Origin of the sequence: Dysgonomonas mossii DSM 22836 (assembly GCF_000213575.1) — a bacterium.
Taxonomy (GTDB): Bacteria; Bacteroidota; Bacteroidia; order Bacteroidales; family Dysgonomonadaceae; genus Dysgonomonas; species Dysgonomonas mossii.
This window is the reverse complement of the sequence record NZ_GL892008.1, coordinates 120,926-178,596: the sequence shown is the minus strand read 5'-3', so window position 1 is coordinate 178,596 and position 57,671 is coordinate 120,926. Positions and strand designations below refer to the sequence as shown.

Genomic DNA, 57,671 nt, shown 5'->3' with positions numbered 1-57,671 from the left:
GACAACAGCCTGATAAACTGTATAACAGTGTAATGGTATATAATGTAAATGAATACTATTATGCGGGTATGGATAAAACAAGGCCTTATTATTTTGCGATAGAGGCAATTAATGAGAATGGCACATCTGAGTGGACTAGGGCTCAGGCTTTATAAAGGATTTTTTGGTAGTTTTAGTTGTAACTAAAAAACACTCGTAGTGATTTATGCACTACGAGTGTTTTGTTTTTAGATGAAATGAGAATATTGTATTGCTATTCTGAATATTTTATTCGAAGCTATCAGCTTTCCCAATATTTTTCTATTTCTTCTAATGTTTTTCCTGTTGTTTCAGGCACTAGTTTCCATACAATCAGAATATAAGGAACACACATCACCGCAAAAAGTATAAATGTGCCTTCGGGACGCAGATTGTGTAAGAACCAAGGCGTTAATTGTCCAATCAGATATGTGCCTATCCATAAAGAGAATCCGGCGATTGACATAGCCAGACCACGCACTTTGATAGGATACATTTCGGATAATAACACCCAAATAACAGCACAAATAGATACTGCGCAGAAAAAGATGTATGCAAGGAAGAATATTAATAGGAATATATTTGATATACCCAAATCATTCCCTTTGATGAAATAAAACGCAATAAGAACAAGGGAAACGATCATGCCCGATACTCCATAGTAAACCAGTTTTTTTCGTCCTACTTTGTCGATAATAAATATGGCCAGAATTGTTGTTAACATGTTTACTAATCCTACAATCACCTGATAAAATAATGAGTCATCTCCTGACAAACCGCTACTCTCAAAAATAGAAGGACCATAATAAAGAACGGCATTCACTCCCATAAACTGTCCTAACATGGCTATCGCTACACCTATAAGCACAGCCTTCATTATACCGGGTTTAAGAAGTAATCGCCAATTTGATTTGGTTTCACTGCCTACTACTCTTTTTGTTTCGTTCATTTCATGTATTGCCGACTCTGTAGAACCATAGATGTGTGCCAAAATAGACTTAGCCTTTGTTTCTTGATTTTTTAATATTAGCCATCTCGGACTTTCCGGAATGAAGAAAATTACAATAAAGAATAATATTGCAGGTATAGCTGCCATACCAAGCATACCTCGCCACACTTCGCTATGAAATATATGATACAATGTTGGGTTGGTGAGTTGCTCTGCTCCGTTTACCGAATAATTAAGCAGCCCGTAGTTTACCAGATATGCACCTAAAAATCCTACAGTTACTGCTAACTGATACAGTGAGACTAATCGCCCTCTGTATTCGGCAACTGAGATTTCTGAGATATAAAGCGGAGAAATAATCGATACCACACCGATACCTATGCCTCCAATAATGCGAGCTATTACCAAATGATCGAAATCGGATGAGATGGCACATCCAAAAGCTGATATAGTGAAGAGGATAGCTGCTACTAATAGTGTTCTTTTACGACCAAAATTATCACTGAGAACCCCTGCGCTCATTACTCCGAGTATAGAGCCCACAAGTGCACAGCCAACATACCAGCCTTGAGAAAGAGAATCTAACGAAAATTGTGCCGACACCTGCGCTATTGTTCCTGATATTACAGCAGTGTCGTACCCAAAAAGGAAACCTCCTAATGCTGCAACAACAGATAAGAAGCTGATGTACCTTATATTTATACTAGAATTCATAAAACTAATTTTTGTTATTATTTTATATCAAAATATTCTTTATACCTGTTATATAAATGTCCAGCCTGAGGATATGCTGACTGTGGACTCATAAAATGAGAAAACTCGAAAGTGATGGCTTTGTCATAATTGGCACGCTTGGCAGCTTCGAGTTTCATCCTAAGTTTATCAAACTTGATCGGTAAAAATTTGATCGGCATATCTCTGTCAAAGGTTTCTGCATTTGTCCAGCATTTCAATCCGTATTTGTCTGCCAGTTTCTTATTCACCTCAAAGAATGCATCAAGTTCATCATAATCGATATGTCCGTCCTGAAAGGCACATGCATCAACAGAGCCTTTTATACCGTCGAATATTTCGCCCCATTCCTTTTCATGTTCTTGTACCGAAACCGATTCGGCTTTGGTTAACTGTCCTGATGCGGACATAACAGCTTTCTTGCCATCTATCCATGGGGAAATAAACGTTGGTAAACCATTCGATACATCTTTGCATTGTTTTCCCATTGCGGAGAAAGCGTCAATAGCCCCTTTTGTTTTCCTGCTTATCTCTCCACTAATATACCAACCTCCGAAACTTTTATATTTTTCTCCATAGCTTTCCCAAACTTCATCTATTACATATTTATTATGTTCTATTTCGGATGAGAGGTCGCCTGTGTCCCAATACTCTCCCGAGTCGTAAAGCCCAAAATAAAATTTCATTCCGTATTTGTCAGCTAATCGCAAATACATGTCTATCAAATCTACTGATGGCATGTAGCATCCTTTTTTCAATAGATATTTCGAAGGATATGTGATAAACTTGCGGTATCCCGAACGAATCAGTATGACGGTGTCGATCCCAATGTTTTTCATGTGTCGAAAATCCATATCCCATTCTTTCTCTCCCCAATTTTGATGAGGTATATCGTGGGATATTTCATCCAAAAAAGTTCCAGTTATTCGAATACCATTTTCTTTGGGTACGATCAGGTTACTATGGATAAAAGTGTCAGCTTCTAATATTTTACTATCTGTTGAGGTTGAGCCTCTACACGAAGTGATTGCCGGAATTGCCATTGCCGAGGCCCCGCCCAGTGCAACCTTTTTCAAAAAATCTCTGCGATTATCTGCTTCCATTATATTACATTTGGTTAAATATATTGTATTTTATTATTCGGGAAGACTTGATGTTTATAAAATAAATATAAGTACTTCGAGATGATTTCAAGGATCATCACGTCTAATAATCCTTTTCTGGTTTTTTTTAATAGAGAAGAAATGTGTTCTTAGCTTTTCAAAAACAAATGTAGTAAATATATTTTTTATATCAATCGTATTTAATAAAAATATTAATTATATGTGTCGTGTATTATTTTTATATTTATTATGTTTGTTTGATGGGTATCTCTCATTTATGAGTCTGGAAAAGGCATTTGCTTTATTGAAGAACGCCGATTAGTAATAGTTAGGTAAAAGTCATTTAATACATAAGGGGGAGAGTTGGAAATAAATGGTTAATAATTTTTTTTAGTATATTTGTTTTCTGCTTAGATATTTCTTTGCAAGAAAAATACAATAATTATCAAAAAGATATGAATATACAGCTGCTTCAGGAGATTGAGAGAGGTACAAAAAGTGCTCTGATTAAGAAGAATATAATAAACTACTATATTCAGAATGGTAGCTCTACGATAACTGAGCTGTCAAAAGAACTGGATTTAAGTATTCCTACTGTAACCAAGCTTATAGGTGAGATGTACGATGATGGGTATATAAATGACTATGGGAAGTTGGAAACAACGGGAGGCAGATATCCTAATCTTTATGGGCTTAATCCTGAATCGGGATATTTTATCGGAGTTGATATAAAGCAATCTGCTGTAAATATAGGTCTTATAAACTTCAAGGGGGATATGATAGATCTGACGATGGGGGTGTCGTATCAGATGCAAAATACTCCGGAAGCTTTAAATAGGCTTTGTAATATAATTCTTGATTTTATAGATAAGCAGACTGTTGATAAGAATAAGATATTGAATATCAATGTGAATATATCTGGTCGTGTTAACCCTGAATCCGGTTATAGTTACAGTATATTTTATTTTGAGGAAAGGCCATTGGCGGATATTATATCCGAAAAATTGAACGGATATAAAGTGACCATAGATAATGATACGCGAGCCATGACCTATGGAGAATATCTTGCAGGCTGTGTAAATAGTGAGAAAAACATCATTTTTGTAAATGTTAGTTGGGGGCTCGCCATCGGTATTATCATTGATGGTAAGGTGTATACAGGGAAATCTGGGTTTGCCGGAGAGTTTGGTCATATGAAAATATATGACAATGAAATTATCTGTCATTGCGGTAAAAAAGGATGCCTTGAGACAGAAGCTTCGGGGCATGCTATGCATCGCCGTTTATTCGAACTCGCTCAAGAAGGAGGTTCTTCTTTGCTGTCGGAGAAGATATTAAAAGGAGATAATGTTACGCTGGATGAAATTATAGCTGCAGTAAACAAAGAGGATGTTCTCTGTATAGATCTTGTAGAGGAGATAGGGAGAAAATTGGGAGAGCAAATAGCCGGATTGATTAATGTCTTTAATCCTGAGATGGTTATAATAGGGGGGACTGTATCTATGACCGAGGATTATATTATGCAACCTATCAAAACTGCGATACGAAAATATTCTCTAAACCTTGTAAATAAAGATTCAACGATTAGTATCTCGAAGCTGAAAGATAAAGCCGGCGTTGTAGGGGCATGTCTGTTGGCACGTACAAGGTTGTTTGAGATATATTGATTGATATTGTAGTCAAAATATTCTATATCTTGCTGAAGTAGAGATACTCTATCAAGTAAAAAGAAACCGAAAAGCTTTTAAATACACTTCTGTGATTTAAAAGCTTTTCGGTTTTTGTATTTATTCTCTTTAAACAAAAGAGGTCGCTTGGGCTTACATTTTTATCTTATCTTTTTTTGACTCCAATTATATATAGAGCTTGATATTGGAGCGATGAAAATATTTCTGAAAGGGTAATTTGCTTCCTAAATTCTAAATCTTAAAACAAACTTAATAATAAAATATTTAATTATATATTGTGTATTTAATAAATATATGTATATTTGTCTCGTTGTATTAATAAAATATGGTTAACTGAAGAGTCTATATTGTAAACAAATCCCTTCTTTTATTATAATATAGATATAATAGTAAAAACATACACTCAGATATAGTAAACAGAGAAGCTTCTATAGATATTGAAATTAATATTTTATAAATAGGTATTGAAGAAAGTATTTAAAAAGGAACATGATGAAATTTCTACTCAAACAATCATTTATTGGTATTTTATATTTGCTCGGGTTTAATCTGACCTTGCAATCGCAAGATATAATAAAGGGGCAAATAAAATGTCAGGGAGAAAAACTCGCAAATGTAGTTGTATCTAATGGCTACGACTTTACCCTTACTGATATAGACGGTAATTATTCCTTACCGCAAAATGCCAATGTTAAGTTTGTATATATATCAACTCCATCCGGCTATTTGCCACAAACGAAAGGAAGCATTCCTTGCTTTTTTCAGAATATAGAAAGTTCTGATAAAGCCTATGATTTTGATCTGATAAAGAATTCCCGGAACGACAATAAACATACTTTCATCGTTCAGGCAGATGTTCAGGTGTCTAAAGAAAAGGACATAGAAGGATATGTACAATACTTAAAAGATCTTCGTCAATATATTGATCAGAAAAAGAAAAACAGTGACGTTTTTGTTTTAGACTGTGGAGATATAGTAGGTAATACTCCATCATTATACCCTTCATATATTCAGGCTTCGGATGCTTTAGGGCTTCCATTTTATAGGAGTGTTGGTAACCATGATATGGAATATGGTGTACGCTCTCATGAGCATTCATACAAAACTTTTGAAAATTTCTTTGGCCCGATATATTATTCTTTCAATAGAGGAAAGGCACATTACATCGTTCTCAACAACTGTTTTTACATTAATAGGCATTACCGTTATATAGGATATATAGACGAACGCACCTTGCAATGGATAGAGAAAGACTTATCCTATGTTCCCAAAGATCATCTCGTATTTGTGGCTATGCATATTCCTTCCAGCTCAACAAAAGATATAAAATTCAATGCCTTATTGCCCGATGAAACCAGTAATGCTTCCAGCCTTTATGATCTCTTAGAAGGTTATGATGCTCATATATTTTCAGGACATACTCACTACAATGGTAATGTTGTGTTCAATAACAGACTAATGGAACATAACACTGCTGCTGTATGCGGGACTTTCTGGAAAGCAGATATATGTACAGACGGAACCCCTAGCGGTTGTGGCGTCTATGAAGTAGAAGGGAATAAAGTTATATGGAAATATAAGAGTATGGGATACCTTGATACATATCAGTTTAAAGGATATCCAATTGCTTCTTCTGAAGATTATCCTGAAGATATTATTGCAAATGTTTGGAATTGGGATGAGCTGTGGAAAGTAGAGTGGTACGAAAATGGTAAATATATGGGAACAATGAACCACTTCGAAGGATATGATCCTGAAGCTAAAATTATTTGCTCGGATAGAGAACGGGTAGAATATGATTGGATAACACCGATCAAAACGGATCATTTGTTTAGGGCAACTCCTATAGATAAGAATGCAATGATTGAAATAAAGGTAACAGACCGTTTTGGAAATATATATAAACAAAAAGTTTCTACTGACAAACACTAACAGATAATCTAATTATAACAGCTAAAATATGAAAAGCTCAAATAAACTAGTTGCCTATAACATTGATGTTGAAGATATAAATATGTATAAAATTATGAATTTTAAGGAATTAGCAGATCTTTATAAAGAAGAATTGTTAGAAAATGTTCTTCCCTTTTGGATAAAACACTCTCAAGACAAAGAGTTTGGTGGATATTTTACATGTCTTGACCGCGAAGGTAATGTCTTTGATACTGACAAATTTATTTGGTTGCAAGGCCGTGAAGTTTGGATGTTCTCAATGCTTTACAACAAAGTGGAAAAACGCGAAGAGTGGTTGGAATGCGCTATCCAAGGGGGCGAATTTCTTAAAAAATATGGTCATGACGGAAATTTCAATTGGTATTTCTCTCTCGATCGTGAAGGCAACCCTTTGGTTGAACCTTATAATATATTCTCGTATACCTTTGCCACAATGGCTTTTGGTCAGCTCAACCTTGCTACAGGCAATGAAGAATATGCAGATATAGCCCGCAAAACATTTGAGGTAATTCTTTCCAAAGTGGACAATCCGAAAGGTAAATGGAACAAGCTTTATCCCGGTACTCGTAACCTCAAAAACTTTGCGCTACCAATGATTCTGTGTAATCTGGCTTTGGAGATCGAGCATCTACTCACCGAAGAATATCTCAATAAAGTAATAGATAGTTGTATCCACGAAGTGATGGATGTGTTCTATCGTCCTGAACTCGGTGGAATCATTGTAGAGAACGTGCTGGATAACGGAGATTTATCCGATTCCTTCGAAGGTAGATTGATGAACCCCGGGCATGCTATAGAGGCAATGTGGTTTATAATGGACTTGGGTAAGCGATTGAATAGACCCGAACTAATAGAGAAAGCGAAGAATACAACTCTGACAATGCTCGAATATGGTTGGGATAAAAAATATGGAGGTGTTTTTTATTATATGGATCGTTTGGGTTATCCGCCTCAACAGTTAGAATGGGATCAGAAACTCTGGTGGGTACATATCGAATCTCTTATTTCCTTACTTAAAGGATATCAACTGACCGGAGATATTAAATGTCTCGAATGGTTTGAAAAAGTGCATGCTTATACATGGGAACACTTTAAAGATCACGAACATCCCGAGTGGTTTGGATACCTCAACAGGCAAGGAGAAGTATTGCTTCCGCTGAAGGGAGGTAAATGGAAAGGATGTTTTCATGTTCCACGCGGCTTGTACCAATGTTGGACCGTTTTAGAAAGTATTCTGAATCAAAAATAAACATTAGTAGCATAATGAAAAAGATAATAGTCGTTGGCAGTTCTAACACAGATATGGTGGTAAAATCCTCCCATCTTCCCGGCCCAGGGGAAACCGTACTCGGCGGAAATTTCCTAATGACTCAAGGAGGCAAGGGGGCTAATCAAGCTGTTGCAGTAAAAAGGATGGGAGGTAATCTTATATTCGTAGCCCGATTGGGTAATGACCTTTTTGGAGATCAAACGATAGAGGTCTTGGCAAAAGAGGGAATTTGTACAGAATATATTACTCGAGATAAGATGCATCCTTCGGGTGTTGCCTTAATAAATGTGGACGAAAAAGCCGAAAACACGATTGTTGTTGCTTCCGGAGCCAACTTACTATTAGACAAATCAGATATCGACAAGATCGAAGGTGAAATGAGTGAAGGAGATATTCTTCTTATGCAATTAGAAAGTCCTATCGCCACAGTAGAGTATGCAGCAAAAAAAGCTTTTGAAAAAGGGATGAAAGTCATACTTAATCCTGCTCCCGCTCAGCACTTACCCGAGTCTTTATTTAATTACTTGTATATGATTACACCCAATCGGATCGAAGCAGAAATGCTCACAGGTATAAAAATTAATAATGATTCGGATATTGCTCTGGCTGCAGAAAAACTAAGCAAGAAGGGGGTGAAAAATGTAATTATAACCTTAGGTTCAAAAGGATGTTTCGTAAGAGAAGGTAATAACTCTTACAGTGTAGACTCTTTCGAAGTGAAAGCTGTAGATACCACGGCTGCCGGAGATACCTTCAATGGAGCATTGTGTGTAGGCATAGCAGAAAATATGCCACTTAAACAAGCTGTAAAGATGGCTTCGCAAGCCTCTTCAATAGCTGTAACGAGAATGGGCGCACAGTCGTCTATTCCTCACCGAAGCGAATTAGTATAACTATAGATATCAACATGATGGATCGACGCAATTTCTTAACAACTTTAGGTGCAGGAGCCGCCGGAATGTTGCTTCCTAATATAAGCTTAGGAAGAACTTCTATAGAATCTGCCGGTATATCACAGATCAAACCGATAGCCGGTTCTTGGTTCGAATTTCAGCATCCCGGAGGAAAGGAAGGTGTATACTGGGATAACGATTTAAGGAACTTTACGGCTCTTCAGTGGCGTGAGAAAATCCGTGAGATTAGTGAAACCGGCATGGAATATCTCGTTATGATGAATGTTGCTGCTCATGGGCTGGCTTTTTATGATAGCGAGTTAGCACCGAAGTTTAAAATGGGCTGTGATGATCCTATCGAAACGGTTTTGGCTGCCGCCGATGAGTTTGGCGTTAAGTTTTTTGTCAGCAACGATTTCTGGTCTATCGATCTTGATGCTCTCAAGATGATGACAGATAAAGAACTGGGCAAAAAGCGAGCTAAATGTATGGAAGAAATATTTGCTAAATATGGTCACCATAAGAGTTTCTATGGCTGGTATTTCCCTAACGAATCGTGGCTGGAACCATATTTCGGAGAATATGTTATTCCTTATGTGAACGAATGTGCCCTGATTGCAAAGTCGATGAATGCCAATTGTGTTAATCTAATTGCTCCTTATAACATTAAAGCTCAGAAATGTGACGACACCTTTGTTAAGCAACTTGAAGACCTTGATATAGAAATAGTAGCCTATCAGGATGGTGTAGGGGTAGGTGCTACAAAGTTAAGTGACTCTGCACGTTTCTTCGAAAATTTAAGTAAAGCTCATCAAAAAGCAGGACGCTCAAAAATATGGGCAGACATGGAACTCTTTTACTTTGAGCAAACAACCCATGGAAGTTTAATTGCTGCCGATTTCGAAACCCGGATTATTCACCAAATGGAGGCTATTTCTCCTTTTGTAGAGAAAATTCTGGTTTATCAGTATCTGGGTATAATGAACAAGCCGGGCTCTCTGGCTCATGCCGGTTTGCGCGACGAAACAGTAAGATTGTATAACCAGTATATGAGCTGGTATAAAAAGCAAAACTTCAAACGGTGAAATATATGAAACGAATATTTGCAATTATAATCTCAATTCAGTTTTTCACTTCTCTTTGGGGACAAACCCCCGAATTTATATTGCCATCTATTATTAGTGATCATGCTGTAATGCAACGCAACTCGGAGGTAAAACTCTGGGGATGGTGTCCCGGTGCATGGGATTTGAAAATTGTATGTAGCTGGGCACCACAAGACACTATACATGCAAAGTCGAACGAATATTGTGCATGGGAAGCTTATATACAAACTCCGGATCTCACAGGTCCGCATAGTATTCGTTTCTATGGTTGGGAAAACAAATTGGAGAGGGAGATTAATGATATCTTAATGGGTGAAACTTGGCTATGCTCCGGGCAGTCTAATATGGAGTACTTGATGAGTTATCCTGTATTAGATGCGGGAGATATTACAAAAGCGATAGAAAATAAAAATCTGCGTTTCTTTAAAGTATCTAAAGCTACATCCAAATATCCGGTTGAACGGATTGAAGGAAAATGGGTCGTTTGCTCCCCCGATACCTATAAAGACTTTAGTGCGGTTGCTTTCTTTTTTGGGCAACACCTTAACGAAAATCTAAATATCCCGATAGGACTCATCGGTTCATACTGGGGAGGTACTTCAATAGAGCCGTGGATCGATCAATTCAGTTTCAACCATGAGAAAGAGTTATACGCCCTATCACCAAAGCAACATCCTGAGAGTTGGACACCTACGGCAAATTCTTCTATTTATAATGCAATGATTCATCCTGTTAAAAATTATACCATTGCCGGGGTCATCTGGTATCAAGGGGAGGGGAATAACGAACGTGCTGCAAGTTACGGTACATTGCTTGATGGTATGATAAGAGGCTGGCGAAACGAATTTCATCGTTACCTTCCATTCTATTTTGTGCAAATAGCTCCATGGAATGGTTATGCAGACAAAAATGCGGCTTATCTGCGAGAGCAACAATCCGATGTTGCAGCTACACTAAAAAATACAGGAATGGTTGTTGTTGGTGATCTGGTAAACGATATATCAGATATACATCCGAGTTTGAAAAAACAGGTCGGAGTGCGCTTGGCAAATATGGCGCTATATAAAACTTATGGTAAAAAAGACATAAAACCTTATTCACCTCAACTAGACTCGATACGTATAGAAAAGAATAAAATTGTTGTGGCTACAACTGCCATCGGAAAACTTACTTGTAAAGATAAAGTTATACGAAATTTCGAAGTTGTAGATAAAGAAGGAAATATATATCCTGCTGATGCAAAAATAGAGAAGAGTGGTGAGATAAGTGTATCCTCTTCCAAAATAAAAGAACCCATAGCTGTGCGCTACTGCTTTGCGAATGATGCTATCCCCAATTTATTTGATATTAACGGGTTGCCTTTGGCGCCATTTAGAACAGACAGAAAAAAATGAAAAAATATATACTTTTTATATTTAGCTGGCTAATATGCTTTTCAGGTTTCGGACAGGTTACAAATTTAAAATTTAACAACGGTAAATTTAAAATTGTACAACTAACAGATCTACACTGGGTAGAAAGTGAATCTTATAAGCACAAAAATGACAGTACTTGTAACTTGATTCGAGAAGTTATTCGCTTAGAGCATCCGGATCTTGTTATTCTCACCGGGGACATTGTTGTGTCATCGAGCGCATTACAGGCTTGGACGAAGCTAGCAGATCTCTTTGCCAAAGAGAAAACCTTTTTTGCCGTAACCTTCGGAAATCATGATGATGAAACAGATATGACTAAATCTGAAATTCTAAATTACCTGCGCACTGTTCCTTACAACCTGACTTATGATGCAGAAGGGGGAAAGCTTTCAGGATCGGGTAACTGCGCGCTTCCTATTCTGTCTTCTGACGGACGGTCTGAAAAATGGGTACTCTATCTGTTAGACTCTCATAACTTATCAAGTGATAGGTCCTTCGGATACTATGACTGGATTAAACACGACCAGATAGATTGGTATCGAAAAACAAGTGATGAGTTTACCAAACGTAATAATCACAAGCTTCCTTCGCTGGCTTTTTTTCATATACCATTGACAGAGCATGAAACTGCAAGATGGTCATATCGCGAATTTGGTGAAAAGCAAGAAGGTGTAGCCGCATCAAATGTAAACTCCGGGTTGTTTTCCTCTTTTATCGAAAAGAAAGATGTGATTGGAGTCTTTGTAGGACACGACCATAACAATGATTATATGGTTGACTTAAACGGTAATATAGCACTCGCTTTTGGACGCAAAACAGGTTACCCTGCGGCTTACACCGAAACTCTTAGTAGAGGAGTGCGTGTTATTAATCTGTTCGAAAACGAAGCCAGATACGACTCTTACATAAGAGACCTTAAAGGAACTTACACCCACTATACATTCGAGCAAAAGAATGAAGGTTCTGGTATTCCTCATTTTAATGGTTCTTTTATACAAGAATCGCTTGTTCTCAATTGGGATGATAGCCGTTGGGACAAGGAGATGCAGATGCTTAAAGAAGGCGGAATGAAATACCTTATTTATGCGCCGGCATTGCTAACAAATGAACAAGGTAAGGTTTCTTCCACTTATCCTTCTACTCTAACAGCTAAAAAGAACCAAAATAATACATTAGAGAATTGCCTTCGTAGTGCTCAAAAAAATGGGATACGAGTATTTGTCGGGTTGAATTTTAACGACAGATGGTGGAAAGTCGATTATGATGCGAGTTGGCTGATTGGGCAGATGGAGATAGGAAATAAAGTGGCTGAAGAACTGGTTGCCTTATATAAAGAAAAATATAACGATGCCATGTATGGTTGGTATTGGGTTTGGGAGGTTGATAATTTAAATTGTATGACAGCAGAGCGTCAGTCCATTTTGGCACAGGCATTAAATACAAACTTAGATTACCTTACTAAGATTACACCCGATATGCCTTTTATGCTATCCCCTTTCATGAATCATAAGGTAGGCGGAGATGCTAAGGAATATTCGAAAATGTGGAAAAATGTATTCGAACAAACACATTTTCGAATCGGAGATATTTTCTCCCCTCAAGATTGTGTTGGAGCTGGTGGTCTCAATCTTGATAATTTATCAGAATGGTTCCAAAACCTGAGGGAAGCAGTCAATAGTAAACCGGGTCTGAAGTTTTGGGGAAATATAGAAACGTTCGATCAGCGTTATTGGACAAGTGCACCACTTACACGTGTAAAGAAGCAACTAGATATTGTAAATGGATATGTAAGTAATATTATCTGCTTTGCATACAGTCACTATAATAGTCCTTATGTCGTAAACCCGGAATACCATCAGGCTTATTTACAGTATTGTAAAGACGGCAAACTACCTATAATAAATAAACCTCAAAGTGTATCTAATGTGAGCTTTCAGAAAGTGTCGAACGGAATCGAAATCAAATGGATTCCAACAGAATTTAAGTCTGTAGATGGGTTTAATATTTATAGAGATGGCGTGTTGATAAAGAAACTTCAGATATATCAAACCCGAACTCCGCTGTCTTTCATCGATAAGGATGGGAATGTAAACAATGTATACGAAGTTTCGACTTACAATATTATGGAAGACGAATCTGAAAAAAATAAAGCAAAATAATTAAATATTAATTTCTTAAATGAATAAGATTGAAATTATGAAAAACACACTTCTTCTCATCTGCATTTGTTTTGTTGTTGGATTGGCAACAGCTTGTAGCTCTGCTGTTACTCAGTCCTCAGTTCCATCGGAGGTCTCTATGACCAAAGAGGTATTGGCAGACAAAATAAAAGGAGGTTGGGCAGCTAAAACGATTGGCTGCACGTACGGAGGGCCTGTGGAATTTATACACAACGGCACTATAATTCAGGATTATACTCCGATTAAATGGTCGAAGGACAGGGTGAAGCATTATTTTGATACTTTCCCGGGACTCTATGATGATCTATATGTAGATATTATTTTCGTTAATGTATTTGAACGTTTAGGTTTACAAGCACCTGCCGATTCATTTGCTGTCAGTTTTGCCAATACAGAGTTCCCTCTTTGGCATGCCAATCAGGTGGCCAGATATAATATCAAACAAGGTATTATGCCACCACTGTCGGGACATTGGTTGAACAATCCGCATGCAGATGATATTGATTATCAAATTGAAGCGGACTTTGCCGGTTTAATGACTCCCGGAATGCCCAATGCGGCATCAGAGATATCTGATAAGGTAGGACATATTTTTACCTACGGAGATGGATGGTATGGAGGAGTATATACCGGGGCTTTGTATTCTATGTCTTTTGTTTCAGACGATGTGGAGTTTATTGTGACTGAGGCTTTAAAAACGATTCCCGAAAAGAGCGACTTCTATCTCTGCATGAAAGACATTATAAACTGGCACAAACAATATCCGAACGATTGGAAACAAACATGGTTTGAATGCCAAAAAAAATGGTCTTCGGAAGTGGGGTGTCCCGATGGAGTATTCTTGCCTTTTAATATTGATGCAAAAATCAACAGCGCTTATGTCTTGATCGGTTTATTGTACGGCAAGAAAGATTTCTTTTCTACAATGGATATCGCAGCTCGCTGCGGGCAAGACTCTGATTGTAATGCAGCAACGGCAGCAGGAATTTTAGGTACAATTTTGGGGTATTCCAATATTCCTGAATCTTGGAAAGAAAGCCTTTCTGAGATACAAGACAGACCATTTGCATATACCGATGTATCATTGAACAAATTGTATGACCTAGGTCTAAAACACGCTTTGCAGGTAATCGAAAAAGAAGGTGGTAAAGTAGAAAATAATCAAATCACGATTAAAACTCAGAAACCTGTCGCTGTAAAATATGAAAAATCTTTCGAAGGTCATTTCCCTGTTGAAAAAATGGAAATTAATGCAACATTAAAAGATAAGCTTGATTTTACTTTTAATGGGATCGGTTTTGTCCAAAAAGGTTATGTGAAATGCACAGATGAATCGTATGTAGCGAAAGTAGAAATGTATATAGATGGAAATCTGATTGAAACAGCAAATCTCCCGGTGGCAAAAGCGACTTCTATAGATAACCGCAGAGTAGATCTATTTCACAGATACCAATTACCAAAGAGTACACACAATGTAAGTTACAAGTGGCTTAATCCACGCAATGATGCACAGGTCTATTTCGGAGAGGCTCTTATCTATTCAGATCAATCGAATCAATTAACCTATAAATAAGCAGTTATGTATATTGTTGAAAATTATGGATTAGCTGTAGCCTTATGTTGGGTGACAATGTTTTGTTGGGGTTCTTGGGGTAATACACAAAAACTTGCGGCTAAAACATGGCGGTACGAGCTGTTTTATTGGGATTATGTTATCGGTATACTTCTCTTTTCTTTGGTATGGGGACTAACATTAGGTAGTTTCGGTGAAAATGGAAGAGGATTTGTAGAAGATTTGCTGCAGGCTAGCCCCGACTATCTCTGGAGTGCGTTGCTTGGGGGTGTTATATTCAATGCTTCTAATATACTGTTGTCATCGTCTGTATCGCTCGCCGGTATGTCTGTTGCATTTCCGGTAGGTGTAGGCTTGGCTTTGGTATTAGGGGTATTTGTCAATTATTTCAGTACACCTAAGGGAGATCCTGTCGTTTTATTTTTAGGAGTATTTCTGATCGTTTTGGCTATCATCTTTAATGGATTTGCATCAAGCAAGGTTGCCAAGGCTTCATCAGATCAGGGCGTTCGAAAAAAAGGAATCGTGATTGCTATCTGCGCCGGTATACTGATGTCGTTCTTCTACCGTTTTGTTGCAGCGTCTATGGATCTTGAAAATTTGGAGGTTCCAACCAGTGGTATGCTGACTCCTTATTCAGCTCTGTTTGTGTTTGCAATAGGAATCTTTGTCAGCAACTTCCTATTCAATACCCTTGTCATGAAGAAGCCATTTGTTGGCGAGCCTATATCATTTAGCCAATACTTCAAAGGCAATATGAAAACCCATCTGATAGGTCTTCTTGGCGGAGGTATTTGGGCTTTGGGTACTGCGTGCAGTTATATTGCCGCAGGAAAAGCAGGACCAGCCATATCTTACGCACTGGGGCAAGGAGCAACAATGGTTGCAGCCTTGTGGGGACTATTTGTATGGAAGGAATTTAAAGGAGCACCAAAGTCTATCAACCTATTACTCACAGTGATGTTGATTCTCTTTATTTCAGGTTTGGTGCTGATAATTTTATCTGGTGGTAATTAAACTTTTTATTAATATAATATAAACTATTATGAGGCAAAATTTTTGTAAAGTTGTAATTGCATTACTGGCAATACTTGCGATACTGCCGGGTAACACATTACATGCAGATAATGGTGTGCCCAATAAACAAAAAAGTGAGAAAAATGATAAAGCAGCTGTAGGTGTACAACCTATTATCGGTACGTGGATAAATTTAGCATATAAAGATGTTAGGAACAAATATACAAATCCTCAAAATTTTGATAATACCAGCCCTAAGCTATGGGAAGCTAAAGTACGAGAATTGTCGGCTATGGGTATTGAGTATTTAGTCTTTATGGAGGTAGCCAATGAAGGTAAAGCCTATTATCCATCAAAACTGATGCCTTGGTTGTACGATAAGAGCGTAAAGAGTCCCGTAGAAGCCATCCTTGATGAAGCTGCAAAGCATAACATGAAAGTATTTATGAGCACAGGATGGGCAAAAGATCAGGATGATAATTTGCTTGACCCAGAGATTAAAAAACGTCAGCTTCAGATAATGGAAGAACTGGCAACTCTATACAAAAATCATAAAGCTTTTTACGGTTGGTATTTGCCTGTAGAAGATTGCTTATGTCCGATATTTGCCGAACATGCTGTACTGTCTGTGAATACATTGACAGAAAAAGCAAACGCATTGACACCCGGAAAGAAAACATTGATTTCTCCCTATGGAATAGGACTATCCGAATTCGATAATCCCGATTATGAGAAGCAATTGGCAAAACTCAAAGTGGATATCATTGCCTATCAGGACGAAGTGGGATGCGTACGAGACAAGTTTACACTTCCACGATTGAAAAAGAACTGGCAAAGGATGCGTGATATTCACAATAGATTGAATATAGAACTTTGGGCTAATTGTGAAACTTTTACATGGGAGGAAAAAACCAATGACCGTAATTCAGCCTTGACTCCCGCAGCTTATTCCCGTTTACTGTCGCAGCAAGTTGCAGCATCTTCCGCCCATGTCGATAAGATTATTTCATTCATGTTTGGAGGTATTATCGAAGATCCAAAATCACCCTTTCAGTTAGGTCAGCCTGTTTGGTCTAACGAACTATATAATAATTATATGGCATGGAAAAACGGTAGCACATACTGGAAGCTATTTGAAGCGGCTTTGCAAGAAAAGTTGGAAAACTCAGCTACTCCTCAAATGATAGATGATACAAGATTGAAAAATCTCCTTGACGGACAAGTTGCAGAAGAGAATAGCTTGGATAGCCGTTGGGTAAAATTTGAAAAAGGACATCACGAAATAGTTGTGGATTTGCAGAACAAAACCAAGATTGAAAAAATCTTGATGCGGAGCCTCAACTACAATCAGGAGGAAATAGGAACACCATATAAAGTTTACGTCTTCACCTCCAATGATGGAGTAAAATATCAACTCGCATCTATCAAAGACGCACCATACTTCCCAAACAACAAGCATGATGCTTGGATTGATGGAGTACTATTCGACGAATTGAATGAAAATGCACGATACATCAAAGTCGCTTTCGACGCCCCTCAGAAAGTATATGTTGATGAATTATTTATTAATCCGAAAATCAGATAAAGTATGAATGTCTCAGAAAAAACCACGGTATGGGGAAGAAGTCACCCATACAAATACGAAACGAAAAAATCATTGAACTATTAAACTATTAAATAGAATCAGGCTAATAGTGTAAAATTTACTAATAATCTATAAGGTAAATTCGAGACTTTATGAGAATTCTTTTAATACAGTGAAAAACCTCATTTTATAAAATTAAATCTATGAAAAGACTATTCGGTTCTATATCTGGAATCATATGGGTGCTTATTATAGCACTGATATTTGTTCCGGACAGTTTGGAGGCTACTACATCAGAAGCTCTTCAATCAGTAAAAATTACAGGTGTGGTTACTGATGAATCAGGGAGTCCTGTTATTGGTGCTACGGTCCGTGTAAAAAATGCAAATGTGGGGACAATCACAGAGATTGACGGACGTTACTCGATTGATGCTCCCAAGAACGGAACGCTTATCTTCTCCTTTATAGGCTATCAAACGCAAGAAGTAGCTATAAAAGGTAAAAATACCATTAATGTTGTATTGACAGAAGATAGCCAAATGCTCGAAGAAACTGTGGTTATCGGTTATGGTGCAGTAAAGAAAAGAGACCTTACCGGATCCGTTTCTTCATTGAAAAGCGATGAATTACTTAGAACAAATCCGGTGAGTATCAATCAGGGTTTGCAAGGTAAGATGGCCGGAGTTTCTGTATCGCAAGCAGATGGTGCTCCCGGTTCAGGGATTAGTATCCAGATTCGTGGAGCTAACTCATTTACTACAAGTACCGAACCTCTCTATATTGTAGACGGTATCCCTTTCACTACAGGTGAGGCACCTGAAACCGACTATGGAACAAAACAAAAAAACAACCCGTTAAGTATGATCAGTCCCCATGATATTGAATCTATTGAGGTGTTGAAAGATGCATCAGCGACCGCTATTTACGGATCTCGTGCTGCAAATGGTGTTGTTATCATTACTACTAAGTCCGGTTCGGGAGGAAAAACAAAAGTAGTATTCAGCTCTAATTTTAATGTAGCGTCTGCCGTTAAAAAAATTCCGGTACTAAGTGCTGCCGAATATGCCGAATACAGAAATGAGTTGGTTATCAATGGCTATCTGTATGATGGCAAAAGCTATGTTGATGCTGCCAATCTTCCTTATCCAATTCCGGGACGTTGGTCAGAAACCAAAGGCAAAGACCCTATTACAGGTCAAGAAATTGTAATAAAGAGAGAGTATCTGCCAAGTCCTGATGACTTTAGGAATGGGTATGACCGAAATCAGGATGGTAAATTATTTTATGGTACAAACTGGCAAGATCAAATATTTCATACTGCCACTAGTCAGGAGTATAACTTGAGTGTTTCAGGTGGTGATAAAAATGGTTCTTTTATGTATTCAGGGGGAATGCTGGATCAACAAGGAATTATTGTTAACTCTTATTACAAACGTTACAATGTACGTGCCAATAATACACGCAAAATAAATAACTGGATCGAGATAGGAAATAATATAACTTTCTCTAAATCAGATAACCGTTTGGCTCGTACCAACAGTGAAAATTATGGAGTAATTGAATCAGCTATTGGATTTAATCCTACTCGTCCCGTTTTTGATCCTGAAGCTGACTCTGGTTTCTCTGAAGACTTTTCAAGCGGTTTGGCTAATCCTTATCTAACAGCTCATACTGAAAAAAATATTCTGACATCTTTAGCTGTATACACATCCGGGTTTGCAGAAGTTACTTTTGCAGATTGGTTAAAATTCCGTCAGAATGTGGGATATGGTTACAATTCTTATGAGCGCAATCAGTATTACAACAGATGGACAGGAGCAGGGCAATCTCCTACAAATGGTTATGGAAGAAAAGACGATAGTGCTTACGAAGGTCTTACCACCGAGTCTTTGCTTACATTCAATAAGACATTTGGCATACATGCTGTTAATGCTGTGGTGGGTATGACTTATGAAAAATCGATGGGTAAAAGTAAATCGATGAGTAGTAAAAATTATCCAACGGATGACACCGAAGATAATGATATCAACGCAGGTATTAAAGACCGAGAAATAAGTAGTGGCAAATGGAAATCCCAGTTAATGTCTTATTTGGTGCGTGGTAATTATAACCTGAGAGATAAATATTTGTTTACAGCATCATATCGTCGTGATGGATCGAGCCGCTTTGCTCTACAAAACCGTTGGTCTAACTTTTATTCCGGAGCTATTGCTTGGCGTTTGGGAGAAGAAGCATTCATCAAGAATCTAAATTTCTTTGACAATCTGAAGCTTCGTTTGAGTGCGGGGCAAACAGGTAATCAAGGGATCAATGCATATGCAACGCGTTCTCGCTTTACCTTCCAGAACTATCCCTTTGATGGTACCCAAACATCGGGTATGGCAGAAGACCGTTGGGGAGGACCTGCTGCTGTAGATCTCAAATGGGAAACTACAAATCAATATGACTTGGGATTAGATGTATCTTTCTTCAACAGCCGGGTTAATCTAACAGCAGATTATTATTATAAGAAAACTACCGATCTGCTTCAATACAGATATATAGATGCCAGTTCCGGATTCAGCGAATTAGCATGTAACTATGGAAATGTAGTAAACAAGGGGCTCGAGCTTAGTGGAAACTTTATGCCTGTAAAAACATCCGATTGGATGTGGACTTTGGATGCTAATATCTCATTTAATAAGAATGTAATCGGAGGATTAAATGCCGATCAGTTCTCAGATGTAGTATGGGGTATGGAAAGTATGTTCCTGAGACGAAACGGACAGCCTATTGGAATTATCTACGGTTATGTTGAAGACGGCTTTTATAACAACGAAGCAGAGGTTCGTGCCGATCCTTATTATAAAACACAGTCATACTCAGACTCTAAGATAAAGAGTATAGTAGGGCAGATTAAGTATAAGAATATGGATGATGATCCGGTGATTGACGAACGCGATAAAACGATTATAGGAAATACGAATCCTGATTTCCAATATGGTTTGACAAGTACATTAACTTATAAGAACTGGACGTTCAGTTTCTTGCTGCAAGGAACACAAGGAAATGATATTTTGAATACCAACCTAAGAAGCTTTGATGTGGCAGGTTCAGGTAACATGCCGAAATTTGTTTGGGATAATCGTTGGACAGCAGACAATAGAGATAATGCACTATGGCCTCGTGCCGATGGAACATATACCCGTTCTATGAAAGCGTCAGACCGTTATGTTGTAGATGGTTCATACCTCCGCTGTAAGAATATCAGTTTGGGTTACAGATGGCCATCTCCTGTAAAATACATAGAATATCTCAATGTGGTAGCTAGTGTATCCAATCTGTTTACTATTTCGGGATATGATTGGTATGATCCGGATGTAAATGCATTTGGTAGTGATCCTACACGCAGGGGTGTAGATATGTCTTCATATCCAAGTGCCCGTACATTTAATTTGGGTGTTCAATTAGCTTTTTAAATAAAAAAAATTATGAATATGAAACTTACTAAAATATTGGGCATCTGTGTGACAAGTTTGTTTCTGATGACCTCTTGCGATTTGGATGAAGAAGTGTATGCATTCTCTTCTAACGATAAATTGGTTGCTGCGGGAAAATATGAAGAATTAGTTGCTGGAGCATATAATACTCTGCATTTTCCTTTCGAGTGGGGAAACTATCATAACATTGTGAATTTTGATACTGATTACCAATCAGGACCTACATGGGCTTTTGGTTCTATCGGAGCCGGAAACTTCTATGATGAGGGATCAAATAATAATTTCTATAAATATTACTCTCAGACTATCCATAGAGCTAACTATCATTACTCTTTGGTTGGTAAAATGACTTCCGTACCCGACAAAACACGCAAAAATGCTATGGGCGAACTCCGTTTCCTGAAGGCATGGGCACAATTCAATCTGGTGCAGTTTTATGGACCAATTCCGTTGTATAAAATATCGATATCGGAAGGTAATGCGATAGAGCTGCCTCGCTCATCGGTAAAAGAAGTATATGAGCATATTATAGAAACACTATTGGAAGCCGAACAGCTTTTGATGCCACGTACAGATTCTGAATACAAACAGGGACATGTTTGCCGAGGTACTGCTAAGGCTTTGTTGGCTAAGGTATATGCTACTATTGCTTCTGCATCTATGAAGAGTGGTCAGATAACAGTGAAAGGTGGCCCCGGAAAGAAGACAAATCCTGATGGAACAACATCTCGCTTGATGCCTGTTCCTATTACACACCAAAAGAATTTGGTAGCAGGTTACGAAGATTTTGATTCTCAAGAGTATTACCGCTTGGCTAAGGAAAAAGCGGGAGAGGTTATTGCTGAAAAAGAATTTAGTCTGGCTCCAAATCAAGAAACACTATGGAGTGCAGGATATAAGAATGGACCAGAATTCCAGTTTTGTTTACAGACTGTTTCTTCAGACGGAACATTGTTCTATAACTATGTAACATCTGACTATTTGGGTTATCCTAAACCTGAAAATAATGGTGAATGGTCGAGTGGTTACTATATTCAGCGAGATCACTGGTTGCAATTGTTTGATGATTGGAACGATGAACGTATCACTTGGGGTGTAATGCACCGTATTCCTACTACTTATAACAAACAGACCGGAAAAATGACCTATCAGTTTTATCCTGAGCGTGATAGTGTATATGTACGCAAAGGCGAAAAAGGCTATGATCCAAGTGATGTAGTAGCTAATTCTGCTGTAACTTATGGATCTAAACTCTTGAAGTTTGCCGCAATTACTACTCCTTTGGATGGTACACGTTCCGATTGGAATTGGCCTTACATGCGTTATCCTGAAACATTGTTGATCTATGCCGAGGCTGATAATGAACTGAATGGCCCGACTGCCGATGCTTTTGAAAAGATAGGTTGGCTCAATGCAAGAAACAATAGTACAACCGCTTCAGCTCGTAATGCTAAAGTTCCATTTACAAAAGAATCTTTCCGTTCCTACATCTTGGAAGAACGATCCAAAGAGTTTGCTGCTGAAGGTATTCGCCGATTCGACTTATTGAGATGGGGTATCTATTTGCAAGTGATGAATGCTATTGGTGTAACAGACGAGAATGATGTTATTAAACGTCGTGAAGAGAAACATCTTTTATTACCACTTCCTTTGGATGTTGTAAATACCAATCCTTATATCGATAGGAATAACCCTGGATGGTAATTCTGATTTATTAATTATTAATAAGTTGATCAATGAAAAAAATATTTAATATCAAAAGCTTATGCTTGAGTGCAGCTTTGCTTCTCGGATTGTTTTTTACAGCATGTTCGGAAGATGAAAATAATGCTACTGCAATTCAAATATCAGGCATAACAACAATAAATGATCTGAACACCCCGATTACCGAAGCCAAACTAGGAGATTTTATCGCTATTCATGGAACGGGATTGGATATTCATAATATAGATTCTATTTATGTGAATGAATCTAAAGTTGATATGGTAGAAGTATATACAGAGAAGGATGTCTTGTATATGCAGGTGCCGGTTAAACTATCTCTTGAGCCTACTGATAAGGTTTATATTTATAATAAACTGGGTCGTCAAGACTATCCTCTAAAGACTATTGCTCCCGACCTTAAGCTTGTTCGTATGTTTAATGAATATACACAGCCGGGTGATACAATCATGATTTATGGAGACTTCTTTAATCTTTATGAAATTGATTCAGTAAGTGCTGTAGTTGATTTCAATGGCAAATCATCGAATGTGATCAAATCGGCGAATAACTATCTGACAGCAAGAGTTCCTCTTGATGTAGATAAAAATATCAAAGTAAAGGTGAAGTCTTTAAAATATGAGATAGAGTCTACTTGTCCGGGACGATACTATGACAACGAATGTATGATTGTAGACTTTGATAATCGTGTACCAAGCAGTATGACCAATGTAGTTACCGATCCGAAAGATAAAAACCGATTGAGTGGTAATTACTTGCATATAAATGAAAAGTCTGCTTGGAGTAGCTGGTGGTATATAATAGAAATAGGGAATACGCCCCTAACAGACGACATGTTAGATCATTCGGATCAGTATGTTATAAAATGTGAGTTTTATACCGCCAACCAGTTTGTTGATGGTAAGATTAAGTTCTTCAATTACCTCTTCTGGGATGCTGCACCAATGGAATGGAAACCTTCTGATTTTGTATTCCAGAATTTCAACCGCTGGGAAACTATTACGTTACCTTTCAAGCGAAATTATTCTGATACCTATAAGGAGAATATGTACTATCATTCCTTCAATATGAGGATTGAAATAGATCAAAGTATAGCGCGTAATTTTGCTTTTGATAACATACGGGTATGCAAAAAAGGTGATTGACTACAAATTATTGAAGATTTTTAGTTGTGGTTAAAGTTTATTGCAGGTAGATAAATTTGGTTTGCTCAGAGGCGATGATGCGATCGTCATCGCCTCTGATGTTTTCAGGCAAAACAGATACTGCCTACATCTATGAATAACTTATAATATTAGAAAAACATAAAAATGAGAAAAAAAAGGAACTTCACACTTTTGGCTGCGATAATGGCAGTTTTTCTGAGTATACAATCTTGTAATAATGGTCCCATAAAAGAAGTATGGATAGATGAACTAGGCTCTAGCTCGTGTTATGTGCAAGACTGGGGAACCCCTCAAATTAATAAATCTGTAGTATGGACTCCTCTAACCGTAAACGGAGTGGTTTACGAACGAGGTATCGGGGCGCATTCAATCGGACGTATGCTTTTCGATTTGGATGGTAAAGCATTATCCATATCCGGACTGGCTGGAGCTGATGATAATAATCTTTATGCGGGAAAATTTCAGTTCAAGATTATAGGAGATCGTAAAGAGCTTTGGAAAAGCGGTGTTGTGAAGAAAGGTGATCCTATTCAAGAATTTAATATTGACTTGACAGGAATAGATAAGGTATTGCTACTTGTAGAAGAATGTGGAGATGGCATCATGTACGATCATGCAGATTGGATCAATGTGAAAGTGACTACACGAGGCGAAGTAAAACCCATTCCTGCATGGCCTAAAGCTATTTCTAAAGAGAAATATATTTTAACACCTCAATCGCCCGAACATCCAATCATAAACAATCCGCTGGTTTATGGAGCTCGTCCCGGTAATCCATTTTTATGGACAATAATGGCTACAGGTCAGCGTCCGATGACGTTTGAGGCATCAGGGCTACCTGATGGTTTAAAGCTAGACCAGACAACAGGATTTATTACAGGTAAAGCAAAAACAAAAGGAGAATATAAAGTATTGCTAAAAGCTAGCAATGATAAAGGGCGCGATGAAAAAGAGGTTCTTTTTAAAATTGGAGATGAAATCGCTTTAACTCCACCCATGGGTTGGAATAGCTGGAACTGTTGGGGACTATCGGTAGATGACGAAAAAGTACGTGACGCCGCCCGAATGATGAATGATAAATTACATGCATACGGATGGACTTACGTTAATATTGACGATGGTTGGGAAGCCAAAGAGCGGACAAAACAAGGTGAAATCCTATCAAATGAGAAATTCCCTAATTTCAAGGCCTTAACCGATTATATCCATTCCTTAGGATTAAAGTTCGGTATTTATTCTTCGCCCGGACATATAACCTGTGGTGGTCATGTAGGAAGCTATCAGCATGAGGAGATCGATGCAAAAATATGGGAGAAATGGGGCGTTGATTATTTAAAATATGACCATTGCGGTTACTTGGAAATACAGAAAGATTCTGAAGAAAAATCAATTCAGGAGCCATATATCGTGATGAGAAAAGCTTTGGACAAAGTAAATAGAGATATCGTCTACTGTGTTGGCTATGGAGCACCCAATGTATGGAACTGGGGAGAACAAGCCGGAGGTAATCAGTGGCGTACTACCCGTGACATTACCGATGAGTGGAATGTTGTTACAGCGATCGGATTCTTTCAGGATGTTTGTGCTCCGGCAACAGCGCCCGGCAAGTACAATGACCCCGACATGCTGGTAATAGGTAAGCTTGGAAAAGGTTGGGGAGAAAAGGTTCACGACTCATATCTGACAGCCGATGAACAATATTCACATCTCTCTCTTTGGAGTATACTTTCTGCTCCATTGCTCATCGGTTGCGATATGGCGAATATAGATGACTTTACTTTAAATCTGCTGACAAACAGAGAAGTTATTGCTGTCGATCAAGATCCTCTTGTCGCTCCTGCCGTTAAAATTATGACAGAAAATGGACAAGTCTGGTATAAGAAGTTATATGATGGTTCTTATGCTGTAGGTCTTTTTCATGTAGATCCGTATTTCATCCTGTGGGATCAGGATAGTGCAGAAGCAATACAAAATGAGACTTATAAAATGCAATTAGATTTCTCTAAGCTTGGTATTCAGGGTGAAGTAACTGTTCGAGACCTTTGGCGGCAAAAGGACTTAGGTAATTTTAAAAATAAATTTCAAGCTGATATTCCATATCATGGAGTGAAGTTTGTAAAAGTTACGCCTAAAAAATAGATGCTGATTAATACAAAATAATTGAGTGTAGATATTTTTCTTCTGCTTACTCTCACATTCAGGTTTCTGCAGTTATGCAGGAACCTGTAATGTTTTAAACAGTATATAACATGTGTCGAGATTTACTTTGTTTTTAGTGTAAAGAGGATTTTGATATATCTAAAGCCCGAAGAGAACTCGGTTTTAATCCGAAGTCATCCCAGCAGGCTTTGAAATCGGCTTTGTTATATATGTGGGAAGAAAGAGAACGGTTATTAAAATAATTATATTTTAAAACTTGTTATAATTTAATCTAAAAGCGGTTGAGTTTGTTGTATATGGTAAAAGAACGAATTATGAATATATACGATTTTACCGTAAAGGATAGTAAAGATAATGATGTTCCTTTATCCAACTATAAAGGGAAAGTTCTGCTGATAGTTAATACTGCTACAGCCTGTGGTTTTACTCCGCAGTATAAAGATTTGCAGAATTTATATCTTAAGTATAAAGATAAGGGTTTCGAAATATTGGACTTTCCATGCAATCAGTTTGGAAAACAGGCCCCGGGAACAAATGAAGAGATTACCTCCTTTTGCGAGATGAAGTATAAAACGACATTTACCACCTTTGCGAAAATTGACGTAAACGGAGACAGTGCCGATCCTCTGTATAAATATCTGAAAGAAAATAGTAAAGGTTTTTTAGGTGATTCTATAAAATGGAACTTTACTAAATTTTTGATTGATAGGGAAGGGAATATCGTTGATCGTTATGCTCCGATAACCAATCCGTCAAAAATCTCAGGCACTATCGAAAAACTATTAGAAAAATAATATATGCGACTATGGTCTTTACATCCGATGTATCTTGACTCGGCAGGGCTTAATGCTTCTTGGCGTGAAGGGTTATTAGCCAAGAATGTGCTTTTAGGGAATACGAAAGGGTATACGAATCATCCTCAGCTAATCCGCTTTAAGAATAGCCCCGATCCCACTCTTTATATCGACGCCTTTCTTACCGAAATATATAAAGAGGCCGTAAGGCGAAACTATAATTACAGGAAAGAAAAGATACGTCTCGTTGAAAATATACGACCAATTTCTGTCACAAAAGGGCAGTTGGAATATGAGTTTGAACATCTGAGGCGAAAACTTCAAAAACGAAGCCCCGATCTGTTAGATAAATTACCAATATTGGCTAACTTAAATCCACACCCTTTGTTTAAAATAATAGAAGGAGACGTTGAGGAATGGGAAGTTGTGGTATGATGTTAAATAGTTAATTTAACAGATCTACTGGAAGTTTTATACCCTTTGCAATAATATCTCATTTAAAAAGCAAACATCATATTTGTTAAATAATATAAAATTGTCATATTGTCTTATAAAAAGTACTATTTTTACACCCAAAGGACAAAACTATCAATAAAGACAAAACTATCAAAAATAACTTATGCTTATAACATTACTTTTTCTACTTATTTAGCAAACTATAAATCTATTTTTAGAGAGTTCGTAATATCTAACGCAATCTCTTTTCGACGATTCTGCATTTATATCTAAATGTTTATGATTTTATAATTGTAAACAAATAGTTTTATTTTTTGCATTTGGTTGTTTCTGCAGCCATTTATTACCCGAATCGTGTTCCTAAAGTAAGCTTATTAAGAGGAAAACCTTAATGCTTTATTGATGAGATATATGAATTGTCTTACTCTTTATTTTCTTCGTGGTTTGAAATGTAACCCAGAACATTCAGATTTTATAAGGAAGATTCGAAGTATTAAATAAATAAAAAACAGTTAAACTACATGAAACAAACAAACTTTAATCAAAAACAACGTGGATGGACAGTGTCCGGAGTGTTGTTACTATTTGGGATTCTACTTTTTATGCCGCAACACATACAAGGGCAAGTAACAATCGGTACTAGTGTTTCTCCGCATCAAGATGCGTTGCTCGATCTGAAAGAAAATAGTAATGGGACAGCAACAAAAGGTCTATTACTCCCTCGTGTTGAGCTGATCGCATTGAATAATAAGAGCCCACTTAATGAGCATGTTAAAGGAATGCTCGTATATAACACAAAAGATATAGATGACGACGTTTTCGAAGGGTGTTACTATAATGATGGAACTCAGTGGATACGAGTAGGATCAGGAGCTGGTGATATTGAAATACCTGATGTGGTACTCGCTAATCTTTGGCAGGCTACTAGCGGCTGGTCGATAATAAGCCAAGAATTTAGAAGTTATGGTAAAGCTGTTAACTTTATTGTCAAACTAAAACGAATAGGAGCAAATATTAGTGTTTGGAATACTGCTCATAATTCGCAGAAGATAGCTGAAATATCAAGCGGAACAGATAAAGATACATATAAACCCTTTGCTTCTACAACAGTGACGAGTCAGAGTGATATGAATATAAATTGTTTAGTGAACTTCCCTGCAAGAAATATATCAACTACAGCAGAGTCCACAATTGATTTCGATGGAAATATTTATATTCAAAATGTAAGCGAGAGTGTAGGAACCTTTATGAATATGGGAACAATTGTAACCAATGACATAATTGTTGTCTCGGGATCATATTTTATTAGATAGTGAATGAAAACTCAACATAGATTCGAAATGAAAAAAATAATTTTTTGTGGACTACTCTTCGTTTTTAGTGCTTATTCACTTTATTCTCAAGTTGGTATCAATGCTGTGTCACCCGAAGGCGCACTGCATATAAAAAGCCTAACATTGCCTGCCGACAACAAAGGAGTTTTGGTAGGTAGTGATGGTAGTGACGGACTTTCGGTTTCAATAAATGATGTCGAACACCCTTCGGCTTCGGTTAGTTTAGGAGCCAATAATAAAGCTTTTATTCCTAACTCTGTAGCCCTTGTTGATGCTCGGGGAAATGCAGCAGGTAATCCTATTAAAAATCCTGTGGACGGAATGGTTGTTTATAATACGGCTAGAGGAGGAGAGGTGCCCAATAACGTTATCCCCGGCTTATATGTTTTCAATAGTGCTCTAAATAAATGGATGTATTGTCTTACAGAATCAAGCAACAGGCAGACGAAGATATATACACTTTATTCTGAGCTGACTCTGCCAACTACAAAGTTATATAATTCCGCAAACGGGACAGCCGGTTTTGCCCCTTTAAATCTCGTAGCTGTAGGTGCATCTACCCCTACCAATTATATAGAAGTAATGTCGGATGCAGCTTATGCTATGATGCTTACCTTATCAGGGGCTATACCCTCTGTTTCATCCTTTCAGAAAATGACGATATATGTTGCTGCCGTCTCACTAAAAAGTGATGGGACTGTAGATAAAGTCTTAGATATAGCCGAAATAGACCCCACCGCCTTTTCGCAAGGAAGCAGAACCGGGGGTGTCACATATCCGCTTACTTTAGGATTTGATGCTCATCGGGGAGAAAGGATTTCGGTACGGATTGCTTCATATGAAGGTACTCCTTCGTGGACTTTAAAGCCGGGAGAAACTTCAATTGTCTTTTTCAAAATCTAAAAAAGAAGCAAATGAATAAGTATATACAATTTTTATTCCTTGCTATTTTATTAGCAGGCACATGTACGGCTCAGGTAGGAATTGGCACTGCAAATCCGATTGGAATTCTTAATGTAGATGTACTAAAGAATAATTCGACCACCCCTACCGGTAGTCAATTAAAAGATGACTTAATATTCAAGCTGAATGCAAATAACGAAGCAAATCTTGTAATAGGCGGCGAACCTTTGAATAAGGAAGCATCCCTCGAATTGAATGCCCCGGATAAAGCTTTGCTTCTCAATAGAGTTGCTTTGGAGTCGGCATCGGATAATAATACTGTACCCTCTCCGCATGATGGAATGATCGTTTTCAATACAAATACCGCAGGGTCGGAGGAAGATGATGTCAGCCCGGGTACTTATCTGAATATGAATAATGAATGGCTAAGGCTTATCGACTATGAAGACAGTGGAACAAGTACTGTTTCAAAAATCGGAGCGTTGGCTTCTAATGTATCAGCCACCCCCCTTACAAACATAACTACAGGAGCAGGTGCAAATCTGTTTCCTCTCGATCAAAGCATTATTATAAATGATGCAGGAATATATATATTTTCTTTTAGGCTATACGGAAGTATGAAAACTGCCAGTAATACCAATAATACGGGGCAGGTAGCTGATGATTACTATTTGTACTTGTTTAAGAAAGTAGCTGATAACGAAGTCTTATTGAGTAGGGTCGATATGGTTGTAGGCAAAGCTGCCAGCAGCAGCTCCAATAACACCTACTTTCCAATAATGTACACGCCCTATCTTAGAGTAAATGATGAAATTATTATAAAGATAGGACGTAGGAATGGCGCACTGAATTGGGATCTTCGTGGTAGTACTAACAAAAATGAGGCAAACCGAACCACTTTTGTATATTGGAAGATACAGTAAATTTTAATAATCAGAAAAAATGAAAATAATAATATTATTGATTGTCAGCTTAAGTGTTTTATATGTTCATGGGCAGGTCGGAATAAAAACACAAAACCCTAAAGGAGCATTGCATATCGATGGAGCAGCGAACAATCCTCAAAGCGGTACAATACAGGAAGCACAAAAAAAGGATGACTTGTCAGTCAATTCGTCTTTGGGTAGTATGACTGTCGGTGTAGGTGCTATTCCTGAAGATAATTCGAATCTACAGTTGCAACTAGGTGGAGTTAAGAGTGCTTTTCTACCAAACAGAATAGCTTTGAAAAGTGTTACTGACAATATTACTGTAGCCAACCCTGTAGCTGGAATGATAGTTTATAATACTACCAACAATCCGGGAATAGGACTTGAACCGGGTTTATATACCTTCTTCAATAATAAATGGAATGAAATACAGACAAAAGAAGTTGCGTCTGTTATCGAGCGAAGAGATTTATGGGTTGCGTCGGGTAATCGTGTACAGCCCGAAACAAATTCAAAAGCCCATGAGAGACCTGCTCGTTCGAGAATTTTACTTTGGGCTGATCCCGCTACCGGCAAAACGAACGAACCATTTATTACTTTACCCGAAACCGGATCTTATGTATTCTCCTTCAGATTATACATGGATCAATCGGCCAATGCTGCTTCTAACAGGTACAGGGGATTGTTGTATTTGTGGGCACTCAAAGGCGACAATAATTTCACGCCTGCCGATAACTTACCTTCGAACGTTACTCTTGAAGACGGAGCAGAGATAAATATGACAGCCTATCCCACAGCCAGTCAGTTGACTACTACGCTAACTCTTACGGCTAGTGGAAATAAAGGAGACAAGATTTCGTTTCGTATTGGTGCCACTACAACATCCGGTATATATACGGGGTATCCCAGAGCCGCACCTTTACAGATAACACCAATGAGAACCAGTTTAATTTTTTGGAAACTATAAAGAGTATTTCCCTATTGAGATTAATCTCTTAACTTTTATATTTATAAAATAATGCAGGTATTTTACAATGCCTGCATTATTTAAATTGAATGTTAGAGATTTTCTTTATGCTTCTTGACTTCGTCTACTAGTTTCGAAAAAGATTTATCTCTTTTACGTCTTTCATGTTCCGAAGTAGAAAAGTGCCAAGCTTCTCTCCTTAGTTTCAGATAGCTTTCATAAACTTTACGATCTAATGTCCCATTATTTATTGCTTCTAAGACAGCACAGCCTGGTTCGTTTGTATGCTCACAGTCTTTAAAACGACATAACCCTTCATAGTCAGAAATTTCAAGCATTCCCGAAAGGGAGTCCGGATTTTCAATAGCCAATCCAAATTCTCGAACGCCCGGAGTATCAATTAGTACTCCCGATCCTTTCATTAATACCATTTCCCGACGTGTTGATGTGTGCCTTCCTTTTCCTGTAGATGAGCTTATATCAGAGGTTAGCAATATTGATTCTTCGCAAAGTGCATTCACCAGAGAACTTTTCCCAACACCCGAAGAGCCGACAAACACAACCGTTTCTCCTTCTGCGATAAACTCTCGTAGCTGAATAATTGTTTGAGGCTGGTGGATACTCGTAAACAATACAGGCATCCGATCCCCAATGTGCTTGATAGCGTTGCTTATACTCTCCTTCTCAAACTCCAAATCAGCTTTGTTGAGTACCAGTATGGGGCTGATGTTTCCTTCCTCTATCTGAGCCATAAAACGTTCAGCCCGACGGACATTGAAATTATCATCCAAACTTTGTACAATAAAAGCTTTGTCAACGTACGAAGCAATGGCTTGTTTGTCAGATACTGTTCCACTTTTCTTTCGAAACAAAGTCCGTTCACGTGGTAGCATATCAACTATAATTCCTTTCTGGTCATCGAATGGCTGAAAAATTACCCAATCGCCCACACAAGGCAAATCGAAGCTTGATCTACCGAACATCATATTTCCGGTCAGTTCACATTGGAATATTCCATTCTCAGAGATAACCTCATAGCATGTCCGATGGACTATAGATACCCGTCCGTGAGGCAACGCTTTATGGACTGATTCTTGTTTTAGCTGGCTTAATTTATCGCTCCAGCCATAAGTGTTTAGATCGATCATAGCTTTATCTTTTTTGCGATGAAAAATGTATAGCCATAGAATTCTTTATACTTGCTGTATAATTCCGCTTCGTAGCGTTGAGACGCAACCAGGTCTTCAGCAGCTTTATTTCCTGCATATTTATTCATGAAAACTTCTTCAGCAGTAGCTTTGGGTGCAAAGTAATACTTCGTCCAACACGTTTCGGGTAAAATAAATGTAGCCACAGGCAGATATCCCGCCCTCTGTATTTTGGCTACCTGATTGGGGATCGTATCTATCTCAGGATATGAATTCATCCAGAAATCATTTATTTCTGCCGGACGTTCGTCTGTAAACCATGAACTCTCGGAGATAGCCAAGTACCCTCCTGTTTTCAAATATTTACGCCATTCGTTCAACCCTCGTTCAAATCCAATATTGTAAATAGCACCTTCTGACCAAATCAGGTCTAACTCCTCATGCTGAAAAGGAAGATTATCCATTGAGCCTACAATTCCTTTCACTCTATCTTGTACGCCTAGCTGCTTTGCATTACGATTTAGAATATCGATAAAGTCGGGGAATAAATCCAGTGCAGTAATCTTTCCTTCAACATGCTTGGCAAGTGTCATTGTTTGTCCTCCTGTACCACTGCCAATGTCGGCAATAAGGGACTTGTCGGTTAGGTTGTCAATAAAGCGAAGTGCGGTGAGCGTTGCATCGGTACTGCCGGGGCCCTGACGTTCCATGCTAGAGAAAAACTCGCAGATTAAATTAAAATCGAAATCGTGAATTGTTTTATTTTCGTTATTCATTTCGTTATTTGTATTAGCGCACATATACAAACATGACAATGCTGTAGCACTAATGTACGCAGGTTAAAATTAAATTATAATAATATGAATATTCCTCTCAAAAAGGTTTATTTGAGAGTAAACGAAAGGACAATCTGTTTTGAAAGGACAGATTGTTTACAATACCAAATCCGATTTCTGTAAAATCTTAGTCATCCGGCAAAGATATATAAATATTTAATTATAAATAAAAAAACTGTTCCGGAAGTGATGATTTAATATAAGATCACTCCGGAACAAAGTTTTTCGCCTAATGTTTACTAAAAAATTCACTTACCACCAATTATTAGCATTATCTACGGATTGAGCTATTGTTGATTCAGGCTTTTGTGTATTTATTTTTTTCTGTTCTTTACCCACTGGCATTGTTTCAGGTATAGGAGGGCTTTTTGGGGGTATGTACGCTTCTTCTGTAAGAAGCTCTGGAGTTTTAGAAATCTTTTTGTTTGCTATAATTTTTTCAGCCTCTATAAGCTTTATAGCTAACATTGAAACTTCTACTTTTGGAGCGAATGATACCGACCCGTTAATTCTGCATCCCGTTTCCAAAATAGCCTTTTTCGCCATAATTGAGCCCTCTATAACTGCCGAACTGCTAAGCTGTAAGGTGTTTGAGCAAAATACATTCCCTTTAACCAAACCACCGATTGTGCAATCGGTAGCCGTTATGCTTCCATCAACAGTAGCAGCAGGATCTACTATAGCCCTATCTTTTACAAAAAAGTTTCCTTTTTGCATTCCTGTAAAGCAAAATGCACCTAAAACAACTTTATCTTGATTTGATACAGCTATTTCTTCTGCTGTTTCTTTTTCTATAGGTTTGACTTTTTTTCGTTTGATGAAAAACATTCTTTTATTCTCTATTTATACTATTCACCTATGAAATTTGTCACCACGGTAGTTGCATTGCCTATATCAATCCCAAGGGCCGAGCTTTTTCTGCCACTGAGGCGTAAAGAGTTGAGAGCATATCCTTTGCTAGCGAGTGTTTCCGGATTATCCAATACCGTTATTTCTGTGAAGTGTCCAAATTCTGCAATAAAACAGTCTACCAACTCCTGATAATACATCGCACCTCCGCATAAGTATATCCGATTCGTTTTCACTAGGTTGGAGTCATTGATAATGTTCCGTAGATTGGGCGATATGACTTCTTGATAGTATGTCTGGATAACATTTTTGCGAATTTCTCTTAAATCAACATTCTGACGATTTAAGAAGATATATCCTCGCTGAAAAGCATCGTCCAGCTGATTTATATTTCTCAACTCGAGATAATATTTACTCCTCAGTTCGTTGATCATCAGATTTACAGCATAGCGGATTCCGTGTGTACTTACCATTGCCTGTTCTACGATTCCCGAATCGGTGCTTAAGATAGACTCGAAAGTGCCGAAGCCGCAACTAAATACAAAAAAACTTCCCGAAACATTGGGCTGTCCTTTTCGTATTGCAATTGTGCATCCTACAATTTCGGGAATGACTTCAACTCTTTGCACATCCAGCACAACTTTCTTTTTATTCCCTGCATTGTGGGTTGATGCATCATAATCGAGTAGGTGTGTTTTTTTGAAGAATTCAACAGCTTTATCTCTATAAATATAATAGGTTGAATAGGGGAAGCCTGTTGTAATTGTTAGCGGTTGTTCTATCTTGTCCTGTGCTAGCAGGATTGATGCTTTGGCAAGAAGCTGATAATCGATATCATCAGGAGAGGAGTTTATCAGCTTATGAGGTAACTGTCCTTCGTTCAAGGCTAGATCACCACAGATATACCATTTGTCATTGTGCTGAATCTTCAGACCATGAAGTAAATCTTTAGAGGTTTGGGATAGAACTGTGTTGTTGATCTCAATTAAACTCGGAAAGGATTGGATTTCATACATAGGTTTTTTCAAAAAAGTGTTTAACAATTAAAATAATAGCGTTATATGTTTTATATATTTCTTATAGTGAGGATGGCTTCATTATTATTTCGCCTTCATACATAGCACCCTCTTCCATACTCAGATTTTCTGTGTTGATTCTCCCTGTTATTTGTCCCGAACACTTTATTCGTACAGATTCGGTAGCCAATATGTCTCCTTCGATATGCCCAAAGACAATAAGTTTTTTTGTATTCACATTTCCTCTTATTGTCCCTGTCATTCCTATTACCACCGTTTCAGCTTGTTCAATGTTTCCTATTATAGTACCTTCGATACGAATCGCTCGAGTTTGCTTTATATTGCCTCGAAGAGTAAATTTTTCACAAATTACTGTCGGTACTAAAGAGGCTAGATCATCGGGTTGATCGTTTCTTTCTGTTTGTTTTTTTATCATGATATACTATTCACTTATCTTCGTATATATAAAGAATAGGGATGTTTCTGGGATAAATAATTGCTAGCACTAAATTAGAGTATAATCATCTAGTAGGTCTAAAAAAGGGAGTGGGACAAAAAGGGGACAATCAAAAATATTATTGTCCTATCGTTGTATACGTCTGATTAGTATTTGTGTATAAAAACATCTAAAGAGAGGCGAATGGATGAGAATACTCTATCAAATAATAGGTTTTAATAAAGGAACGGAGTTACCCAATGTTTGGATAACCCCGTTCTTTCGTTTTTTAATCCTATGCTTTGTCTAATTAATCTATATGCCTTGAATAAATGATACGAGATTGGTGTCTCGCTCAATCTCGAGTTTCTTTCGTAAACGCTGCCGTGCTTTTTTGAGTGCTTCCTCCGATTGGAATGTTATTTGGGCTATTTGTTTGTTCGTCATATTCAGTTTGAGAAATACGCATAGCTTACGTTCATTCTGAGTCAGCATTGGAAAATGGTCATTAAGATTTTTATAAAACGATGGATGCACTTTTTGAAATAAAATCTCAAACTCTTCCCAGTTGGAGTTATATGTCTGTGATCTATAATCGAAAATCAAAGACTTTATATCGTCTCTTACTTCCGGAGTTGTGTTCTTCTCGATATTCTCTAGCATCTTTATGCTGCGAACATCACGTTCGGCAGTTTGTACGAGTTTAAGGGTTGCTGAGGTCATTTCCTTTTGATTTTTCTCCAATTCGGCATTGATATCTTCCAGCTCCAAGCTAAGAAGTTGCTTCTTAAGTCTATATGAACGGGTAGTCATTATAACGAGTAACAATAAAAGAACGAAGGCTACAATCAGGAAGAGGATAACAGCCCGTTGGCTTTTTATTTTTAATCCTTTATTCTGAGCTTCTATTTCGTAGACTTGTTTTGCCTTATCGTATTTATAAGCACTCTCTAAGTCTGCAAGTTTCTTTATGTTATTTTCGTTGAATATACTGTCGTTATATAATTTGTATAGGATATGATTCTGATATGCTGCCTGATAATTATTTGTTGCGGCGTAGATCTCCGATAGTTGTCCATAAATATCTTTTTGAAGACTCAGCAATTTCAATTCATTGGCTATCTTCAATCCCTTTTTGGTATAATCTAATGCCTGGGCATAATGTTTTTCTTGAATATAGATCAATCCCATTTTTACCCATATCTCAGCTTTTGCTCGCTTTAAATTTATTTTTTCGGCAAGATGAAATGCTTCATTGAGATGATCAAGCGCTTTAGGAAATTCTTTCTCTCGGGTATATATAGTACCCATGTTGACTAAAATGTTAATAGTCAAGCTTAGTTGACTATTTCTTCCAATTTTTAAAGATTTTTCGTAGTATTCCAATGCGCGAGGATCGTTCATGTTCATATATATATGACCTATGTTAGCCAAACACGAGGATATCTTAAAATTGTCTTTTATTTCTTCGGAAATCTTTAATGCTTTATGAAGATAGTCCAGTGCGTCTTTATATTCTCTCTGGTCGGATTGTATTCCGGCAATGTTAACATAATTCGCTACCATTGCCGACTTATCACGGAGTTGCTCGTTAATCTTCAAAGCTTTCAAATGGTATTCGAGTGCTATTGTATAATTACCTTGAGTGCCATAGATCCATGCTAAATTGTTTAATGCTTTTGACAGAACGGGATAATCCTTTAGTTCTTCGCCCAAGAGAATGGTTCTTTCGAGTATTTCGATAGCTTTTGTATATTCTCCTTTTGTACTATGGCTTCGTGCTACATTTACGAGGCATTTCAGTAAAAGATTCTTATCATTTATTTCATTCGCTATTTTAAGAGCACGTTCGTATGATTCATCACTTTTGGGGATGTCACCAAGTTCCTTGTATACGTTTCCTATTGCAATCAGACAATTGCATATTACCGTTTGTTCTTTGATGACTTCTGCCATCACGAGGCTTTGTCGAAAATAATTGAGGGAGGACTGTTTATCGTTTTTGATATAAGCCAATCCCTTTACCCACAGGCTGACGGCCTTCCCTTTGGTGTAATTTAACTGATCTGACAGCCGGGCTGATTGAGAGGCGTATTTCATTGCTTTTTGGGTATCTTTCGAATATACAATGTAGCCTATTTCATTCATTATGTCTACCTTCTCCCGGTTGTTTGAAGCGTGCCGCCTCAATACATTTTCAAGACTATCCACCTTTTGCATTTGAGCAGAAAGAGTTTGAAAACAGGTTAATACAAAGAATACAAATAGATAGGGAATACTCAATCTGTTTCTCATATGGTTAGACAAGGCTAGAATTTAATTTATACATCAACGATACAATGATTGATACTGATAAAGCCGACTCCGAATATATCTTCAAGAGGGCAAATAGAGAACAAACAGGCACTTCTGATTTTCTCAGTAGATAGTTCTTAATGTGAATACAGAGTGCAGCACATTTATAGAACTGCTGTTGTGAATTCGTTGTAAAGTTAAGCTTTTGTATAATTTTAGGCAATGTTTCTCGTCGAAATAGGTATAGATAACAACAAAAAAGACTCACGGTTTTATTTTTCCTTCTTTCACTTGATTTTGAAAGTAAATTTTAGAGTCCTAATTAATCAGGACTTATCACTTTGGTACATATAGTCAAAGGATTAGAGTTTGATGAAGTAATAGTCTCATTAGTGAACAAATCGAATTACCACACAGAAATAGATCGCGGCACGTTTTGTGTTGCTCTTACATGAACTATCCACCGGTTAAGGCTGATATATGAGGAAGATATGTCGGGTTTTCTGGTATAATTTACATAGTTTGTTTTATTTAACAATTCTACATCGCTCAATAAAACAAACTATGCTCAATGAAAGGAATGGGCTAAAATTCAATCTTATAACTAATATTTGGGATAATAATAGCCTCTCTTTCGGGATCTACCAAATGCGTCTTAAAGTTGTAGCGATGACCTTGGTAGTCTTTGTAACTAGTTGCATTTAGCACTTTAATAGCAAATTCATGAGATAAACTCTTCTTGTTAATTTTGTAGCTTACATTAAAGTGTAACAGAAATGCCGGGGATAACTGTTTCGAGAAGGCTTTACTCTCATCATAAATAGCATCTTCCTCTTTATGAGATGCATCTAGATTGACAGGTGAGTATCTGTCTCCTCCTTGATAAGATAATCGAATATTAGCATTGAACATATTTTGTTTACTGCGTCCTACCATCCACTCTTTTCCTGCTAATACGTTGAATACAAAGTTTCTGTTGTATCTTGTGTTTCTCCATTTATTATCTTCTACTTTGTAACGAGAATCGAAGAGAGATCCGGTGAGCATATAGTAATAACCTTCTGACATATACCGTTCAAAGGTTATATCAATACCATAATTCACTCCTTTTCCCTTATTCGAAAGCTTATTGGTTATGAACCAGTCATTTTGAAGATTTATAAACGAAAATGTACTATCGCTTATAATAGGAACACTGTATAGTTGTTGAAAATAAGGTTCGATTTTTAGATGATAATCATTCCCGATATTAAGATCATAAGATAGGACTATATGATGAGCTTTTGTAAAATCCATATTTTTGTTAATAAGTTCACCCTCTTTCGATTTGGTAAAGTAATAATTCAACATTTCAAGCCTGCTATGTAGCCCATAAGAAAGAGCTAAAGATTGATTTGGTTTAAATTTCCATAACAACGCTGCTCTGGGCTCTATCGTATAGTTATTATTGAGTGTGAATAATTGCGTATTGATACCAAGATTAAGTGTCCATTTATCCGAAAATTGTAAAGATGAGTTCGTATATGCTGATAGTAAAGAACTGAAACCTGATTCATCGGTTATGGTATTCATTGGCTGTTGATGTGTGGCTTCTTCTAATAACAGATTATATTTAAGCCCTGTAAGTCTTAAGCCTGTTTTATTAGTGTGTATCCCACTATATTTCTTATTTAGTGATGAAGCGAATACAAAGTTCCAATTGGTAGATTTGATTAAGTTTTGTGGAATAGGTTTTACATTCGCATCCATTCTTTCAGTATGCATATCAAGACCGCTAACAGTAGTAGCTAAAGATGTTTTAAGGGTTGCATTTTTCCACACTCTTAGTCTGTTATTCAGACCCAAAGCTCCCATATATTGTTTTACATCCTGATCTTCTTTATCCTGCATATATTCCCATTTACTAGGGTCGGTTTCTGCCTTTTGCCCCGAGCGATCAATCAAACCTACTCCCCAGATGGAAAATACACCGGCACTTTTGGTCGGGAAGTTAAGCTTGAAAGATAAGTCCTGATATTTTGTGTTCTCTGCATCTTCGGGTAGCATAGAAGAGAGCAGTCCTAGTGTTGAATACCGATAATTGAAAATATAAGAAGAATTGCTCCCTTTCTTGAATGGGCCTTCGGAAGCAACATCTATTCCCACTAAACCGAGTTGTACTGTATTTTCCCGTTTCTGGTTGTTTCCTGTCCGTAAATTCATATCCAATACTCCTGATAAAACATTTGAATATTCAGCGGGGAATGCTCCTGTCATAAAATCAGAATTGCCTAGCACAAAACTGCTTAATGCCGATAGCCCTCCACCTCCGAAAGTAGTTACTTCTGCAAAGTGGTTGGGATTGGGAATTTCAACATCTTCCATTCTCCATTGTAGAAATTTAGGTGCATTTCCTCTGACAACAATACCATTATTCCCGACACTGCTTGTTACACCGGCAAAAGATGTTGCTAATCTTGCCGGATCATCGAACCCTCCTGCATACCGGCCTGCTTCTTCTACACTCAACATACGGGCACTGCCTAATGCCATATTATTTATGGGTTGTGACTTATTTATCTGAGGAGTGACAACAATCTCATCAAGTTGTTTCGAGTTCTCAACCATTGCAATTTCCAGATACAATTCTTTAGATGAAGACAGTAGCTGCTCTTTTATTATAATAGGATTATAGCCGATTAATGTCACCTGAATATCATAGCGTCCTATCGGAACATTTTGTATTTTAAATTGTCCTAAGCTATCTGTACTTACACCTAAGGGAATTTTGCTATTTAGTACAGCTACAGTTGCATATTCAATAGGGTTATTCGATTCTTTGTCATATACCATACCTCGTATATTCTGAGATGATTGTGCATATAATATACCTAACGACAGGACGTTTAATAAAAGAAATAGTAACGTTTTGTTCATGATTTTACCTACTTTTGTTTTGTACAAAGTAAGAAACTGTCCCTTAGGAGATCAATACTGATTTATCATTATATTGCCCGTATGGAAGATTTACAGAAGGAACATGCACGGCTTTTATCATTGCAGAGTTTTAATGAAGCTGATCTTGATTACTCTCTACTCGAATATCATAAGCAAATGCTCTCTCATTTGGCTAGAGTGTCGAATAGCGGGATAACGGTTTTTGATATGTATAAGAGGACGCATGTATATACATCGTTCAATTTTGGAGGAATATTTGGCGATTGTAAAGAAGGTATAGATGAGCGTGTGCATCCTGACGATTTACGTTCTTTAATTAGAAACGGTATTGCAGCGCTCAAATTTTTACATGCGAATAAAGAAAACTTACAGGATTATAAAATGATCTCGGAGTTTCGTATTTGCAATGCTATCGGTCAGTATGTGAGAGTGGTGGAACAATACACCTTATTGGAAAAGGATAAGTCGGGAAATGCATGGTTATCGTTAAGTGTTTTGGATTTATCTCCAGACCAGAGCTCTTTTAAAACGGTGAGAGGCCATATCTTAAATGTAAAAGAAAATACGTTTTTCCCTATTGAAAACCTATTATCCTCAAAAGCATCGGATCTTACCACTAGAGAGATAGCTGTTCTACAGTTAATAAAAGAAGGCTTACTGAGCAAGGAAATTTCAGAACAGTTGTTTATTAGTGTCCACACCGTTAATACGCATCGACAAAGAATATTAGAGAAGTTAGATGTAAATAATTCTATGGAGGCTGTTAAGTATGCATCTGCATTAGGACTGATCAGCTAAGAAAATTGTAGTGTAGCCTTATAATATTGAACCTGCACTTATCATTAAAAATAAAGTATAAAGAGATAATGAAGAAAGATAAAGTAAAAGAGATTTTCGATACTACAGCTAATTCTTACGATAAAACATGGGAAAAACTCAGCCCGATTAGTAACTCTCTACATCTATTGATGGGAGCGATCCTTTCAGAGTTGCCTGAAAAAGCGAAAATACTTTGTGTCGGAGCAGGTACGGGAGCTGAAATAATCTATCTGGCAAAAAGGTTTCCAACTTGGAACTTTATTGCTGTTGATCCCTCTTCGGCTATGCTTGATGTTTGCCGTACACGTTTGTCTGATTTAGGAATGGAAGATCGATGTGAATTTTATGCCGATTATTTAGAGAATCTATCATTACCCGATACTTATGATGCCGCAACCTCTATTCTTGTTTCACAATTTATAGATGAAAAAGATTCCCGTATCGGCTTTTTTAGAAATATTCAAAGACATCTTAAAAGTAAAGGAATTCTCATAAATGCCGACCTGTCAAATGAAATAGGATCTTATGAATATGAGCATATATTGGATGTTTGGTCAAAAATGATGTCAGAAGGAGGCGTTCCGCAAAGCATTGAAAAAATTCGTCAAAGCCATAAGGACGGAGTTTCATTATTGGCTCAGGAAGAAGTTTCAAAAATTATACAATCAGCAGGTTTTGAAAGACCTGTGCAGTTCTATCAGATGGCATTTATACATGGTTGGTTTTGTCTGAAAAGAAGTTGATATTAGAAATTAAGTTTTCCCATTTTCAAGAATATTCCTTTCCTTGCTTACAAATACGTAGCATAATTGGATGTTCTCCGTTTTTTAGTGTCTTTGACTTGTAGCAAACCGCATTAACTGTAGCATTCATGTGAGTTTTCGGTTTAAGTCATGGTTTAACTTGTCATGTAAAACCCCTCCTAAACCCCTACAAATCCAATAGGCATAAAAACAAAAAAAGTAGCTAATTTTTCAATTAACTACTTGATTATCATCGGTGGGCGTTGACGGATTCGAACCGCCGACCCTCTGCTTGTAAGGCAGATGCTCTGAACCAGCTGAGCTAAACGCCCTTGTTGGGGTTGCATTTTCTCTCAAATGCGATGCAAAGGTATTTAATTTTTTTATTCTACAAAACAATTTCCATACATTTTTTAGAAAAAGTATCTAAATTTTGATGCGCTATTCAGAGGTTGTTTTTTATTGGTCTATTTTCCAGTTGCTTACTAAAAATACGACAAATCCCTATATTTTTAGTTTTATATGTATTTTCCCCAATAGAGCTGTAATCCCGATAGTCAAAAATGCAAAAATGATACATTTTACTAATCCGATAGGAGAGGTTGTCAGCGATTCGGGAAGAGAAAATGACGTTAATACGAAAATAGCATATAAAAAATAAGGGATCAGATAGCAGGTAAGCGTGGCTGTCCCTGCCGGTTTTATAATGCCAAACCAAGATGCTTTATTTTGAATGTCGGTCAACCAATACATCAATACGTATAAAAGGATGGAAATTCCTGTACACAAGAATAGCCATGTAGGTGTCGCTTGTATTTTGGAGATAATCCAAAAGCTGTGAGCTGCAAATCCGCCTAGGATGAATATAATACCGATAAAGGTCGATGTTAGCATTTTTTTCTTTATGCCGATACCTAGTTCAGATTCATTGAAAAGCAGAGATATAAGCATCCCACTCATCGTAAAAGCATGAAAGCATCCATTGCCTGGGATAATTCCATCAAAGATACCCAGCCAATGATTCGACCCGCCAATGCATAGTAGTATAAAAGCAAAGAGGGCAACAATGAGGTAACCTTTATTTTTGTTTAGGAATAGATACAAAATAGCACACAGCAGGTATGTCCATCCGATAAGTCCCAGTATGCCCCACCAACGAGTTTGAAAAACTCCACCATCCGCATCCCTAAACATAAAAGCTAATATAGCCAGAATGACTATGCCTATAATTTTGAATCCGGAATATAAATTCTGCCTTGTTTTATTCTCTGTTTTTGGGTATACATTCCAGATAAGGAAAAAAGCCAAAAGCATAATTAGTGTAAATATAGGTTTGCTGATGCCTATGCTCGCCGCTACGCCCGATTCAAGGTTTACGGTAAACAAACCCATCACCAAAAGAGCGATAGAACGAATAATGATGTGCTTCAAAATTCCACTGTTCGAATCACCTTTCTTCTTCCTTATCTCAATAGCTAAAGGAATAGACATTCCTAGAATAAAGAGAAACGAAGGAAAAACAATGTCCGAAAAGCCGAGCATGTCTTCATTTGCTGCAGCATGTTCGAGCCAATGGGGTACATTACTCACACTCCACAGGTCGTTCACAAAAATCATAAAAAACATTGTCAAAGCTCTGTATATATCTATCGATGCTATACGTTTGGGTTTTTCCGTGGGCACAGAAGTCATAGAGTAGTCAGGTTAGATTATTAAGATTCTATTTTGCTAAAAGACAAAGATATAAAAAAAGAAAAGCGAAAGTTTATACTCTCGCTTTTCTCATATAAATAATTATCGTATTTGCTTATTTCGCACTTGCTTGTATAACATCTACAGTTGTACCCCAAGTTTCGGAAGGTTTGTCACCCATTGTAAACTCCAGCGTACCGCCGTTGATAATATCATTGAAGTTGATGTAATATTTATCGTAAGGCTGTCCGTTGAGTGTTACGCTCTGGATGTATTTATTTGCAGCACTGTTGTTTTTTGCTACAATGTTCAATACCTTGCCATCTTTAACCTTCACAGTAGCTTTGTCTACAATCGGACTACCGAAGATATATTTTCCTCCGGCAGGCTCAACCTGATAGAATCCAAGAGCAGACAATACATACCATGCCGACATTTGTCCTACGTCTTCATTTCCTGAAAGGCCTGCAGGCTGATCATGATACATCACAGACATCACTTCACGAGCTCTTTCTGCTGTTTTCCATGGTTGACCTACATATGGATACATATAAACTACGTGGTGGCTAGGTTCGTTTCCGTGAGCGTATTGACCGATCAATCCACTGATGTCAGGAGAAGCATCTTTCCCTAACGATCCTTCTACGATGAATAAAGAATCCAGTTTTTGTACAAATTTTTCCTTGCTTCCAAACAGGTCTACAAGTCCTTGTACATCATGAGGGACTAACCATGTATATTGCCAAGCATTTCCTTCTGTATAGTCGTTTTCGCGATGAACAGATTCGAACGGATTGAATGGTGTTCTGAATTTTCCATCAGAAGAAAGACCTCTCATAAAGCCTGTTGACTTGTCGAAAAAGTGAGTGTATGCTTTACTGCGTTTCAAGAAATATTCATAATCTTCAGTTTTTCCCATTTTTTGAGCCACCTGAGCAATAGTCCAGTCTGCAATAGCATATTCCATTGTTTTAGCAACACTTTCGTTTCCTTTATCGTAAGGGATATAGCCGTACTGTTTTAGATAGTTCAAGCCTCTTTCGTCTAGCATAGCCGACTTTTTCATAGCTTCATACGCCAGGTCTTTATCAAACCCGTCATAACCTTTCAAGATAGCATCTGCCACAACAGATATACCCGGGTTACCAACCATACAGTCTGTTTCGCAACCCATCAGGTGCCATACAGGAAGCTTGCCTTGTTGCTGATATATTGTAAGCATTGTATTGATGATATCGCTCATCTTTTCAGGATGGATAATAGTCATCAATGGGTGAGCAGCTCTGTAAGTATCCCACAAAGAGAATGTAGTGTAATTCTTGAAAGCTCCCTTCTGGTGCATTTGCCCGTCAGAACCTCTGTAATCGTTATTTACATCGCAAAATTCAGATGGAGCAATCATTGTGTGATAAAGAGCTGTATAGAACACACGTTTAGCGACTGCATCGTTTGTTTCTATCTGTATCTTGCTCAACTCTTCGTTCCATGCTTTGTCTGCATCTGCAATTGTTTGTTCAAAGTTCCATCCCGGTAGTTCGGCTTGCATGTTTAATTTTGCATTTTCGATGCTTACCGGAGAAATAGCTACCTTAACATATACATTTTCTTTATCCTTTGTATCGAACAATACCTGTCCGTATGCTTTTCTCGCATTGATGCTATTTCCTGCTTTAACCTCTGTAGAATCTGATACTACAAATTGCTTCATTGGTTTAGAGAATACAGCTGTGAAGAATATGCGTTGGTCTACAGCCCATCCTTTCGAATAGCGGTATCCTGATATTACAGAGTCGTTTTCTTGAACAAGGTATCCTTCCATTGGGGTGTCCCAACCGATACCATGTTGTAGGTCGATGATTACCTTTGCAGAGTCTGATTGAGGGAATGTATATTTGTGGAACCCAACTCTTTTGGTTGCGGTTAACTCCACATCAACATTAAATCTGTCGAGGTGAACAGCATAATATCCAGCTTTTACCTTTTCGGTCTCACGTCTGAATAAAGAATATATTCCTGATTTAGGGTCTTTAAGATCTCCTCTTTTTAGAATTACGTTACCTGTTGCAGGCATAAATGAAATATCGCCCAAGTCACCGATGCCGGTTCCACTAAGGTGCATATGTCCAAAACCGATAATAGTAGAATCTGAAATATGATATCCCGAGCACCAATCCCATCCTTGCGAATAGTTTGTTGGTCCTAACTGAACCAATCCGAAAGGTACATTTGCTCCTACAAATACGTGTCCATGGTCGCCGGTTCCGATATACGGATCGACAAACTGTGTTAGATTTGGTGTCGCATCCAATTGTTTCGTCCCCTCGCAAGAACTTAAAAATCCACACAAAATAAGCCATATTGAGATGGCCTTCGTCATTCTGATTAAATTAAATGTCATTGTTCTATTAGATTACTATATTAAATTATTTAATTATTAACATATTGTTTGTCTGCAAACACAGACAGAATCATTAGGCAATTTATTTGAGATTGTAAAGTTATTTATTTTAATTAAAAAATATTCGAATAATCGATTTATTGCTTTTTTTTAACCAGTTCTTAGGCTTATTGAGCCGAATTAACTATTTGAAATAAATCAGAATTGTATTTAGAACATGTTATTGTCCATCTTTGATTGCTTATGAAGTAAAGATGAAAAGTATTTCATTTTTGGTACATATTTTTTAAATGTTAAAAAGAGGCAAGGGGTGAGAGAAAATTTTGATAATTTTAGAAAAAATAAAAGCTTGTTCGAAATGAAATAAACAGGTTCTTAATAATTTAATTTTATCTTTGTGTTATTCCGGCCTCAAAATATGTCATTGGAAAATAAGACAGTTTCTGTTCCGTTTGATATATAAATTCCACGGATGAAGTAAGCTAATATGAAGCATCTCTTTACTGTCATTATATTGTTTACTAGCATTGCCGCTTTCTCTCAGAAAAAATATGTGTTTAGTGGCAAAATATATAGTGAAGGAGATAATACTCCGCTCGCCGGTGTTGCCATCGCTGCAAAAGAGCATACTCAATCTGCCGGTTTTAGTGATGCTGCCGGTAGCTTCTCTCTGCAATTGCCTTCGGGCGAGTACAGTATTATATTCAAGCTATTGGGTTATGATGCCAAACACCTTAAGATCAGAATAGATAAGGATCTCTCTCAGGATATTGTTTTGATAAAAGACATTGTTTCTCTCAAGGAAATAGAGGTGCTGGCTGTAAAATCGGACGATAACGTGAAGCGAGTGCAGTCGGGAGTCCAAAAGCTGGAAATAGAATCGATAAATAAAATCCCTGTATTATTTGGTGAAAGGGATATTTTGAAAACAATTCAGCTACTGCCCGGCGTACAAACTGCGGGAGAGGGCAATATCGGATTTTATGTGCGGGGCGGTAGCAGCGATCAAAATCTTATACTGCTCGATAATGCAACAGTGTATAATCCTTCTCACCTTTTTGGTTTTTTCTCAACATTCAATTCCGATGCTGTAGATAATATGACTATCTATAAGGGCTCTATGCCTGCCCAATACGGAGGACGGCTATCTTCGACACTCGATGTGAGCATGCGTGATGGTGATTTGAAAAACTATCACATGAATGGAGGTATTGGGTTGATCTCCTCCCGGCTCACATTGGAGGGCCCCATACAGAAAGAAAAATCATCTTTTATTGTTTCTGCCAGACGGACTTATGCTGATGCCTTGGCTCGTACGGTGGGCGTAGAGCAGGTAAAAGGGTCGACATTATACTTTTATGATCTGAATGCAAAGCTTACTTCCGCTTTGTCGAATAAAGATAAACTGACACTGACAGCTTATCATGGAAAGGACAAGCTAGGTCTTGATCAGATAGCAACAATGGATTGGGGGAATACAATCGTCGCTATGAAATGGAACCATATCTTTGATTCGAAAAAAGTTTCGTCCACCACCTTTTCATATACCGACTACAAATACAATGTAAGTGTAGACCTCACAACAGGGCTTAATGTTATGTCACGGATAAGGGATATCAATTTCAATCAGGATTTTGTATTCTATCCCAACGAGAGGAATCTGATACGCTTGGGCTTCAACTCTATCTATCACCAGATTGTACCCGGAGAATTGGTAAGTAAAGACCCTACTCAACTAAAAGTATCGCCGTATGCCCATCGCTATTCATGGGAAAATACATTATATGCCTCTAATGATATGAAGCTAAGTGATAAGTTGGAGTTTAGTTATGGTGTTCGGTTGTCTTCTTTCAGTGTGCTGGGCGGAAGCGACTATTATACCTTCAACGAAGAAGATCAGTCTATAAAGGATACAATTGCCACCAAAAGGGGGGAGTTTCTGAAAACATATTGGAGCATAGAACCACGACTTTCGCTGGCATATCAGCTAAACGAGTCGTCGTCTATTAAGGCGGCTTATGCGCTTACAAGGCAAAACCTGCATCTACTCACTACATCGAATCTGTCTAGCCCGATTGATCGCTGGATATCGAATACCGATTATATAAAACCCGAAGTGGGGAATCAAGTTTCGTTGGGTTATTTTCGCAACTTTCAGAATAATATTTTTGAGTTTAGTGCCGAAGTGTATTACAAAGACCTGCAAAATCAGATAGATTATAAAGATGGGGCAGACGTAAGAGCTAAAGAAGTTATAGAAACCGAACTCTTGTTTGGTAAAGGAAGAGCTTACGGATTGGAGCTTTTCCTGAAAAAGAAATACGGTCGTTTTAATGGTTGGGTAGGTTATACCCTGTCTCGCAGCGAACGCAAAATAGATAAGATAAATGACGGTAAATGGTATGCAGCCAATCAGGATCGTACGCACGATATTTCTGCTGTCGGTATTTATGAACTGAGCAAAAAGTGGACATTGTCGGCTACGTGGGTTTTTGCTACAGGCAGCCCCATGACATTTCCTTCGGGTAAGTATGTTATCGACGGACATGCCATATATTATTACGAAGGTAGGAATCATTATAGAGCCCCTTCTTATCATCGGCTCGATTTGGGGGCTATGTGTGTCTTGAAAAAGACAAAGAAATATACATCCGAGCTTTCGTTCGGCTTATATAATGCATACGCCCGTAAAAATCCTTATATGTTTGGCTTTAGGCAAAATGAGAATGACAGATCAGCGTCAGAGTCGTATATGATTTATTTATTTAGTGTTGTACCCTCAATTTCGTGGAACTTTAAGTTCTGAAAATTATGGTTATTATAAATAGATGTCTTTATATAATTTTTCTTCTCGCATTGCTCACGGCATGTGAAGAGGTTGTTCAGCTAGACCTTGCTCAGGCTCCGCCCAGAGATGTGATTGATGCTTCTATAAAAGAAGGTTCGCCGTGTTTTGTGCTGTTGACTCAAACAAAAGGTTTTTATGATAAAGAATCTTATAACCGTTTGTCGGGGGCTAAGGTCGAATTGGCAGATGATAAAGATAATACAGATATACTCATAGAAAGCGAACAGGAAGCCGGCTTCTATGTTTCTTCAATTGTGGGTAGGGTAGGACGTACATATAAATTGAAAGTTACCATAGGGGATAATGTTTATACATCAGAGGCTAAAATTCCCAATATCGTACCCATCGATAGTGTTTATATTTATAAGGTTACGGTAGCCAACGAGGCTATTTATTCGCCATGCGTGGTTTTTTATGATCCTGTAGATGTAGAGAATTATTATTATACAACACTCTATGTAAACGAAAAGACGATGAAGTCCTTATACTTAGATAGCGATGAATACCGCAACGGGCTGAAAGTAGAAAATATTCTGCTGTTTGATAGGGAAGATAAAAATGATGAAGCACTCAAGGCGGGAGATAAGCTAAGAATTGAAATGCAAACATTGGATAAGGGAATGTATACTTTCTACAGATCATTGAGCAGTGTTGCAGCAGGAGGGGGAACAAATCCTTTGACGAATATTGTTGGCGGTGCATTGGGTTGCTTTAAGGCTTACAATTCAGTTTTTGTTAATTATACAGTCACCGAAGACGATATAAATAAATAATAATTTCCGTATCTTTGTTCTCATAGTCTATAAATATTGGTAACTATATGTTTAAATTTCTTGGATTCTTATTACTTATAGGACTTTTCGGTTTCCTTATTTTAGGAATATTTTTGGGCAGGGTTATTCGTTTCTTTGGTCCATCTTCGGATAGGGCTAAGAGTAATCGTCGTCAGACCAATAATAATTCACGGACGACGGCTGAAGATACCACTCAAAAGAAATTCTCGAAAAATGAGGGCGAATATGTCAATTATGAAGAAATAAAAGAAGAATAACCAATCGGTTATTCTTCAAAGTTTATTTTTTCATCTATAATATACTCCGGCCTGCTTTTTACTTCATCAAAGAGTACTCCGATATACTGCCCCAGCACTCCGATTGTTATTAGCTGAACACCTCCAAAGAATATAATTATAATTATAGTAGAAGTCCATCCTGTAATCACATTGGTGAAGCCCAAAAGATGCCCGAGCCACACCCACAATCCATAAATAATACCGATAAAGAAAGCGATGGAACCCAGACTGATGGATAACATCAAAGGCTTTTTGGAAAAATAAAGAAGAGCTTTTTTTGCGAAAGAGAGCATTTTCTTGAGTGGATATTTTGTTTCCCCAGCAAAGCGTGCATCCCTGTTGTAATAGAATGGAACTTGCTTGAACCCTATCCAGCTGATAAGTCCACGAATATACTTTCCTTTCTCTTTTAGTCCGTTGAAAGCATCTATCGCTTTTCTGTCTACGAGTCGGAAATCACCTGTGTCTTCCGGGAATTCTACTTCCGATAGATTATTCATTGTTCTGTAAAAGAGTTTGGCTGTCGCTTTCTTAAAAGCAGTTTCACCCTCTCGTTTTTTCCTTACACAGTAAACAACGCTGGCTTCTTCCTTCCGTTGCGTTTCAATGAGATCAGGAATCAATTCGGGAGGGTCTTGCAAATCGGCATCAATAATTACTGCCAGGTCGGTCTTACAGAGATTCATCCCCGCTGTTACGGCAGGCTGATGCCCAAAGTTGCGAGAGAAATGAATAACTCTCGCTTTATCATCTTGCGATGCTATATGATTGAGTATATATCTCGTATTATCTTTGCTACCGTCATTTATAAAAATTATATATCCCACTACATCGTCGAGTGAGTTTAGAACCTCTTTTGTTCTCCTGTAAAACTCCTGTATAACTGCCTCTTCGTTATAACAGGGGACAATAACGGATAGTGTTTGCATCTTTTATCTAATCTATTAATAAATATATTGAATCAGGGGTATATGTATTATCCGGAGAATAGATAACCCAATCGGTGAGAAGATCCAATGGGTATGTTTTTATGTCGCCTTCGTTGAGGCCTGCAATCCAATAAGGCTGATTCAGTAGCTTTCCTTTTATCTGATTGCCTGCTATGGAAATGACTTCGTACCATAGATGCTCTTTATCCGTTTCCGACTCTGAATTATCTACAGTGAGTCCCAGCTTAACAAGGAATGTCCAACCTGCTTCATCCTCTTCTTTTTTCGAGTTAAACAAACTCTTTAAGAATGATTTCTTTTCAGGCTGCTTATGTTCTTTGCCGAACACATTGGCAAATGCTTCGAAACGCTCTTTAGCCAAAGCGCTCATCCTGTTTGTTTCTTCTGTAGTTATATAGTAAATTGGATTCTCGGCAAGAGTAGAGGTATATATCTCGGGCGAAATCATATTGCCGTCTTCTACAGCAAACAATATGCCCGAAGGTTCAGCATGCACATTGTCCACCTCATCGCGATCGCCCACACCTCCAAGTATATTTTGAGGAAGATCTTTCAATGCCTCTTCCCATCTTAGCCAGCAGAGGTTTATGCCCATGCCGTCGTAGCCGATGGTAAATCTCTCTTTTTCTTTTGCCGGGTCGGTCAAAAATTTCTTTACTGTCATATTTATCAGCGTATTCATTTGCTCAGCTCCTTGACTGAAGTTGAGCATTTCCAACTCTACCGACCCGCAACGGTGCAGGCCATGTGTATGGAACCAATAACGTCTGTTTCCGTTTTCGCCGTCTTCGTCATACACACAGTGCAGCGTGTATAGATAGTCGGGAGAAGGGGGGATAGACGATTTTGCTGTCATGCTTAGCCATTTGGGCGATAATAATCTGTACGACATGAAGTCAAGAACCAGACTGGCATCAGGAACAATGGCGTTCATTATTTTTAATTGCAGATGAAACGAATCCAGAGGATTTAGCTCGAAGTATAGAGAAGTCTCCAAGAAGTATTCCTGCTCCATTGCTACCTGTAGCGATTGTTCGTCTATTGCATTGGCAAAACCGTAATCGTTTAGATTTATATTTTTTGTGTCGCTGATGTATAGATCAACATTAAAAATAGCTTCTTTGTATTCTATTTCGGCATGAAAACTCATTATTGAGTATTCAATATCTATTTCTACCTTATTGAAAGATTTTAAATCGAAATCTGAGTTTTGTGCTAAGGATTTTTCTATCTGCGCAGCATCGAACTTGAAGTCTTTGCTTCTCGGGTATATACCCATTCCCGAGGCTAACCCCGTTTCGCCTTCTGTCAGCAGATTATATTTTTCACTATTATCCATGTTGGTAAGTTCTGTTGAGTATTCTTTTCGTATTCTATTTATATAATATACAAACTTAATGAAAAAAATAGTAGGTGTATACTATTCAAAAAGAATATGTGACAGCTAAAAAAGAAAAGTCTGAGAGAATTATCCTCAGACTTTCATCTTGTTATTTCACAGAAATCTTAGAATTTCTTAAATCCCATTATTTCACGTACTTCTCTAACTGTTTTGCGTGCGCTTTCACGTGCTTTTTCCGCCCCTTCGGTTACTACTTTGTGTAGATAGGCATCATCGTTTTGAATATCCTGTATGCGCTCACGTATCGGTGTTGTTACCTTGATAATATCTTCGGCTAATTGCTTCTTAAGATCACCGTAACGAATTTCGCATGTATTCCATTTGTCTTCAAAATGTTGTACTACTTCGTCGGTAGAAACCACTTTTAGTATGGTGAACAGGTTTTCTATACAATCCGGTTTTACTGAGTTCGGTTCTTTTGGTCCCTCGTCGGTAAGTGCACGTTTTACTTTTTTCTCAATGCTCTTAGCATCTTCGTCCAGATAGATACAGTTCCCTTCCGATTTTCCCATCTTGCCGCTACCATCCAGTCCCGGTATTTTTATAAGCTCTTCACCAAAGTTGTAAGCTACAGGCTCTTTGAAATACTCTACACCATACATATTGTTGAAGCGACGGGCAAATTTGCGTGTCATTTCCAAGTGCTGTTCCTGATCTTTTCCTACAGGTACTTTGTCTGCATTGTGCATCAATATATCGGCAGCCATCAGAGTAGGGTATGTTAATAGCCCTGCGTTTACATTATCGGGATGTTTGCGGGCTTTTTCTTTAAACGAAACGGTCTTCGAAAGTTCGCCCATATAGGCGTGCATGTTCAGTAGCAAATATAGTTCGCATACTTCGGTCACATCGCTTTGTACGTATATCGTTGATACTTCGGGGTCGATACCCGCGGCAAGGTACTCTGTCAATACGTTCTTTACGTTTCCGTGTAATATTTTCGGATCGGGATGCGTTGTCAGCGAATGATAGTCGGCTATGAAGAAGAAGCATTTGTTTTCATGTTGCATTCTTGTAAAATTCCTCAAAGCACCGAAGTAGTTTCCTAGATGCAGTTTTCCGGTAGAACGGATGCCGCTTAGCACTGTTTCCATGTTTTTTAATATTTTTTTAAGGCACAAATATAGTCAAAATCTGTAAATGGGTTGGTATATATTCACAACTTGTGTTATACAAATACATGAAATATTCCACGGTGAAATTTTCGTTCTTCGTACCTCGGAATGACAAAAGAGCCTTGAATGTTAAATGTTATAAGAGAGATCTCGCAAAAAATCCTTCTGTAAAAAATCTAAACAGGCGGTAATGTGTATTTGATTTAAAACCTAATTTCTTTATCTTTGAACAATGTCATGTCATTAATCAAAAGATATATGTTGAAGCGCAAAAGAATATTCGTGTTTGGGGGCATCCTGTCTCTGTTTTTATCCGTGTCTATGAGTGCACAAAAAGTAGTGAAATTATGGGGCGGAAATCCGCCAACAGTTAACGGTATCACCGAATCTGAGAAGTATGAGAAAGCTAGTGGGTGGGTTACCAATGTTTCTGTTCCTGAGCTTCATATCTACTTGCCTGATGGCACGAATAACACAGGTATGGCAGTGGTTATCTGCCCCGGAGGTGGGTATGCCGGGCTGGCTTTCGATCACGAAGGGGTACAATTTGCCCAATGGCTCAACAAGCAGGGAATTGCAGGTATCATACTGAAGTATCGTATGCCGAACAAACATAAAGAAATTCCGTTAGATGATGCATGGCAAGCTATGCGCTACGTAAGATCGCATGCTGCTGAATTGGGAATAAAATCGGATAAAATAGGCATTGCCGGATTTTCGGCCGGAGGACATCTTGCGGCAACGGCTTCTACCCATTTTGCCACATCGGGAGTAAGCACACGCCCCGACTTTTCGATTCTTTTTTATCCCGTTATTACCATGCAGGTAGCTACACATGGCGGATCTAAATATAATCTGTTGGGAGAGAATGCTTCACAAGCGGATACTTATACTTTTTCGAATGAGAAACAAGTGAATGTAAACACGCCTCCTGCAATATTGTTGCTTAGCGACGATGACGATAGTGTGCAACCAGCCAATAGCATCGCCTATTATGATGCTCTGAAAATGAATAATATTGCGGCTACAATGTACATATTCCCCGAAGGAGGACATGGCTGGGGAATGAGAGAGAATTTTAAATATCATACACAGATGCTCACCTTGCTGCAAATGTGGCTGAAAGATATACAAGCAAAATAAATAATAATATCACTTAAATAAATATCAATATGCAAAAGATAAAAGTGACGAATCCCGTTGTGGAGATGGACGGGGACGAAATGACCCGCATTATATGGAAATACATAAAAGATAAGTTGATACTCCCGTATGTGGATGTAGATCTCAAATATTTTGATCTGGGTATAGAAAACCGTGATGCTACAAACGATCAGGTGACAATAGACAGTGCTGAGGCAACTAAGAAATATAATGTAGCTATCAAGTGTGCTACAATCACTCCGGACGAGGCTCGTGTAGAGGAGTTTGGTTTGAAAAAAATGTGGAAGTCTCCGAACGGAACAATCCGTAATATCTTGGGCGGAACAGTATTCCGTGAACCTATTATTATGAGCAATATCCCTCGTTTGGTGAATACATGGGACAAGCCAATCATTATAGGGCGTCATGCGCATGCCGATCAGTATAAAGCTACCGACTTTGTTACAAAGGGAAAAGGGAAGCTTACTATTACTTATACGCCCGAAGGGGGAGAACCTCAAACCCATACCGTGTACGACTATAATGGGGATGGTGTAGCCTTGGCAATGTACAACACCGATGAGTCTATCTATGGATTTGCACATTCGTGTTTCAAACTAGCGTTACAAAAGAAATATCCATTGTACCTGTCTACCAAGAATACAATACTGAAAGCTTACGACGGACGCTTCAAAGATATTTTTCAGGAAGTATACGAGAAGGACTATAAGGAAGCGTATCAAAAAGCAGGTATCACCTACGAGCATCGCCTGATAGACGATATGGTTGCTGCTGCCTTGAAGTGGAACGGCGGTTTTGTTTGGGCATGTAAGAATTACGACGGAGATGTTCAGTCCGATACAGTAGCGCAGGGCTTTGGGTCGTTAGGCTTAATGACTTCCGTATTGCTTACTCCTGACGGCAAGACGATGGAGGCTGAGGCTGCTCACGGAACGGTGACACGTCACTATCGCCAACATCAGCAAGGGAAAGAAACATCAACAAACCCTATAGCTTCAATCTTTGCATGGACAAGAGGATTGTCTCACAGAGGGAAACTGGATGAAAATTGGGCGCTCGTTGATTTTACCAGAAAACTGGAAGAAGTCTGCATAGAAACGGTAGAGAAAGGGAAGATGACAAAAGACCTTGCTTTGCTTGTATATGGCGACACCATGCACAGAGGTGATTATCTGAATACAGAAGACTTCTTAGATGCGATAGCCGAAGGGTTGAAAGAAAAGTTGGGGGTGTGAGCTTATTAATAAATAGGAAGTAAATTATCTTAATATAGATTAAGTTGTAAAAATGCGCTCGTCCGGCTCGTCCCTTTGGATTTGCAATTCGAAGGGCAATGATAAGTAAATAACGGGGATTGCAAATCCCCTAAGACGATGAAAAAATACGACAACTATTTTTATTAAAGACTTAGTTGTACCCAACAAAAGAAAAAGTGGCAGTAGAAAATGTATAAAATACGTGTCACTTTTGTCACCTTTTAATAAAGGAAGGAAAATAAGTCGGTAGTTTTACAAGTTCATTTTTATGGTGATTATAACAAAATAAAGATGACAGAAGTAATAAAAAATAACTATATTTGCTCTATTAATATTATTAGAAAATAAAACTTTAAACATACTGAAAATATGAGATTTGTTGTTTCCAGTACAGCATTATTAAGTCACTTGCAGGCAATAAGCAAGGTGATCAATTCAAAGAATACATTACCTATTTTAGATTGTTTCTTGCTCGAGCTCGAAGGTTCTACCCTCTCTCTTACAGCAGCAGACTCTGAAACACGTTTGGTTACTTCTCTTGAAGTGAACGAGGCTGACGGTAATGGAAAGTTCGCAGTGAATGCAAAGAATCTGTTGGATCCATTGAAGGAATTGCCTGACCAACCGCTTACATTTGAGATCAATAGCGACAATCTGGAGACATTTATTTTCTTTCATAACGGTAAGTATAACTTTATCGGACAAAACGGTGAAGACTATCCTCAACCTAAACAGTTGAAAGAAACAGCCGTTAGCCTGACTATCGAGCCTCAGGTTTTATTTTCTGGTATCAACCGCACACTGTTTGCCAGTGCTGACGATGAGCTTCGTCCGGTGATGAATGGCGTTTACTTCGATATTAGCACCGAAGATCTTACTTTCGTAGCATCTGACGGACACAAGTTGGTACGTTGCAAAACATTGTCGGCAAAGGGAGCTGAACGTGCTTCGTTTATTCTACCAAAGAAACCGGCAAACTTACTTCGTGCTATTCTGCCAAAAGAATCGGAAACAGTAGAAATCAAATTCGATGAGAATAATGCCTATATAAAAATGTCGAGCTATACAATGACTTGCCGTTTTATAGAAGGTCGTTATCCAAACTACAATTCGGTAATTCCACAGAATAACCCGAACAAAGTAATTCTCGATCGTTTGTCGTTCCTCAATGCTTTGAAACGTGTTTCGGTATTCTCTAATCAGGCAAGTAACCTCGTTAGGTTACAACTGTCCGACAAGAATATTATCGTTTCGGCTCAGGATATAGATTTCTCTACAGCAGCCGAAGAAACTATTTCGTGCG

At 37.9% G+C, this 57,671-nt stretch carries 43 protein-coding genes, 1 tRNA gene and 1 pseudogene (2 of these 45 running past the window's edge); 29 read left to right on the top strand and 16 right to left on the bottom strand.

Going from position 1 to position 57,671, the window contains the following annotated elements:
* Nucleotides 1-155: the 3' portion of a family 43 glycosylhydrolase gene (locus HMPREF9456_RS12515; RefSeq protein ID WP_006843905.1), read on the top strand. 1,597 nt of this gene lie to the left of the window's left edge; the window shows 155 of its 1,752 coding nt (coding positions 1,598-1,752); the start codon falls outside the window, past its left edge; its stop codon occupies nt 153-155.
* Nucleotides 156-280: 125 nt separating this feature from the next.
* On the opposite strand, the gene HMPREF9456_RS12510 is transcribed toward HMPREF9456_RS12515, so the two are convergent.
* Together HMPREF9456_RS12510 and HMPREF9456_RS12505 are read right to left on the bottom strand one after the other, a co-directional pair.
* Nucleotides 281-1,681 carry a sugar porter family MFS transporter gene (locus HMPREF9456_RS12510; protein WP_006843904.1) on the bottom strand — a complete coding sequence of 467 codons (1,401 nt, stop codon included), beginning with the start codon at nt 1,679-1,681 and terminating at the stop codon, nt 281-283.
* 17 nt (nt 1,682-1,698) lie between these two features.
* On the bottom strand, nt 1,699-2,802 hold the full coding sequence (locus tag HMPREF9456_RS12505) for a DUF4434 domain-containing protein (RefSeq protein WP_006843903.1): 1,104 nt from the start codon (nt 2,800-2,802) through the stop codon (nt 1,699-1,701).
* Nucleotides 2,803-3,257: 455 nt separating this feature from the next.
* Between HMPREF9456_RS12505 and HMPREF9456_RS12500 the strand changes: the two genes are divergently transcribed.
* The 20 genes from HMPREF9456_RS12500 (at nt 3,258) to HMPREF9456_RS12405 (ending at nt 31,392) form a co-directional block, all read left to right on the top strand.
* Nucleotides 3,258-4,469, top strand: a complete 1,212-nt coding sequence (locus tag HMPREF9456_RS12500) for an ROK family transcriptional regulator (RefSeq protein ID WP_006843901.1) — start codon at nt 3,258-3,260, stop codon at nt 4,467-4,469.
* 513 nt (nt 4,470-4,982) lie between these two features.
* Nucleotides 4,983-6,422 carry a calcineurin-like phosphoesterase C-terminal domain-containing protein gene (locus HMPREF9456_RS12495; protein WP_026177112.1) on the top strand — a complete coding sequence of 480 codons (1,440 nt, stop codon included), beginning with the start codon at nt 4,983-4,985 and terminating at the stop codon, nt 6,420-6,422.
* A gap of 94 nt (nt 6,423-6,516) precedes the next feature.
* The gene (locus tag HMPREF9456_RS12490; RefSeq protein ID WP_026177113.1) at nt 6,517-7,692 is read left to right on the top strand and encodes a n-acyl-d-glucosamine 2-epimerase; all 1,176 of its coding nucleotides are present in this window, start codon (nt 6,517-6,519) and stop codon (nt 7,690-7,692) included.
* A 14-nt stretch (nt 7,693-7,706) separates the two neighbouring features.
* Complete coding sequence (gene rbsK / locus HMPREF9456_RS12485) at nt 7,707-8,606, top strand: ribokinase (protein ID WP_006843898.1); 900 nt, start codon at nt 7,707-7,709, stop codon at nt 8,604-8,606.
* A gap of 14 nt (nt 8,607-8,620) precedes the next feature.
* Nucleotides 8,621-9,691, top strand: coding sequence for a DUF4434 domain-containing protein (locus HMPREF9456_RS12480; protein ID WP_006843897.1), 1,071 nt, complete (start codon nt 8,621-8,623; stop codon nt 9,689-9,691).
* A 5-nt stretch (nt 9,692-9,696) separates the two neighbouring features.
* Nucleotides 9,697-11,106, top strand: coding sequence for a sialate O-acetylesterase (locus HMPREF9456_RS12475; protein WP_006843896.1), 1,410 nt, complete (start codon nt 9,697-9,699; stop codon nt 11,104-11,106).
* On the top strand, nt 11,103-13,286 hold the full coding sequence (locus HMPREF9456_RS12470) for a DUF4434 domain-containing protein (RefSeq protein WP_006843895.1): 2,184 nt from the start codon (nt 11,103-11,105) through the stop codon (nt 13,284-13,286). Before HMPREF9456_RS12475 ends, HMPREF9456_RS12470 begins: the two co-directional genes overlap by 4 nt.
* 37 nt (nt 13,287-13,323) lie before the next feature.
* Nucleotides 13,324-14,880 (top strand): ADP-ribosylglycohydrolase family protein, encoded by a 1,557-nt coding sequence (locus tag HMPREF9456_RS12465; RefSeq protein WP_026177114.1) that lies wholly within the window; start codon nt 13,324-13,326, stop codon nt 14,878-14,880.
* Nucleotides 14,881-14,886: 6 nt separating this feature from the next.
* The gene (locus HMPREF9456_RS12460) at nt 14,887-15,897 is read left to right on the top strand and encodes a GRP family sugar transporter (RefSeq protein ID WP_006843893.1); all 1,011 of its coding nucleotides are present in this window, start codon (nt 14,887-14,889) and stop codon (nt 15,895-15,897) included.
* 28 nt (nt 15,898-15,925) lie between these two features.
* Nucleotides 15,926-17,482, top strand: a complete 1,557-nt coding sequence (locus tag HMPREF9456_RS12455; protein WP_006843892.1) for a DUF4434 domain-containing protein — start codon at nt 15,926-15,928, stop codon at nt 17,480-17,482.
* A gap of 203 nt (nt 17,483-17,685) precedes the next feature.
* A complete protein-coding gene (locus HMPREF9456_RS12450; protein WP_006843891.1) occupies nt 17,686-20,940 on the top strand; it encodes a SusC/RagA family TonB-linked outer membrane protein in 3,255 nt (1,084 codons plus the stop codon).
* Nucleotides 20,941-20,958: 18 nt separating this feature from the next.
* The gene (locus tag HMPREF9456_RS12445; protein ID WP_006843890.1) at nt 20,959-22,665 is read left to right on the top strand and encodes a RagB/SusD family nutrient uptake outer membrane protein; all 1,707 of its coding nucleotides are present in this window, start codon (nt 20,959-20,961) and stop codon (nt 22,663-22,665) included.
* 32 nt (nt 22,666-22,697) lie between these two features.
* Nucleotides 22,698-23,828, top strand: a complete 1,131-nt coding sequence (locus HMPREF9456_RS12440) for a glycan-binding surface protein (RefSeq protein ID WP_006843889.1) — start codon at nt 22,698-22,700, stop codon at nt 23,826-23,828.
* A gap of 165 nt (nt 23,829-23,993) precedes the next feature.
* Entirely contained in the window at nt 23,994-25,988 is a 1,995-nt protein-coding gene (locus tag HMPREF9456_RS12435) for an NPCBM/NEW2 domain-containing protein (RefSeq protein WP_006843888.1), read from the top strand.
* Nucleotides 25,989-26,323: 335 nt separating this feature from the next.
* Nucleotides 26,324-26,803: a glutathione peroxidase gene (locus HMPREF9456_RS12430; RefSeq protein WP_026177117.1), complete on the top strand. Its 480-nt coding sequence runs from the start codon at nt 26,324-26,326 to the stop codon at nt 26,801-26,803.
* Between the two features lie 3 nt (nt 26,804-26,806).
* Nucleotides 26,807-27,238 carry a pyrimidine dimer DNA glycosylase/endonuclease V gene (locus HMPREF9456_RS12425; RefSeq protein WP_006843886.1) on the top strand — a complete coding sequence of 144 codons (432 nt, stop codon included), beginning with the start codon at nt 26,807-26,809 and terminating at the stop codon, nt 27,236-27,238.
* 542 nt (nt 27,239-27,780) lie between these two features.
* Entirely contained in the window at nt 27,781-28,572 is a 792-nt protein-coding gene (locus tag HMPREF9456_RS12420; protein ID WP_006843885.1) for a hypothetical protein, read from the top strand.
* 27 nt (nt 28,573-28,599) lie between these two features.
* Nucleotides 28,600-29,496, top strand: coding sequence for a hypothetical protein (locus HMPREF9456_RS12415; RefSeq protein ID WP_006843884.1), 897 nt, complete (start codon nt 28,600-28,602; stop codon nt 29,494-29,496).
* Between the two features lie 11 nt (nt 29,497-29,507).
* Nucleotides 29,508-30,419, top strand: coding sequence for a hypothetical protein (locus HMPREF9456_RS12410; protein WP_006843883.1), 912 nt, complete (start codon nt 29,508-29,510; stop codon nt 30,417-30,419).
* A gap of 19 nt (nt 30,420-30,438) precedes the next feature.
* Nucleotides 30,439-31,392, top strand: a complete 954-nt coding sequence (locus HMPREF9456_RS12405) for a hypothetical protein (protein WP_006843882.1) — start codon at nt 30,439-30,441, stop codon at nt 31,390-31,392.
* A gap of 92 nt (nt 31,393-31,484) precedes the next feature.
* Here HMPREF9456_RS12405 and rsgA read toward each other — a convergent pair whose 3' ends face one another.
* The 7 genes from rsgA to HMPREF9456_RS12370 form a co-directional block, all read right to left on the bottom strand.
* Nucleotides 31,485-32,540 (bottom strand): ribosome small subunit-dependent GTPase A, encoded by a 1,056-nt coding sequence (gene rsgA, locus HMPREF9456_RS12400; RefSeq protein ID WP_006843881.1) that lies wholly within the window; start codon nt 32,538-32,540, stop codon nt 31,485-31,487.
* On the bottom strand, nt 32,537-33,316 hold the full coding sequence (locus tag HMPREF9456_RS12395) for a class I SAM-dependent methyltransferase (RefSeq protein ID WP_006843880.1): 780 nt from the start codon (nt 33,314-33,316) through the stop codon (nt 32,537-32,539). The genes rsgA and HMPREF9456_RS12395 overlap by 4 nt, the downstream gene beginning before the upstream one ends.
* Nucleotides 33,317-33,628: 312 nt before the next feature.
* On the bottom strand, nt 33,629-34,204 hold the full coding sequence (locus HMPREF9456_RS12390) for a polymer-forming cytoskeletal protein (RefSeq protein ID WP_006843879.1): 576 nt from the start codon (nt 34,202-34,204) through the stop codon (nt 33,629-33,631).
* A 20-nt stretch (nt 34,205-34,224) separates the two neighbouring features.
* Nucleotides 34,225-35,241: a ParM/StbA family protein gene (locus tag HMPREF9456_RS12385; RefSeq protein ID WP_018075030.1), complete on the bottom strand. Its 1,017-nt coding sequence runs from the start codon at nt 35,239-35,241 to the stop codon at nt 34,225-34,227.
* Between the two features lie 61 nt (nt 35,242-35,302).
* Nucleotides 35,303-35,677: a bactofilin family protein gene (locus HMPREF9456_RS12380; RefSeq protein WP_006843877.1), complete on the bottom strand. Its 375-nt coding sequence runs from the start codon at nt 35,675-35,677 to the stop codon at nt 35,303-35,305.
* Between the two features lie 315 nt (nt 35,678-35,992).
* The gene (locus HMPREF9456_RS12375) at nt 35,993-37,972 is read right to left on the bottom strand and encodes a tetratricopeptide repeat protein (RefSeq protein ID WP_006843876.1); all 1,980 of its coding nucleotides are present in this window, start codon (nt 37,970-37,972) and stop codon (nt 35,993-35,995) included.
* A gap of 585 nt (nt 37,973-38,557) precedes the next feature.
* Nucleotides 38,558-40,888 (bottom strand): TonB-dependent receptor, encoded by a 2,331-nt coding sequence (locus HMPREF9456_RS12370; protein WP_006843875.1) that lies wholly within the window; start codon nt 40,886-40,888, stop codon nt 38,558-38,560.
* An 81-nt stretch (nt 40,889-40,969) separates the two neighbouring features.
* Between HMPREF9456_RS12370 and HMPREF9456_RS12365 the strand changes: the two genes are divergently transcribed.
* Together HMPREF9456_RS12365 and HMPREF9456_RS12360 are read left to right on the top strand one after the other, a co-directional pair.
* On the top strand, nt 40,970-41,707 hold the full coding sequence (locus HMPREF9456_RS12365) for a response regulator transcription factor (RefSeq protein WP_006843874.1): 738 nt from the start codon (nt 40,970-40,972) through the stop codon (nt 41,705-41,707).
* 68 nt (nt 41,708-41,775) lie between these two features.
* Nucleotides 41,776-42,471, top strand: a complete 696-nt coding sequence (locus HMPREF9456_RS12360) for a class I SAM-dependent methyltransferase (protein ID WP_006843873.1) — start codon at nt 41,776-41,778, stop codon at nt 42,469-42,471.
* Nucleotides 42,472-42,505: 34 nt separating this feature from the next.
* Here the strand turns inward: HMPREF9456_RS12360 and HMPREF9456_RS17250 are convergent.
* The 4 genes and pseudogenes from HMPREF9456_RS17250 to HMPREF9456_RS12345 form a co-directional block, all read right to left on the bottom strand.
* Nucleotides 42,506-42,601 (bottom strand): annotated as a pseudogene (locus tag HMPREF9456_RS17250) (Arm DNA-binding domain-containing protein); the annotation flags it as partial.
* Between the two features lie 127 nt (nt 42,602-42,728).
* A tRNA-Val gene (locus HMPREF9456_RS12355) sits at nt 42,729-42,803 on the bottom strand.
* Between the two features lie 172 nt (nt 42,804-42,975).
* A complete protein-coding gene (locus HMPREF9456_RS12350) occupies nt 42,976-44,163 on the bottom strand; it encodes a DUF5009 domain-containing protein (RefSeq protein ID WP_006843871.1) in 1,188 nt (395 codons plus the stop codon).
* A gap of 115 nt (nt 44,164-44,278) precedes the next feature.
* A complete protein-coding gene (locus tag HMPREF9456_RS12345; RefSeq protein ID WP_006843870.1) occupies nt 44,279-46,561 on the bottom strand; it encodes a GH92 family glycosyl hydrolase in 2,283 nt (760 codons plus the stop codon).
* A gap of 487 nt (nt 46,562-47,048) precedes the next feature.
* On the opposite strand from HMPREF9456_RS12345, the gene HMPREF9456_RS12340 reads away from it, so the two are divergent.
* Genes HMPREF9456_RS12340 through HMPREF9456_RS12330 form a run of 3 tightly spaced genes read left to right on the top strand, consistent with a single transcriptional unit; the run spans nt 47,049 to nt 50,460 of the window.
* Nucleotides 47,049-49,367 carry a TonB-dependent receptor gene (locus HMPREF9456_RS12340; RefSeq protein WP_006843869.1) on the top strand — a complete coding sequence of 773 codons (2,319 nt, stop codon included), beginning with the start codon at nt 47,049-47,051 and terminating at the stop codon, nt 49,365-49,367.
* A 5-nt stretch (nt 49,368-49,372) separates the two neighbouring features.
* Nucleotides 49,373-50,182, top strand: a complete 810-nt coding sequence (locus tag HMPREF9456_RS12335; RefSeq protein WP_006843868.1) for a DUF4249 domain-containing protein — start codon at nt 49,373-49,375, stop codon at nt 50,180-50,182.
* Nucleotides 50,183-50,229: 47 nt separating this feature from the next.
* Nucleotides 50,230-50,460 (top strand): DUF4834 family protein, encoded by a 231-nt coding sequence (locus HMPREF9456_RS12330; RefSeq protein WP_006843867.1) that lies wholly within the window; start codon nt 50,230-50,232, stop codon nt 50,458-50,460.
* An 8-nt stretch (nt 50,461-50,468) separates the two neighbouring features.
* Here the strand turns inward: HMPREF9456_RS12330 and HMPREF9456_RS12325 are convergent, their stop codons facing one another.
* From HMPREF9456_RS12325 to trpS, 3 genes are all read right to left on the bottom strand, one after another.
* Nucleotides 50,469-51,410, bottom strand: coding sequence for a glycosyltransferase family 2 protein (locus HMPREF9456_RS12325; RefSeq protein ID WP_006843866.1), 942 nt, complete (start codon nt 51,408-51,410; stop codon nt 50,469-50,471).
* A 7-nt stretch (nt 51,411-51,417) separates the two neighbouring features.
* A complete protein-coding gene (locus HMPREF9456_RS12320) occupies nt 51,418-52,770 on the bottom strand; it encodes a DUF4026 domain-containing protein (protein WP_006843865.1) in 1,353 nt (450 codons plus the stop codon).
* 167 nt (nt 52,771-52,937) lie between these two features.
* Nucleotides 52,938-53,927, bottom strand: a complete 990-nt coding sequence (gene trpS / locus HMPREF9456_RS12315; protein WP_006843864.1) for a tryptophan--tRNA ligase — start codon at nt 53,925-53,927, stop codon at nt 52,938-52,940.
* A 279-nt stretch (nt 53,928-54,206) separates the two neighbouring features.
* On the opposite strand from trpS, the gene HMPREF9456_RS12310 reads away from it, so the two are divergent.
* The 3 genes from HMPREF9456_RS12310 to dnaN form a co-directional block, all read left to right on the top strand.
* Nucleotides 54,207-55,091 carry an alpha/beta hydrolase gene (locus HMPREF9456_RS12310; RefSeq protein WP_006843863.1) on the top strand — a complete coding sequence of 295 codons (885 nt, stop codon included), beginning with the start codon at nt 54,207-54,209 and terminating at the stop codon, nt 55,089-55,091.
* 29 nt (nt 55,092-55,120) lie between these two features.
* Nucleotides 55,121-56,347 carry an isocitrate dehydrogenase (NADP(+)) gene (locus HMPREF9456_RS12305; RefSeq protein WP_006843862.1) on the top strand — a complete coding sequence of 409 codons (1,227 nt, stop codon included), beginning with the start codon at nt 55,121-55,123 and terminating at the stop codon, nt 56,345-56,347.
* A 390-nt stretch (nt 56,348-56,737) separates the two neighbouring features.
* On the top strand, nt 56,738-57,671 hold the 5' portion of the coding sequence (dnaN, locus tag HMPREF9456_RS12300; RefSeq protein ID WP_006843861.1) for a DNA polymerase III subunit beta. The gene runs 191 nt beyond the window's last position; 934 of the gene's 1,125 nt are visible here — the first part of the coding sequence; its start codon is at nt 56,738-56,740; its stop codon lies off the right edge, out of view.

What these genes read in the sequence shown, in the direction of transcription:
- HMPREF9456_RS12510 (WP_006843904.1), bottom strand. Translation starts at nt 1,681, where the DNA reads ATGAATTCTAGTATAAATATAAGGTACATCAGCTTCTTATCTGTTGTT.
- HMPREF9456_RS12505 (WP_006843903.1), bottom strand. Translation starts at nt 2,802, where the DNA reads ATGGAAGCAGATAATCGCAGAGATTTTTTGAAAAAGGTTGCACTGGGC.
- HMPREF9456_RS12500 (WP_006843901.1), top strand. Translation starts at nt 3,258, where the DNA reads ATGAATATACAGCTGCTTCAGGAGATTGAGAGAGGTACAAAAAGTGCT.
- HMPREF9456_RS12495 (WP_026177112.1), top strand. Translation starts at nt 4,983, where the DNA reads ATGAAATTTCTACTCAAACAATCATTTATTGGTATTTTATATTTGCTC.
- HMPREF9456_RS12490 (WP_026177113.1), top strand. Translation starts at nt 6,517, where the DNA reads ATGAATTTTAAGGAATTAGCAGATCTTTATAAAGAAGAATTGTTAGAA.
- rbsK (WP_006843898.1), top strand. Translation starts at nt 7,707, where the DNA reads ATGAAAAAGATAATAGTCGTTGGCAGTTCTAACACAGATATGGTGGTA.
- HMPREF9456_RS12480 (WP_006843897.1), top strand. Translation starts at nt 8,621, where the DNA reads ATGATGGATCGACGCAATTTCTTAACAACTTTAGGTGCAGGAGCCGCC.
- HMPREF9456_RS12475 (WP_006843896.1), top strand. Translation starts at nt 9,697, where the DNA reads ATGAAACGAATATTTGCAATTATAATCTCAATTCAGTTTTTCACTTCT.
- HMPREF9456_RS12470 (WP_006843895.1), top strand. Translation starts at nt 11,103, where the DNA reads ATGAAAAAATATATACTTTTTATATTTAGCTGGCTAATATGCTTTTCA.
- HMPREF9456_RS12465 (WP_026177114.1), top strand. Translation starts at nt 13,324, where the DNA reads ATGAAAAACACACTTCTTCTCATCTGCATTTGTTTTGTTGTTGGATTG.
- HMPREF9456_RS12460 (WP_006843893.1), top strand. Translation starts at nt 14,887, where the DNA reads ATGTATATTGTTGAAAATTATGGATTAGCTGTAGCCTTATGTTGGGTG.
- HMPREF9456_RS12455 (WP_006843892.1), top strand. Translation starts at nt 15,926, where the DNA reads ATGAGGCAAAATTTTTGTAAAGTTGTAATTGCATTACTGGCAATACTT.
- HMPREF9456_RS12450 (WP_006843891.1), top strand. Translation starts at nt 17,686, where the DNA reads ATGAAAAGACTATTCGGTTCTATATCTGGAATCATATGGGTGCTTATT.
- HMPREF9456_RS12445 (WP_006843890.1), top strand. Translation starts at nt 20,959, where the DNA reads ATGAAACTTACTAAAATATTGGGCATCTGTGTGACAAGTTTGTTTCTG.
- HMPREF9456_RS12440 (WP_006843889.1), top strand. Translation starts at nt 22,698, where the DNA reads ATGAAAAAAATATTTAATATCAAAAGCTTATGCTTGAGTGCAGCTTTG.
- HMPREF9456_RS12435 (WP_006843888.1), top strand. Translation starts at nt 23,994, where the DNA reads ATGAGAAAAAAAAGGAACTTCACACTTTTGGCTGCGATAATGGCAGTT.
- HMPREF9456_RS12430 (WP_026177117.1), top strand. Translation starts at nt 26,324, where the DNA reads ATGAATATATACGATTTTACCGTAAAGGATAGTAAAGATAATGATGTT.
- HMPREF9456_RS12425 (WP_006843886.1), top strand. Translation starts at nt 26,807, where the DNA reads ATGCGACTATGGTCTTTACATCCGATGTATCTTGACTCGGCAGGGCTT.
- HMPREF9456_RS12420 (WP_006843885.1), top strand. Translation starts at nt 27,781, where the DNA reads ATGAAACAAACAAACTTTAATCAAAAACAACGTGGATGGACAGTGTCC.
- HMPREF9456_RS12415 (WP_006843884.1), top strand. Translation starts at nt 28,600, where the DNA reads ATGAAAAAAATAATTTTTTGTGGACTACTCTTCGTTTTTAGTGCTTAT.
- HMPREF9456_RS12410 (WP_006843883.1), top strand. Translation starts at nt 29,508, where the DNA reads ATGAATAAGTATATACAATTTTTATTCCTTGCTATTTTATTAGCAGGC.
- HMPREF9456_RS12405 (WP_006843882.1), top strand. Translation starts at nt 30,439, where the DNA reads ATGAAAATAATAATATTATTGATTGTCAGCTTAAGTGTTTTATATGTT.
- rsgA (WP_006843881.1), bottom strand. Translation starts at nt 32,540, where the DNA reads ATGATCGATCTAAACACTTATGGCTGGAGCGATAAATTAAGCCAGCTA.
- HMPREF9456_RS12395 (WP_006843880.1), bottom strand. Translation starts at nt 33,316, where the DNA reads ATGAATAACGAAAATAAAACAATTCACGATTTCGATTTTAATTTAATC.
- HMPREF9456_RS12390 (WP_006843879.1), bottom strand. Translation starts at nt 34,204, where the DNA reads ATGTTTTTCATCAAACGAAAAAAAGTCAAACCTATAGAAAAAGAAACA.
- HMPREF9456_RS12385 (WP_018075030.1), bottom strand. Translation starts at nt 35,241, where the DNA reads ATGTATGAAATCCAATCCTTTCCGAGTTTAATTGAGATCAACAACACA.
- HMPREF9456_RS12380 (WP_006843877.1), bottom strand. Translation starts at nt 35,677, where the DNA reads ATGATAAAAAAACAAACAGAAAGAAACGATCAACCCGATGATCTAGCC.
- HMPREF9456_RS12375 (WP_006843876.1), bottom strand. Translation starts at nt 37,972, where the DNA reads ATGAGAAACAGATTGAGTATTCCCTATCTATTTGTATTCTTTGTATTA.
- HMPREF9456_RS12370 (WP_006843875.1), bottom strand. Translation starts at nt 40,888, where the DNA reads ATGAACAAAACGTTACTATTTCTTTTATTAAACGTCCTGTCGTTAGGT.
- HMPREF9456_RS12365 (WP_006843874.1), top strand. Translation starts at nt 40,970, where the DNA reads ATGGAAGATTTACAGAAGGAACATGCACGGCTTTTATCATTGCAGAGT.
- HMPREF9456_RS12360 (WP_006843873.1), top strand. Translation starts at nt 41,776, where the DNA reads ATGAAGAAAGATAAAGTAAAAGAGATTTTCGATACTACAGCTAATTCT.
- HMPREF9456_RS12350 (WP_006843871.1), bottom strand. Translation starts at nt 44,163, where the DNA reads ATGACTTCTGTGCCCACGGAAAAACCCAAACGTATAGCATCGATAGAT.
- HMPREF9456_RS12345 (WP_006843870.1), bottom strand. Translation starts at nt 46,561, where the DNA reads ATGACATTTAATTTAATCAGAATGACGAAGGCCATCTCAATATGGCTT.
- HMPREF9456_RS12340 (WP_006843869.1), top strand. Translation starts at nt 47,049, where the DNA reads ATGAAGCATCTCTTTACTGTCATTATATTGTTTACTAGCATTGCCGCT.
- HMPREF9456_RS12335 (WP_006843868.1), top strand. Translation starts at nt 49,373, where the DNA reads ATGGTTATTATAAATAGATGTCTTTATATAATTTTTCTTCTCGCATTG.
- HMPREF9456_RS12330 (WP_006843867.1), top strand. Translation starts at nt 50,230, where the DNA reads ATGTTTAAATTTCTTGGATTCTTATTACTTATAGGACTTTTCGGTTTC.
- HMPREF9456_RS12325 (WP_006843866.1), bottom strand. Translation starts at nt 51,410, where the DNA reads ATGCAAACACTATCCGTTATTGTCCCCTGTTATAACGAAGAGGCAGTT.
- HMPREF9456_RS12320 (WP_006843865.1), bottom strand. Translation starts at nt 52,770, where the DNA reads ATGGATAATAGTGAAAAATATAATCTGCTGACAGAAGGCGAAACGGGG.
- trpS (WP_006843864.1), bottom strand. Translation starts at nt 53,927, where the DNA reads ATGGAAACAGTGCTAAGCGGCATCCGTTCTACCGGAAAACTGCATCTA.
- HMPREF9456_RS12310 (WP_006843863.1), top strand. Translation starts at nt 54,207, where the DNA reads ATGTTGAAGCGCAAAAGAATATTCGTGTTTGGGGGCATCCTGTCTCTG.
- HMPREF9456_RS12305 (WP_006843862.1), top strand. Translation starts at nt 55,121, where the DNA reads ATGCAAAAGATAAAAGTGACGAATCCCGTTGTGGAGATGGACGGGGAC.